Origin of the sequence: Paraburkholderia sp. Clong3 (assembly GCF_050436485.1) — a bacterium.
Classification (GTDB): Bacteria; Pseudomonadota; Gammaproteobacteria; order Burkholderiales; family Burkholderiaceae; genus Paraburkholderia; species Paraburkholderia tuberum.
This window is the reverse complement of the sequence record NZ_JBNDMH010000003.1, coordinates 920,305-976,894: the sequence shown is the minus strand read 5'-3', so window position 1 is coordinate 976,894 and position 56,590 is coordinate 920,305. Positions and strand designations below refer to the sequence as shown.

Annotated in this window: 51 protein-coding genes and 4 pseudogenes; 21 read left to right on the top strand and 34 right to left on the bottom strand. The window is 63.8% G+C overall.

Features of this window, described 5'->3' with window-relative positions:
• Window positions 1-31 precede the first annotated feature (31 nt).
• Window positions 32-736 carry a FadR/GntR family transcriptional regulator gene (locus OKW30_RS27915; RefSeq protein ID WP_184073348.1) on the bottom strand — a complete coding sequence of 235 codons (705 nt, stop codon included), beginning with the start codon at window positions 734-736 and terminating at the stop codon, window positions 32-34.
• Between the two features lie 244 nt (window positions 737-980).
• Here OKW30_RS27915 and OKW30_RS27910 point away from each other — a divergent pair, with 244 nt between their 5' ends.
• On the top strand, window positions 981-1,805 hold the full coding sequence (locus OKW30_RS27910) for an IclR family transcriptional regulator (protein WP_018424811.1): 825 nt from the start codon (window positions 981-983) through the stop codon (window positions 1,803-1,805).
• An 84-nt stretch (window positions 1,806-1,889) separates the two neighbouring features.
• Here the strand turns inward: OKW30_RS27910 and OKW30_RS27905 are convergent, their stop codons facing one another.
• Window positions 1,890-3,080: a M20 aminoacylase family protein gene (locus OKW30_RS27905; protein WP_429348198.1), complete on the bottom strand. Its 1,191-nt coding sequence runs from the start codon at window positions 3,078-3,080 to the stop codon at window positions 1,890-1,892.
• Window positions 3,081-3,191: 111 nt separating this feature from the next.
• Here OKW30_RS27905 and OKW30_RS27900 point away from each other — a divergent pair, with 111 nt between their 5' ends.
• Complete coding sequence (locus OKW30_RS27900) at window positions 3,192-4,100, top strand: LysR family transcriptional regulator (RefSeq protein ID WP_184039306.1); 909 nt, start codon at window positions 3,192-3,194, stop codon at window positions 4,098-4,100.
• Window positions 4,101-4,115: 15 nt separating this feature from the next.
• On the opposite strand, the gene phnN is transcribed toward OKW30_RS27900, so the two are convergent.
• From phnN to phnF, 3 genes are read right to left on the bottom strand one after another with little or no spacing between them, the layout of a single operon-like run.
• On the bottom strand, window positions 4,116-4,667 hold the full coding sequence (gene phnN, locus OKW30_RS27895; protein ID WP_090809526.1) for a phosphonate metabolism protein/1,5-bisphosphokinase (PRPP-forming) PhnN: 552 nt from the start codon (window positions 4,665-4,667) through the stop codon (window positions 4,116-4,118).
• A complete protein-coding gene (locus OKW30_RS27890; protein WP_429348197.1) occupies window positions 4,664-5,428 on the bottom strand; it encodes a DUF1045 domain-containing protein in 765 nt (254 codons plus the stop codon). The genes phnN and OKW30_RS27890 overlap by 4 nt, the downstream gene beginning before the upstream one ends.
• Window positions 5,425-6,183 carry a phosphonate metabolism transcriptional regulator PhnF gene (phnF, locus tag OKW30_RS27885; RefSeq protein ID WP_184039300.1) on the bottom strand — a complete coding sequence of 253 codons (759 nt, stop codon included), beginning with the start codon at window positions 6,181-6,183 and terminating at the stop codon, window positions 5,425-5,427. Before phnF ends, OKW30_RS27890 begins: the two co-directional genes overlap by 4 nt.
• A 179-nt stretch (window positions 6,184-6,362) precedes the next feature.
• On the opposite strand from phnF, the gene phnG reads away from it, so the two are divergent.
• Genes phnG through OKW30_RS27850 form a run of 7 tightly spaced genes read left to right on the top strand, consistent with a single transcriptional unit; the run spans window position 6,363 to window position 12,285 of the window.
• Window positions 6,363-6,881, top strand: coding sequence for a phosphonate C-P lyase system protein PhnG (phnG, locus tag OKW30_RS27880; protein WP_429348196.1), 519 nt, complete (start codon window positions 6,363-6,365; stop codon window positions 6,879-6,881).
• Window positions 6,881-7,492, top strand: coding sequence for a phosphonate C-P lyase system protein PhnH (gene phnH, locus OKW30_RS27875; RefSeq protein WP_429348195.1), 612 nt, complete (start codon window positions 6,881-6,883; stop codon window positions 7,490-7,492). The genes phnG and phnH overlap by 1 nt, the downstream gene beginning before the upstream one ends.
• Entirely contained in the window at window positions 7,492-8,628 is a 1,137-nt protein-coding gene (locus tag OKW30_RS27870) for a carbon-phosphorus lyase complex subunit PhnI (RefSeq protein WP_429348194.1), read from the top strand. The genes phnH and OKW30_RS27870 overlap by 1 nt, the downstream gene beginning before the upstream one ends.
• On the top strand, window positions 8,625-9,563 hold the full coding sequence (locus OKW30_RS27865) for an alpha-D-ribose 1-methylphosphonate 5-phosphate C-P-lyase PhnJ (protein ID WP_429348193.1): 939 nt from the start codon (window positions 8,625-8,627) through the stop codon (window positions 9,561-9,563). The genes OKW30_RS27870 and OKW30_RS27865 overlap by 4 nt, the downstream gene beginning before the upstream one ends.
• The gene (gene phnK / locus OKW30_RS27860) at window positions 9,560-10,330 is read left to right on the top strand and encodes a phosphonate C-P lyase system protein PhnK (RefSeq protein WP_187629601.1); all 771 of its coding nucleotides are present in this window, start codon (window positions 9,560-9,562) and stop codon (window positions 10,328-10,330) included. Before OKW30_RS27865 ends, phnK begins: the two co-directional genes overlap by 4 nt.
• 8 nt (window positions 10,331-10,338) lie before the next feature.
• Entirely contained in the window at window positions 10,339-11,115 is a 777-nt protein-coding gene (gene phnL, locus OKW30_RS27855) for a phosphonate C-P lyase system protein PhnL (protein WP_429348192.1), read from the top strand.
• A 36-nt stretch (window positions 11,116-11,151) separates the two neighbouring features.
• The gene (locus tag OKW30_RS27850) at window positions 11,152-12,285 is read left to right on the top strand and encodes an alpha-D-ribose 1-methylphosphonate 5-triphosphate diphosphatase (RefSeq protein ID WP_187618100.1); all 1,134 of its coding nucleotides are present in this window, start codon (window positions 11,152-11,154) and stop codon (window positions 12,283-12,285) included.
• A 116-nt stretch (window positions 12,286-12,401) separates the two neighbouring features.
• On the opposite strand, the gene OKW30_RS27845 is transcribed toward OKW30_RS27850, so the two are convergent.
• Window positions 12,402-14,240, bottom strand: a complete 1,839-nt coding sequence (locus OKW30_RS27845; RefSeq protein WP_429348191.1) for a diguanylate cyclase domain-containing protein — start codon at window positions 14,238-14,240, stop codon at window positions 12,402-12,404.
• Window positions 14,240-15,481, bottom strand: a complete 1,242-nt coding sequence (locus OKW30_RS27840) for an extracellular solute-binding protein (protein WP_429348190.1) — start codon at window positions 15,479-15,481, stop codon at window positions 14,240-14,242. The genes OKW30_RS27845 and OKW30_RS27840 overlap by 1 nt, the downstream gene beginning before the upstream one ends.
• Window positions 15,482-16,131: 650 nt before the next feature.
• On the opposite strand from OKW30_RS27840, the pseudogene OKW30_RS27835 reads away from it, so the two are divergent.
• The 5 genes and pseudogenes from OKW30_RS27835 to OKW30_RS27815 all read left to right on the top strand — a co-directional run bounded on the left by OKW30_RS27835 (window position 16,132) and on the right by OKW30_RS27815 (window position 22,561).
• Window positions 16,132-16,915 (top strand): annotated as a pseudogene (locus tag OKW30_RS27835) (ABC transporter substrate-binding protein).
• A 267-nt stretch (window positions 16,916-17,182) separates the two neighbouring features.
• On the top strand, window positions 17,183-18,298 hold the full coding sequence (locus OKW30_RS27830) for a succinylglutamate desuccinylase/aspartoacylase family protein (RefSeq protein WP_429348189.1): 1,116 nt from the start codon (window positions 17,183-17,185) through the stop codon (window positions 18,296-18,298).
• Window positions 18,299-18,627: 329 nt separating this feature from the next.
• On the top strand, window positions 18,628-19,806 hold the full coding sequence (locus OKW30_RS27825) for a porin (RefSeq protein WP_429348188.1): 1,179 nt from the start codon (window positions 18,628-18,630) through the stop codon (window positions 19,804-19,806).
• Between the two features lie 363 nt (window positions 19,807-20,169).
• Entirely contained in the window at window positions 20,170-21,462 is a 1,293-nt protein-coding gene (locus OKW30_RS27820; protein ID WP_184073377.1) for an MFS transporter, read from the top strand.
• Window positions 21,463-21,505: 43 nt separating this feature from the next.
• Complete coding sequence (locus OKW30_RS27815) at window positions 21,506-22,561, top strand: serine hydrolase domain-containing protein (protein ID WP_429348187.1); 1,056 nt, start codon at window positions 21,506-21,508, stop codon at window positions 22,559-22,561.
• Window positions 22,562-22,689: 128 nt separating this feature from the next.
• Here the strand turns inward: OKW30_RS27815 and OKW30_RS27810 are convergent, their stop codons facing one another.
• The 7 genes from OKW30_RS27810 to metC form a co-directional block, all read right to left on the bottom strand.
• Window positions 22,690-24,423, bottom strand: a complete 1,734-nt coding sequence (locus OKW30_RS27810; protein WP_429348186.1) for an IlvD/Edd family dehydratase — start codon at window positions 24,421-24,423, stop codon at window positions 22,690-22,692.
• 220 nt (window positions 24,424-24,643) lie between these two features.
• A complete protein-coding gene (locus tag OKW30_RS27805; protein WP_429348185.1) occupies window positions 24,644-25,069 on the bottom strand; it encodes a DUF1801 domain-containing protein in 426 nt (141 codons plus the stop codon).
• A gap of 182 nt (window positions 25,070-25,251) precedes the next feature.
• Window positions 25,252-28,035: a LuxR C-terminal-related transcriptional regulator gene (locus tag OKW30_RS27800; protein ID WP_429348184.1), complete on the bottom strand. Its 2,784-nt coding sequence runs from the start codon at window positions 28,033-28,035 to the stop codon at window positions 25,252-25,254.
• Window positions 28,036-28,326: 291 nt separating this feature from the next.
• Complete coding sequence (locus tag OKW30_RS27795; RefSeq protein WP_184030627.1) at window positions 28,327-29,097, bottom strand: amino acid ABC transporter ATP-binding protein; 771 nt, start codon at window positions 29,095-29,097, stop codon at window positions 28,327-28,329.
• On the bottom strand, window positions 29,094-29,744 hold the full coding sequence (locus OKW30_RS27790; protein WP_090808002.1) for an amino acid ABC transporter permease: 651 nt from the start codon (window positions 29,742-29,744) through the stop codon (window positions 29,094-29,096). The genes OKW30_RS27795 and OKW30_RS27790 overlap by 4 nt, the downstream gene beginning before the upstream one ends.
• A 2-nt stretch (window positions 29,745-29,746) precedes the next feature.
• On the bottom strand, window positions 29,747-30,586 hold the full coding sequence (locus OKW30_RS27785) for an ABC transporter substrate-binding protein (protein ID WP_262421566.1): 840 nt from the start codon (window positions 30,584-30,586) through the stop codon (window positions 29,747-29,749).
• Between the two features lie 37 nt (window positions 30,587-30,623).
• Window positions 30,624-31,730, bottom strand: coding sequence for a cystathionine beta-lyase (gene metC, locus OKW30_RS27780; RefSeq protein ID WP_429349177.1), 1,107 nt, complete (start codon window positions 31,728-31,730; stop codon window positions 30,624-30,626).
• Window positions 31,731-31,887: 157 nt separating this feature from the next.
• Between metC and OKW30_RS27775 the strand changes: the two genes are divergently transcribed.
• From OKW30_RS27775 to OKW30_RS27765, 3 genes are all read left to right on the top strand, one after another.
• The gene (locus tag OKW30_RS27775; protein ID WP_429348183.1) at window positions 31,888-32,202 is read left to right on the top strand and encodes a LysR family transcriptional regulator; all 315 of its coding nucleotides are present in this window, start codon (window positions 31,888-31,890) and stop codon (window positions 32,200-32,202) included.
• Window positions 32,203-32,331: 129 nt separating this feature from the next.
• Window positions 32,332-32,841 carry an OmpA family protein gene (locus tag OKW30_RS27770; RefSeq protein WP_429348182.1) on the top strand — a complete coding sequence of 170 codons (510 nt, stop codon included), beginning with the start codon at window positions 32,332-32,334 and terminating at the stop codon, window positions 32,839-32,841.
• A 138-nt stretch (window positions 32,842-32,979) separates the two neighbouring features.
• Window positions 32,980-33,423, top strand: coding sequence for a VOC family protein (locus OKW30_RS27765; protein ID WP_184074493.1), 444 nt, complete (start codon window positions 32,980-32,982; stop codon window positions 33,421-33,423).
• A gap of 53 nt (window positions 33,424-33,476) precedes the next feature.
• On the opposite strand, the gene OKW30_RS27760 is transcribed toward OKW30_RS27765, so the two are convergent.
• On the bottom strand, window positions 33,477-33,854 hold the full coding sequence (locus OKW30_RS27760) for a BON domain-containing protein (RefSeq protein WP_184074491.1): 378 nt from the start codon (window positions 33,852-33,854) through the stop codon (window positions 33,477-33,479).
• A 30-nt stretch (window positions 33,855-33,884) separates the two neighbouring features.
• A pseudogene (locus tag OKW30_RS27755) lies at window positions 33,885-35,031 on the bottom strand (porin).
• Between OKW30_RS27755 and OKW30_RS27750 the strand changes: the two are divergent.
• Window positions 34,994-35,182 carry a hypothetical protein gene (locus OKW30_RS27750; RefSeq protein WP_429349237.1) on the top strand — a complete coding sequence of 63 codons (189 nt, stop codon included), beginning with the start codon at window positions 34,994-34,996 and terminating at the stop codon, window positions 35,180-35,182. The pseudogene OKW30_RS27755 and the gene OKW30_RS27750 overlap by 38 nt on opposite strands.
• On the opposite strand, the gene OKW30_RS27745 is transcribed toward OKW30_RS27750, so the two are convergent.
• The 7 genes from OKW30_RS27745 to OKW30_RS27715 form a co-directional block, all read right to left on the bottom strand.
• Window positions 35,170-36,795: a 3-(methylthio)propionyl-CoA ligase gene (locus OKW30_RS27745; protein ID WP_184074487.1), complete on the bottom strand. Its 1,626-nt coding sequence runs from the start codon at window positions 36,793-36,795 to the stop codon at window positions 35,170-35,172. The genes OKW30_RS27750 and OKW30_RS27745 overlap by 13 nt on opposite strands.
• Before the next feature lie 49 nt (window positions 36,796-36,844).
• The gene (locus OKW30_RS27740; RefSeq protein WP_429348181.1) at window positions 36,845-37,201 is read right to left on the bottom strand and encodes a Rieske (2Fe-2S) protein; all 357 of its coding nucleotides are present in this window, start codon (window positions 37,199-37,201) and stop codon (window positions 36,845-36,847) included.
• Between the two features lie 32 nt (window positions 37,202-37,233).
• Window positions 37,234-37,800: an RBBP9/YdeN family alpha/beta hydrolase gene (locus OKW30_RS27735; protein WP_184074484.1), complete on the bottom strand. Its 567-nt coding sequence runs from the start codon at window positions 37,798-37,800 to the stop codon at window positions 37,234-37,236.
• An 18-nt stretch (window positions 37,801-37,818) separates the two neighbouring features.
• The gene (locus OKW30_RS27730) at window positions 37,819-38,667 is read right to left on the bottom strand and encodes a TauD/TfdA dioxygenase family protein (RefSeq protein WP_429290861.1); all 849 of its coding nucleotides are present in this window, start codon (window positions 38,665-38,667) and stop codon (window positions 37,819-37,821) included.
• Between the two features lie 10 nt (window positions 38,668-38,677).
• The gene (locus OKW30_RS27725; RefSeq protein ID WP_090809459.1) at window positions 38,678-39,658 is read right to left on the bottom strand and encodes a quinone oxidoreductase family protein; all 981 of its coding nucleotides are present in this window, start codon (window positions 39,656-39,658) and stop codon (window positions 38,678-38,680) included.
• Window positions 39,659-39,765: 107 nt separating this feature from the next.
• Window positions 39,766-41,088 carry an MFS transporter gene (locus OKW30_RS27720; RefSeq protein ID WP_184074478.1) on the bottom strand — a complete coding sequence of 441 codons (1,323 nt, stop codon included), beginning with the start codon at window positions 41,086-41,088 and terminating at the stop codon, window positions 39,766-39,768.
• 155 nt (window positions 41,089-41,243) lie between these two features.
• Window positions 41,244-42,299: a 3-keto-5-aminohexanoate cleavage protein gene (locus OKW30_RS27715; protein WP_090809455.1), complete on the bottom strand. Its 1,056-nt coding sequence runs from the start codon at window positions 42,297-42,299 to the stop codon at window positions 41,244-41,246.
• Between the two features lie 242 nt (window positions 42,300-42,541).
• Here OKW30_RS27715 and OKW30_RS27710 point away from each other — a divergent pair, with 242 nt between their 5' ends.
• Window positions 42,542-43,543 (top strand): AraC family transcriptional regulator, encoded by a 1,002-nt coding sequence (locus OKW30_RS27710; RefSeq protein WP_429348180.1) that lies wholly within the window; start codon window positions 42,542-42,544, stop codon window positions 43,541-43,543.
• An 87-nt stretch (window positions 43,544-43,630) separates the two neighbouring features.
• Here OKW30_RS27710 and phaC read toward each other — a convergent pair whose 3' ends face one another.
• The 9 genes from phaC to gltS all read right to left on the bottom strand — a co-directional run bounded on the left by phaC (window position 43,631) and on the right by gltS (window position 53,542).
• On the bottom strand, window positions 43,631-45,373 hold the full coding sequence (gene phaC / locus OKW30_RS27705) for a class I poly(R)-hydroxyalkanoic acid synthase (protein WP_184074474.1): 1,743 nt from the start codon (window positions 45,371-45,373) through the stop codon (window positions 43,631-43,633).
• 14 nt (window positions 45,374-45,387) lie between these two features.
• Window positions 45,388-45,858 (bottom strand): MaoC family dehydratase, encoded by a 471-nt coding sequence (locus OKW30_RS27700; RefSeq protein WP_184074472.1) that lies wholly within the window; start codon window positions 45,856-45,858, stop codon window positions 45,388-45,390.
• 82 nt (window positions 45,859-45,940) lie between these two features.
• Window positions 45,941-46,888, bottom strand: a complete 948-nt coding sequence (locus OKW30_RS27695; protein ID WP_429348179.1) for an electron transfer flavoprotein subunit alpha/FixB family protein — start codon at window positions 46,886-46,888, stop codon at window positions 45,941-45,943.
• Window positions 46,889-46,901: 13 nt separating this feature from the next.
• On the bottom strand, window positions 46,902-47,651 hold the full coding sequence (locus OKW30_RS27690; RefSeq protein WP_429348178.1) for an electron transfer flavoprotein subunit beta/FixA family protein: 750 nt from the start codon (window positions 47,649-47,651) through the stop codon (window positions 46,902-46,904).
• A gap of 71 nt (window positions 47,652-47,722) precedes the next feature.
• A complete protein-coding gene (locus OKW30_RS27685) occupies window positions 47,723-49,525 on the bottom strand; it encodes an acyl-CoA dehydrogenase (protein WP_184072410.1) in 1,803 nt (600 codons plus the stop codon).
• Window positions 49,526-49,737: 212 nt separating this feature from the next.
• Window positions 49,738-50,742 carry an AraC family transcriptional regulator gene (locus OKW30_RS27680; RefSeq protein ID WP_184037062.1) on the bottom strand — a complete coding sequence of 335 codons (1,005 nt, stop codon included), beginning with the start codon at window positions 50,740-50,742 and terminating at the stop codon, window positions 49,738-49,740.
• A 122-nt stretch (window positions 50,743-50,864) separates the two neighbouring features.
• A complete protein-coding gene (locus tag OKW30_RS27675) occupies window positions 50,865-51,326 on the bottom strand; it encodes a hypothetical protein (protein WP_184072414.1) in 462 nt (153 codons plus the stop codon).
• A 101-nt stretch (window positions 51,327-51,427) separates the two neighbouring features.
• On the bottom strand, window positions 51,428-52,297 hold the full coding sequence (locus OKW30_RS27670; protein WP_429348177.1) for a class I SAM-dependent methyltransferase: 870 nt from the start codon (window positions 52,295-52,297) through the stop codon (window positions 51,428-51,430).
• A 42-nt stretch (window positions 52,298-52,339) separates the two neighbouring features.
• Window positions 52,340-53,542 (bottom strand): sodium/glutamate symporter, encoded by a 1,203-nt coding sequence (gene gltS / locus OKW30_RS27665; protein WP_429348176.1) that lies wholly within the window; start codon window positions 53,540-53,542, stop codon window positions 52,340-52,342.
• A 402-nt stretch (window positions 53,543-53,944) separates the two neighbouring features.
• Between gltS and OKW30_RS27660 the strand changes: the two genes are divergently transcribed.
• Window positions 53,945-54,463: a glutathione binding-like protein gene (locus OKW30_RS27660; RefSeq protein WP_429348175.1), complete on the top strand. Its 519-nt coding sequence runs from the start codon at window positions 53,945-53,947 to the stop codon at window positions 54,461-54,463.
• Between the two features lie 129 nt (window positions 54,464-54,592).
• On the opposite strand, the gene OKW30_RS27655 is transcribed toward OKW30_RS27660, so the two are convergent.
• Entirely contained in the window at window positions 54,593-55,777 is a 1,185-nt protein-coding gene (locus tag OKW30_RS27655; RefSeq protein ID WP_429348174.1) for a thiolase family protein, read from the bottom strand.
• A 150-nt stretch (window positions 55,778-55,927) separates the two neighbouring features.
• Window positions 55,928-56,413: pseudogene (locus OKW30_RS27650) on the bottom strand (sodium:solute symporter family transporter); the annotation flags it as partial.
• On the opposite strand from OKW30_RS27650, the pseudogene OKW30_RS27645 reads away from it, so the two are divergent.
• Window positions 56,378-56,566 (top strand): annotated as a pseudogene (locus tag OKW30_RS27645) (PLP-dependent aminotransferase family protein); the annotation flags it as partial. The pseudogenes OKW30_RS27650 and OKW30_RS27645 sit on opposite strands and share 36 nt — an antisense overlap.
• Window positions 56,567-56,590: the final 24 nt, after the last annotated feature.

The following is a 56,590-nucleotide window of genomic DNA, read 5'->3' as shown; positions in this document are numbered from 1 at the left end:
CGCGTCGGAATCACCGCGCGCCTTCAGCGCGTCAGACGATGCCCGCCTCGGCAAGCCGCCGCGCCGCGTTGTACAGATGCGTCTGCGCGGCATTGCGCGCCGCCATCGGATCGCCGGCGCGAATCGCCGCGGCGATCGCCGCATGCTCCTCGCGCACCTGCCGCGAGAAGTCCTCGCGCAGCGCCTCGTTGCGGCGCGTGACGACCGTGCCCGCTTCGAGGTACTGATTGAGGAACGTCAGCGTCTTCAGGAAATATGGATTGCCCGTAGCCGCCGCGATCGCGCGATGAAACGCGACGTCTTCGGCGACGCCGTCTTCGCCGTTGCCGACCGCGCGCTCGATGCGCGCGAGCGCGGCGTCGATCGCGGCCATGTCGGCATCGCTGCGGCGCATCGCGGCTTCCGACGCGACCTCCGCCTCGATCGCGCGACGCAGCGCGAGGATTTGCACGACCGAGCCCGGCTCCACGGCTTCCGCGTAGTCGATTCGCAGCGGGCGAATCGCGCCGTGCCCGGCGACGAACACGCCACTGCCCTGGCGCGGCTCGACCACCCCCTCGTTCTTCAGTCGCGACAGCGCCTCGCGAATCACCGTGCGGCTTACGCCGAACTGTTGCGCGAGCACGGCTTCGGTCGGCAGCCTGGCGCCGCGCGCGAAGGTGCCCTTGTCGATCTGCTTCAGCAGTTGCTGCGCGACTGTGTCGCTCAAAGCGCGCGCGGGAATCTTGTCGAACATGGCGGATCGGTTGGACAGGGTGTCGCGAATTAGTCAGGTTATCGGGTCATCATACAAATTTGGAGTGGGAATCGCATTCACGCAAACCCTGGGGTTTTTGCACAAATCGGCGTTATTTGGCGAAATAGAAGGCTTAAGCTATCGTCTCGCCTTTGCGCCGCAACGCAAAACGCGGCGCCGCATCGAAACGAACGCGCGTCGCGCGTCCTTCGCGCGCACTCTTCCGAACCCACGATCAAGGTCCATGAGCAAAGCCCTGCCGCCGTCTTCCGTCGCGCCCGCCAACGCCGAACCGGCCCCGGAGAAACCGGGCGACTCGTACGTGCAGTCGTTCGCGCGCGGCCTCGCGGTCATCCGCGCGTTTGACGCGACGCGGCCTGAACAGACGCTCACCGACGTCGCCGCGGCGACTGGCCTCACGCGCGCCGGCGCGCGCCGGATCCTGCTGACGCTGCAAACACTCGGCTATGTGGAAGCCGAGGGACGCCTGTTTCGTCTGACGCCGAAGATTCTCGACCTCGGCTTCGCGTATCTGACCTCGATGCCGTTCTGGAATCTCGCCGAACCGGTGATGGAAAGCCTGTCGGCGCAGGTGCACGAAAGCTGCTCCGCGGCCGTGCTCGATCGCACCGAGATCGTCTACGTGCTGCGCGTGCCGACTCACAAGATCATGACGATCAACCTGTCGATCGGCAGCCGCCTGCCCGCGTACTGCACGTCGATGGGCCGCGTGCTGCTTGCCTCGCTCGACGACGAGACGCTCGACGCGACGCTGAACTCGACGCCGCTCTACGCGCACACGCCGCGCACCGTCACCGACAAGCAAGAGTTGAAGAAGCTGATCGAGCAGGTGCGTCGCCAAGGGTGGGCGATCGTCGATCAGGAGCTCGAAGGCGGCTTGATTTCGCTGTCCGCGCCGATTCGCAATCGCCAGGGCCGCGTGATCGCCGCGATGAACATCAGCGGCAACGCACAGCGCAATTCGGCCAAACAGATGGTGAAGGCGTTCCTGGAACCGCTGCAGCGAGCCGCGCAGACAGTCTCGGAGATGGTCGCGCGGCGCGGCTAATGAACGTTTCGCGGCTCCGGCCGCGCGGTGATGAGCTTCCGGGCGCGCACGCCTCGTGCGCGCCGCGGCGTGTGCATCAAGCGCTCACTGCGCGAGATAGCGCTCCACCAGCCGTGCCCAGAACGCCGCGCCGATCGGCAGACTGCGGTCGTTGAAGTCGTAGTGCGGGTTGTGCACCATGCAACCGTCCTCGCCGACGCCATTGCCGATGCGCAGGAACGTGCCCGGCCGCTTCTGCAGCATGAATGCGAAGTCCTCGCTGCCCATCAGGATGTCGGTCTGCTCGACCACCTTGTCGTCGCCCACCAGTTCGCGCGCGACCTGCACCGCGAAATCCGTTTCGGCATCCGTATTGATGACGACCGGATAGCCTTCGATGTACTCGACGTGCGCTTTGCCGCCATAGCTCGCGGCCTGCGACTCGGCCAGTTCGGTGATGCGCTTCTTCAGCAACGCGCGCACCTCGGGGCTGAACGAGCGCACGCTGAGCTCGAGCCGCGCGCTGCTGGAAATCACGTTGTTCGCGGTGCCCGCGTGGATCGAGCCGACCGTCACCACGGCCGGCTGCGACGGATCGACGTTGCGTGCGACGATCGTTTGCAGCGCCATCACGATGCTCGCGGCGACCACGACCGGATCGACGGTCAGATGCGGACGCGCCGCATGGCCGCCGACGCCTTCGATCGTGATGATCGCCTTGTCGCCCGCCGACATGAACGGTCCCTTGCGGAACAGCAACACGCCCGGCTCGGCTCCCGGATGGTTGTGCAGGCCGAACACGGCGTCGCACGGGAAGCGCTCGAACAGGCCGTCGTCGATCATCTTCAGCGCACCGCTGTCGATGCCGCTTTCCTCGGCCGGCTGGAAATACAAATGCACGGTGCCCGAGAAATTGCGCGTCGCCGCGAGACGTTGCGCGGCGCCGAGCAGGATCGTGGTGTGACCGTCGTGGCCGCACGCGTGCATCTTGCCGTGGGTGCCGCTCGCGTACGGCAGGCCGGTCTGTTCGATGATCGGCAACGCGTCCATGTCTGCGCGAATGCCGATGCTGCGCTTGCCGTCACCCTCTTGCAGCGTGCCGACCACGCCGGTCTTGCCGACCCCACGCGTGACCTGCCAGCCCCACTGTTCGAGTTTTTCCGCGACGAGCGCCGCGGTCTGCACTTCCTCGTACGCGAGTTCCGGTTGGTGGTGAATGTGATGGCGAATCTCGCGCAGGCTCGCGGCGGCGGGTTCCAGATCGGACACTTCGGTCAAACGCGGGGTCTCGTTCATAGTTTGTATGGCTCCAGTGAGTAGCCTCGCACTATAGCCACGCCGTTTTGTTCGAATAAGATGCTATTTTTTTCACCCTGATTAACAGGTCTTATATACGGGGTTACCCTTATGAAGCTGCAGCAGTTGCAGGCCTTCGTCGCCGCCGCGCATCACCGCAGTCTGCGCGCCGCCGCGCGTGAGCTTGGCGTCACGCAGCCGGCCGTCACGCATACGATTCGCGAGCTGGAAAGCGCGCTCAACGCCGAGCTGATGGTGCGCAGCGTGCGCGGCATCGAGCTGACCGCGTGCGGGCTCGCGCTGTTGCCGCGCGCCGAGCAGTTGCTCGGCGACATGCGCCGCACGGTCGAGGCCGTCGAGCAGGTCAAGGGCGAACTGGCCGGCAAGGTCAGCGTCGGCACGATGCCATCGCTGGCGCTGACGGTACTGCCGCATGCGGTGTCGAGCTTTCGCGAGCGGATGCCGCTCGTGAGTCTGCATCTGGAGGAAGTGACGGTGCCCGACGCGCTCGCGCGTCTGCGCAACGGCGCGCTCGATCTCGCGGCGATCCATCACGTTCTGGCATTGGATAACGATCTGGTGCAGGTGCCGCTGTACTCGACGCAGTTCGTCGTCACGATGCGCGCTGGCCATCCGCTCGCGAACGTCACGCGTCTGTCCGAGCTGCTCGACGCCGAGTGGATCGTCACGGTGGGCGCCGACCACTTCCCGCACAGCGTGATGATGGCGATGTTCAGCGCGCACGGCTTGCCGGTACCGAAGCGCTTGCTGCGCGCGCCGTCGTCGTTTGCAGTCACGCTCGGGCTCGTGTCGCAGACCGACGTGATCAGTTGCTTCACGCGGCCGCTTGCGCAGAGGGTCGCGCCGCTCGGCATTCGCGTCGCACAGATCGAAGACGCGCTGCCGAACTACGATCTGAGCATCATCTCGCGACGCGATCTGCTGCCGACGCCGGCCGTGCAGCAGTTCGTCGCATGTTTGCGGCAGGTGACGCGGGAGCGGATGGGAGCCGTGCAGTAAGGCCGCGTGCTTGCGCTACGCGCTCACCTGCTCCTTGAGCACCGTGATCAATGCGTGCCCCGCTTCTTCGAGCGCGCCGGAGTTGTCGATCGTCGTGCAGCGCACGCCGGCCGGCAACGCAAACGGCGCGCGCCGCGCGAGCCGCGCCGCGACCTGCTCCGACGATTCGCGCGCCCGCGCGCCGAGCCGTGCTTCGAGAATATGCGGCGCGGCGCTCACGTGCACCACTTCCGCGCGTGGATAGCGCGCGAGCGCATGCTGCAGGTACTGCCGCGAGCCGTTGACGACCACCGTGCAGCCGCGCGCGAGCCACGCATCGAGTTCGATGCCGATGCCATAGCGCAGCGAATGGCTCGACCATTCGAGCGCGAACAGGCCAAGCACCGAGCGCGCGGCGAACTCCTCGACGCTTAGTGCAACATGCACCTCGCCATTGCCGCTCGGCCGCGTGATGTAACGATGCGCGAATACGAGCGGCTCCCCGGCGAGCCGCATGCGCGCGAACTGCAGCAGCGAATCCTTGCCCGCGCCCGACGGCCCCATCACATAGATCAAACGCCCAGTCATTGGCTGCTCACCTCGTCTTGCTGCTTGTTCGTGCGATCGCCAGGTTGCGCGCCGTGGCTGAACGGCAGCGGCTGCCAAAGCACGAACGGCTCGCCCGGCGCCGGCTCGACGAACAGCGCGGCCTGATCGACAGCGAGCGGCCCGAGCGCGGGCGTGCGCTCCCGCCACCATGCGAGCAGCGTCGCGCGCTCGTCGGCATCGGCGAGCGAACTGGACAACGTCATGTGAAAACGGAACTCGTCGAACACGTACGGATAGCCCCATTGCAACAGCAACGCACGTTGGCGTTCGCTGAGCGGCGCGGCGAGCCGTCGCTCGAGATCGGCCGCCGACGGCCGCGCGCACAGCCCGTCGAGCGACTGCAGCGCGTTCGACGCGAGTTCGCGAATGCGCGTCTCGCCATCTGCATCGGCCGGTCGCAACGCGACGAAGTCGCCCAGCGTGGCCGCTTCTACCGGCAACGTGAACGGCCGCTGCGCGAGCGCCCAGGCTCGCGCGGCCGCGAGCACGTCGGGCTGCGTGACGCCGGCGCCGAGCCGGAACGGGGCGACCAGCGTGCCATGCCAGCCGTAGCGGCGCGGCGCGTCGGTCAACGCGGCGAGCGGGCGCGTCAGGCTTGGCGGCTGCGGCTGCGCGCGGCGCTCGCCGCTGTGCGCATCGCGGCCGAGCCATGTCGAGCCGGCCTGCCACCACGCCGATTCAACCGACGGCGCGTAGTACAGCGCAAAGCGCGCTTCGGCACTCCATGCGGGGCCGCTCACAGGTCATGCTCCACGAGCAGTTGCACGCGATCGGCCGCGAAATGCGTGAAGCCGTATTTGACCGGCGTGCCCTGCAGATCGACGTCGACGTTCTCGACCCACAGCACCGGCTGCTGACGGTTGATGTTGAGCCGCCGCGCGACTTCCGGCTCGGGCAGCACGCTGCCGATGCGGCTCCACTTGCGCAGATAATCGTCCACGCCGAATTCGGCCAGCGCTTTCGTCGTGCCGCCGAGGCGTTGCACGACCTCCGGCAAATCCGGAAAACGCGCGGCCGGATACCAGCTGCGCGCGTACGTGAGCGGCACGCCGTCCGACGCGTTCAGCGATTCGATGCGATAGACCGCCGCGCCCGCGCGCAGACCCAACGCCTTCGCGACACTGGGCTCGGCCTTCACGCGCGCGGCCGACAGCATCGTGCCCGCGGGCGAGTGATGTTGTTGACGCAGGTTCTCGGTGAAACGCGTACGGCGGCCGATCGAATAGTCGATCGCGCCGGGCTGCACGAACGTGCCACGCCCCTGCTCGACGCTGACGAGGCCGAGCGCGGCGAGGCCGAGCATCGCGCGGCGCACCGTGTGACGGTTGACGTCGAAGCGCTTCGCCAGCTCACCCTCGCTCGGCAGCCGCCCTTCTTCCCCGAACCCGCTTGCCGTGATCTCTGCGGCGAGAATCTGTTCGATCTGTCTCCAGACGGCCACGCCCGCGCCGCGTTCGAGCGTCGTGGCCGGCGCCGCGCTGTCGTTCGATGTCATGGTGCTGTCATTCCCTTCGGTTCAAATGATCGCCATGACGTGCATTGTAGTGCGCGAGCCGTGATGAAAATATGAACGTCCGCCGCGCACAACAGTCCAGACAACTATGCTTATAAACGTCTAGACGTTTAGATGAATAGATGCTTCAATATCCACTCGCTGGATCGACAGGAAATCCGATGAGCCCGAGTTCCGTTCCACCCCATCCACCGTCTTCGCCGTTGCCGGCCGTGTCTTCGGCGGCGCGGCGCGCCTGGATGGCCGTGCTGGCGCGCACGCCGCGCGCCGACCTCGAAGCCGCGCTGCAGCGCGCGCTGCAAGGCCGCCCCACCACCCCCGCCTACGACTGGCTGCGCCCCCCTGAAATCGGCCTCGCGATGGTGCGCGGGCGCATCGGCGGCAGCGGCGATCCGTTCAATCTCGGCGAAGCCACGGTTACGCGCGCCACGCTGCGTCTGCATGCCAGCGGCGACGCCGAAGCCACCGTCGGCGTCGCCTGCCATCTGGGACGCGACCGCCGTCGCGCCGAACTTGCCGCGCTCGCCGATGCCTTGCTGCAGATGCCCGAGCATCACGACAGCCTGCATCGTCAATTGATCGAGCCATTCGCCGCGCAACAGCAGGCCCGGGGCGCGCAACAGCAACAGGACGTCGCGGCGACGCGCGTCGAATTCTTCACGATGGTGCGAGGCGACTGATGGAACGTTCACCGATTGCGTTGTCCACGCTGACGCCGGGTTTCGCGGACCCGGTCCACGACACCCAGACCGTGTTTCGCACGCTGCTCGACGCGTTGTCGCGGCCCGGCACGATCGGCGTGATCCGCGACGTGCTGCCCGAGTTGCGCAACACGCCGGTCGAACCCGCCGCGTTTGCCGCACTGCTGACGCTCTGCGACTACGCGACGCCGGTGTGGCTCGCGCAGCCTGATCCCGCGCTCGCGTCGGCATTGCGTTTTCATACCGGCGCGCCGCTCGTCGATGCGCCCGGCAACGCCGCGTTCGTGTATGTGCACGATGCCGACGCGTTGCCATCGCTCGAAAGCTTCGCGCCCGGCAGCGCCGAGTCACCGGAACAATCGGCCACGTTGCTGATCCGCGTCGACGCGCTGACGGGCGGCGCAGCGGTCACGCTGAGCGGCCCCGGCATTCTGGATGCCGAAACGATTTCGCCGGTCGGTCTTCCCGCGCGGTTCTGGCAAGAACGCGCAATGCTCGCGCCGCTGTTTCCGTGCGGCATCGACTGTTATCTGGTTTGCGGCCCGCGCGTGATCGGCCTGCCGCGCACAACCGAAGCGAAGGTGAACTGATGTACGTTGCCGTCAAAGGTGGAGAACGCGCGATCGAAGCGTCGTGGCGCCTGCTCGACAAAGCGCGCCGCGGCGATACGCGAATCGCCGAGCTGAGCGTCGCGCAGATTCGCGAGCAGTTGCGGCTCGCGGTCGCACGCGTGATGACCGAAGGCTCGGTCTACGACGAGCAGCTTGCGGCGCTCGCAATCAAGCAGGCGGCCGGCGATCTGGTCGAGGCGATTTTCCTGCTGCGCGCGTATCGCACCACGTTGCCGCGCTTCGGCTATACGCGCGCCATCGATACCGAAACGATGCAGGTCGAGCGGCGCATCTCGGCGACCTTCAAGGACCTGCCCGGCGGCCAGCTGCTCGGCGCGACCTATGACTACACGCAGCGTCTGCTCGATTTCGCGTTGCTGGCCGATGGTGATGGCGCGCGGCAGGACGTGACGCGCGGCAACGCGCCCGTTCCGCAAGAACCGCCAGCGTCAGAATCGATGCCGCGAGTCGTGTCGCTGCTCGACAAGGAAGGCCTGATCGAACAGGAGCGCCCGACACCCGACGGCGCGGAACCCGGCGACCTGTCGCGTGAACCGCTCGCGTTTCCGGCGAGCCGCGCGACGCGTCTGCAAAATCTCGCGCGCGGCGACGAAGGCTTTCTGCTCGCGATGGGCTATGCGACGCAACGCGGCTACGCGCACTCGCATCCGTTCGCGGGCGAGATCCGTTTCGGCACGATCGCGGTCGAGATGGACCTCGACGAACTCGGCGAAGCGGTCGACATCGGCGATATCGACATCACCGAATGCCAGATGATCAACCAGTTCGCGGGCAGCGGCACGGTGCCGCCGACCTTCACGCAGGGCTACGGCCTCGCGTTCGGCCACTCGGAGCGCAAGGCGATGGCGATGGCGCTCGTCGATCGCGCGTTGCGCGCCGAAGAACTCGGCGAGACGCTCGCGTCACCGACGCAGGACATCGAGTTCATGCTGTCGCATAGCGACAACGTCGAGGCGTCGGGCTTCGTGCAGCACCTGAAGCTGCCGCATTACGTCGACTTCCAGGCGGAGCTGGAGCTGGTGCGGCGTTTGCGCGCGCAGCATCGCAGCAACGATGAAACAAGCCACGCCACCGACAAGGAGCAGGCAGCATGAACGCGCCCGACACCGCTGTTGCCAACACCTCATGCGACACCGCCGCGCACGGCTACAACTTCGCGTATCTCGACGAGCAGACCAAGCGCATGCTGCGCCGCGCGCTGCTGAAGGCAGTCGCCGTGCCGGGCTACCAGGTGCCGTTCGCGTCGCGCGAAATGCCGCTGCCGTATGGCTGGGGCACCGGCGGCATCCAGGTGACGGCCGCGATCATCGGCAGGACGGACACGCTGAAGGTCATCGATCAGGGCTCCGACGAAACCACCAACGCCGTCAACATCCGCCGCTTCTTCGCGCGCACCACGGGTGTGGCGACCACGCGGCACACGAGCGAAGCGACGATCATCCAGACGCGGCACCGGATTCCCGAAACGCCGTTGACCGAGCAGCAGATCCTCGTCTATCAGGTGCCGATGCCCGAGCCGCTGTACCGGCTCGAGCCGCGCGTCGCCGAATGCAAGACGCTGCATGCGCTCGCCGATTACGGGCTGATCAGCGTGAAACTGTACGAGGACATCGTGCATCACGGCAGCATCGCGACCACGTACGACTACCCCGTGATCGTCAATCATCGCTATCTGAGCTCGCCGTCGCCGATCCCGAAGTTCGACAATCCGAAGATGCATATGAACGCCGCGCTGCAACTGTTCGGCGCGGGCCGCGAGCGCCGCATTCACGCGATTCCGCCCTATACGCCGGTGCGCAGCCTCGACTTCGACGATCATCCGTTCGAAGTGCAGAAGTGGCAGCACGCGTGTGCGCTGTGCGGATCGAAGGAAAGCTTTCTCGACGAGATGATCGTCGACGATGCGGGCACGCGCATGTTCGTGTGCTCGGACAGCGACTACTGTCACGGGCGGCGCGGCGACGGCGACGGCGCTATCGAAGCGCAAGCGCCGCTGCCCCACGCCACGCGCGAAGGAGAATCCGCATGACGCCGCTTCTGAGCGCACGCGCGCTCACCAAACAATATGGCGGCCGCAACGGTTGCCGCAACGTGAGTTTCGATCTGTATCCGGGCGAAGTGCTGTGCATCGTCGGTGAATCGGGTTCGGGCAAGACCACGCTGCTCAACACGCTGGCGCTGAAGACCGAGGCCGATAGCGGCTCGCTGCACTACACCGCGTCGCATGGCGACTCGCTCGATCTGCGCGCGCTGTCCGAGCCGCGCCGCCGTCTGCTGACGCGCACCGAGTGGGGCTTCGTGCAGCAGAATCCGCGCGACGGCCTGCGCAGCGGCGTATCGGCCGGCGCCAACATCGGCGAGCCATTGATGGCGGTCGGCGCGCGCCACTACGGCGAAATTCGCCGCACAGCCACGCAATGGATGGAGCACGTCGAGCTCGACCCCACGCGCATCGACGAATTCCCCGCCGCGTTTTCGGGCGGTATGCAGCAACGTCTGCAGATCGCGCGCAATCTCGTCACCGGTCCGCGTCTGGTGTTCATGGACGAACCGACCGCCGGTCTCGACGTGTCCGTGCAGGCGCGTCTGCTCGATTTGCTGCGCACGCTGAGCTCGACGCTGCATCTGTCGGTGCTGATCGTCACGCACGATATCGGCGTCGCGCGTCTGCTCGCGCATCGGCTGATGGTGATGCAGGGGGGCGAAGTCGTCGAGGCGGGTCTGACCGATCAGGTGCTCGACGATCCGCAGCACCCGTATACGCAAACGCTGGTTTCCTCGGTTCTGCCGGTTTGAGGCTCACGATGCAATCCACTGAGGTAGTCAATGAAGCAGGCAGCGATGCACGCCACGGCGAGCGCGCTTTCGCCGACAACGCGGCGCTGATGCTGCGCGCCATCGGCATCGGCAAGACTTTCACGCTGCACGGCCAGGGCGGTGTGCGGATCGACGCGCTCGCGAACGTGTCGCTAGAGGTCGAGCGCGGTGAATGCGTGGTGCTGGTCGGGCCGTCGGGTGCGGGCAAGAGCACGCTGCTGCGCTGTCTGTACGGCAACTATCTGGCGAGCACCGGCTCGATTGCGATTCGCGACACCAGCGATCACGGTCGGCCCATTGCAATCACCGGTGCCGAAGCGCGTGACGTGCTGCGGCTGCGCCGTCGCGTGGTCGGCTATGTGAGCCAGTTTTTGCGCGTGATCCCGCGCGTGCCGACGCTTGCGCTGGTCGCCGAGCCGCTGGTCTTGCACGGCGTCGCCGAACCTGAAGCAAACGCGCGCGCCGCTGAATTGCTCGCGCGGCTGAACGTGCCGGAACGTCTGTGGTCCCTCGCGCCCGCGACATTTTCGGGCGGCGAACAGCAACGCGTGAACATCGCGCGAGGTTTGATCGCCGAACATCCGCTGCTGCTGCTCGACGAACCGACCGCTTCGCTCGATGCGGAAAACCGCGACGTTGTGGCCGATCTGATCGTCGAGGCGCGCGAGCGCGGCGCGGCGATCGTTGGTATCTTTCACGACGAAGAGACCCGCAACAAGGTCGCGACGCGCCGCCTGGAACTGCGGCCGCCGCTGCGGCACTAAATTGACACCAGTCCCGACTGACTACGGAGCAAGTCGATGTTGATCAGCAACGCTCGCATCGTGACGCGAGACGAAGAATTCATTGGCACCGTGCGCGTGGAAGACGGCGTGATTCGCGACGTCGAACGCGGCGCGGGTTTGGCGCGCGACGCCGAAGACTGGGACGGCGATTATCTGCTGCCCGGTCTGATCGAACTGCATACGGACAACCTCGAGAAGCACCTCGTGCCGCGTCCCGGCGTCGAATGGAATACCGACGCGGCCTTCGTGATTCACGACGCGCAGGTCGCCGCAGCCGGCATCACGACGGTATTCGACGCGCTCGCCATCGGCTCGCGCTCGAGCGTTGGGCTGCGTAACCGCGATGTGCAAACGCAATGCGCCGATTCGCTGCTGCGGCTGTCCACACGTCGACTGCTGCGCGCCGAGCACTTTCTGCATCTGCGCTGCGAGATCGCGACCGCCGACGTGCTCGAGGTATTCGATTCGCTGTGCGCGCATCCGCTGCTGCGGCTCGCGTCGGTGATGGACCATACGCCGGGCCAGCGCCAATGGCACGACCCCGAGCAATGGCGCCGCTTCCAGGAGCGCAACGGCAAGATGAGCGACGAGCGTGTCGCGAGCACGCTCGCCGAACTCGCGGTCGAACAGGAGCGTTACGCGGATGAGCACCGCCGCGAGATCGTCGCGCGTTGCCGGCGGCTCGGCATTCCGGTCGCGAGCCACGACGACACGCTGATCGAGCACGTCGAACAGGCGAAGGCCGAGGGCATCGTGCTCGCCGAATTCCCGACCACGCGCATCGCCGCGCAAGCCGCGCGCGAGCATGGCATCGCGACGATCATGGGCGCGCCGAACATCGTGCGTGGCGGCTCGCATTCGGGCAACGTGTCGGCGCTGGAACTCGCGCGCGCGGACCTGCTCGACATTCTGTCGTCGGATTACGTGCCGTCGAGCTTGCTGACCGCGGTGTTCGATCTCGTCGAAAAAGCGGGCTGGTCGCTGCCGCGCGCGATGGCAACGGTCTCGGCCGAGCCGGCGCGCACCGCCGGTCTCACGGACCGCGGCGCGATCGAGCCCGGCCTGCGCGCGGATCTCGTGCGCGTGACGATGCTCGACAAGCTGCCGGTGCCGCGCGCGACTTATCGCGCAGGGGTGCGGATCGTTTGAGTGGGCTGGTTGAGCGCGCCTGCGTCTCAGGTCGACAACGGCACACGCTCCGGCTCATTCGCGGCGCGATCGCGGCGTGGCAATAGAAAACCCTCAGCGGCGCGGGTAAAACCGCGTCACGCGGTGGGCTCCGCCTCGCGCCCCTCGGTCGCATCGCGCGCGGCGTGCGCCTGGGCCAGCTGGGCCTGGGCAGACCTCGCCTGCCCAGCCTGTTCGTCGAGTCGCATGGCGAGCAGATCCTGATAGCGCAGATACGCGCAACGGCCACCCGATTTCGCCGCATACATCGCGGCATCGGCGTTCAGCAGCAGTTCCTCGGCATTGCCGCTGTCGTGCGGGAACTCGCTGATGCCGATGCTCGCGCCGACCGTCATGCTATTGCCGTCGACGGTCAGCGTTTCGTTCAGCGCGTCCATGATGCGCTCGGCGATTTCTGGCGTGACCTCGGCCGCGCGCTGCCCTTCGATCAGCACGATGAATTCGTCGCCGCCCAGCCGCGCGACCACGTCCCCGGCATACAGCACGTCCTTCAGACGGCGTGCGACCGCGACCAGCACCTTGTCGCCGACCGAGTGACCGAACTGATCGTTGATCTGCTTGAAGCGGTCGAGGTCGACGAACAGCACGGCGAGGCCTTCGCGGCGGAAGCTTGCCTCCTCGATCGCGTTCTCGAGCTTCTGCATGAACAGCATGCGGTTCGGCAAACCGGTCAGCACGTCGTGCGAGGCCAGATGCACGAGCTCGCTCTGCTTGCTGTGCAGCGTATCCATCTGCGCGCGGATTTCGCAACGCAAACGCTCGAAGCAGCGCGCGAGCACGCCGATTTCGTCGGTGCGTTTGAGCGGTAAGGTGTGCATCGCGTGGTCGGCGAACAGGTGCGTCGCCGCATACGCGAGCAGATGCAGCGGCTTGGTCAGCGCTCGCGCGAACAGGATCGCCAGCAGTACCGACAATGCGCTGAACACCAGCACCATGCGAATGATCCGCGTACCGAGCTGATTGGCGCCGGTCAGCACGTCCTCGAGCGGCTTCGCGAGACCGAGCACGATGAAGCGGTTGCCCTCGGAACCGCCGAACGGCCGCCGCACGAACGCGAGCACACGGCCGGCCGCCTCGCCGGGTCTCGCGAGACCGTTGATGAGCACCTCGCTTTGGCGTTGCTCGAACAGCTGCTTCGTGGCCGGGAAGCTGTCCTGCATCAGCACGCGCCGGCCGCGGTCGAAGCCGAAGGTTTTCGACGCGTCGGGATGGATCAGGAAGTCGCCCCACTCGTTCGCCAGATAGACCTGATAGTCGCTCGGCAGATCGCTCTGCAAACGCCGCAGCATGCCGGCCAGATCGACGTCGATTACGACGACGCCGACCACCGTGCCGCGCGCATCCGCGATCGGCGTGCCGAGACGCAGCGTCGGCTTGCCTTGCGCCGCATGCGTGCCGGATTCGTGATTGACCGAAATCGGCGACGTGTAGATGCGGCCCGGCGAAAACGCGAGCGTTTCGAATACGTAGGGAAACTGAGCTTTTTCCTGCAAATCGTCACCCTCTACGCGCACGAGGCCATCGCTGTCGCGATCGAAACGGATCAGTTCGAGACCGTGATGCTGCCGCGTGATCAGCCGCACCTGCAGATACTCCGGGTGGTGCAGCATGAAGCTCGAATACACCTGCGCGAGCCGCTCGCGGCCGAGGTTCGGGCCGATACCGTCGTCGGTCTGCGCGACGCTCACCGACGACGGCATCGTCGCGAGCACGAGCGCGTCCGCCGCGACGTCGTCGATCGATACCGCGATGCGCTGGCCGAGCAGCTCCGTCGACGTCTGCAGGCTGTGCTCCGCTTCGTTGACCAGCATCGTGCGATTCGCGCGATACGCGTAATAGCCGGTCGCGCCCGACGCCAGCACGCCGATGCACGCGAGCAGCACGGATAGCTTGAAGGTCAGGCCGCGATGCAGCATCAGAAGCGCTCCGAACGGTCGCCCGACACGATGCGCGTCCACAGTTGCTCGCGGCGCTCGATATCTTCCACCGGACTGATCCAGACGATGTGCGCGTTGGCGCTGCCTTCGGCCGGCTCGGTCAGCGTGTTCGCGAGCCCCTGGCGCTGTGTCAGCAACGCGCTCACGCTCGGCTCGAGCATGTAGTTGATCCATGCGAGCGCGAGCGGCTGGTCGCTCGCCGCGCGCGTCATCGACCAGCAATCGAGCCACGCGAGCGCGCCTTCGTCCGGAATCACGTAGCCGACGTCGGCGCCCGCGCGCCGCAGCAACTGCACCTGCTGCGTGCCGTAGTTGCCGAACATCAACGCGACCTTGTGCTGGATGAAGAATGCGGTCGCCTCCTCGGGCAGCGTGTAGTAGGTCAGCAGGTTGCGGCGCAGATCGACGAGCTTGTGCGCGATCGTACGCATCTGCGCGGGGTCGAGTTGAAACGGATGCGGATAGCCGAGCGCAAGCGCGGTGAACGAGAAGTTGTGCTGCGCGCTATTGAAGTCGAGCACCTTGCCACGATAGCGCGGGTTCCACAGTTCGAGCATCGAATGCGGCGCAACCGGAATCTGCTTGCGATCGTAGATGAGTCCCATCGACGAATACGTGAACGGAATCGCGTATACCTTGCCCGCCGAGGTCAGGCCGTCGATCGAGCCGAGCGCCTGGAAACGCGGCAACTGCTTCTTCGTATTCGGCAGACTCGCGAGATCGAGCGGCGCGAGCAGATTCGCCTGCGTATAGCGGCGGATTTCGGCGGTGTTGGCGGCGAGTACGTCGAACGGCGGCGCGCCCTTGCTGTGCATCTGCGCCCACAGCGCCTCATCGGAATCGACGAGCGTGACCTCGACCTTCGCGCCGTAGCGCGCTTCGAACGCCTTCACGACGTCCGGGTCCGCATAGCCGGGCCATGCGAGAACGTGCAGCACTTTCTCGGCGGCCGCTGCGGGCGTCGCCGCGCCGAAACCCGCGCACAGCAATGCGCCTATCAGAACGCGCGACACGCGGGGTAAAAACCCGGAAAAAACGTCGCACGAAAATCCGGATGCGCCAATCGATGAAAATTCCGATGTAACGCTCGACAAAAAACTGTCAAAAAAACGGCGTTGCAATAATGCCGCGCGAGCCCGCACGCCGGCGCTCGTGATTCGTCGCTTAAAAGTCTGTTTACGACAGCCTGTTCGATCCGCCGTGAACAACATCGTGTGCATGCATAACACCGTTGAGCAGAAAGGCCATGTGAGCGAGCGCAAACGCGCGGAATTTGAATCTTGACGGCCGTCCGACGACCTGCGCCCGAGCGATCCCCGCCTGCGCGGGCGGCCGGCGTCCAACGCAGGGAGCATCGATGATAGCGCCAAAGCCTTTGTTTTTGCACCGGTTCGAAACGGCGGGGCAAAAATATCGGTGCTGGTAATAACGTGCAAGGCAATAGCCTCGAGGCTGTTCTTAATTAACGGCAAATTCAGCCGCGAGCTTTAACGATCCGTCCACGTTTCAAACTCGCGTTTCAAACCGGTCTTCGGTGAACTCGCGAGAAAACCGGCGTAAATCCCAGTCGATTACGCTCGCCGGCCCTTCGTATTACCGCTCGTGCATTGCATCCGCGTTACGCAAACCCTACCAACGGTGTACGATCCGGCCACACCGGCTGGGGCGCAAGCGTTGCTCTAGAGGGCCTCCTCCGCGCCATCCGGTGTTTTACTAGCTTCCCAATATTTTTGAACTGATAAGCTTGGCGCGCGTTGCAGGCCACCCCGGCTTGCATCCTGACCAGAAGCCCGTTTGCGAGTCGCGCCGGGCGTCCCGAGGCGGCACAACCGCCGAGGGCGTAATTGAACTACACCGAGGAGTAAAAACAGTGAAAAAACTGCTAGCGGCTTTGACGGTTGCTCTGCTTGCCACCGTCTCGATTGGCGCGCACGCTAAAGATTGGTCGACGATCCGTTTTGGTGTTGATGCCAGCTATCCCCCGTTCGAGTCGAAAGGCGCGGACGGCAAGCTCGTTGGCTTCGATATCGACCTCGGCAACGAAATCTGCAAGCGCGTCGGTGCGAAGTGCGTGTGGGTGGAAAACGACTTCGACGGCATGATCCCGGCACTGAAGGCGAAGAAGTTCGACGGCGGTGCTGTCGTCGATGTCGATGACGCCGCAACGCGCCGAACAGATCGCTTTCTCGTCGAAGCTGTTCAACACGCCGACGCGCCTCGTCGCGAAGCAGGGCTCGGGCATCCTGCCGACCGCTGAATCGCTGAAGGGCAAGACGGTGGGCGTCGAACAGGGCACCATCCAGGAAACCTACGCGAAGACCTACTGGGAACCGGCGGGCGCGAAAGTCGTGGCGTATCAGAACCAGGACCAGGTCTATGCCGACCTGATCTCGGGCCGTCTGGACGCAGCGCTGCAAGACGCGGTGCAGGCTGACCAGGGCTTCCTGAAGACGCCGCGCGGCAAGGGCTTCGCGTTCGTCGGCAAGGACCTCGACGATCCGAAGATCCTCGGCAATGGCGCCGGCATCGGCATGCGCAAGGAAGACACCGATCTGAAGGTGAAGGTCGACAAGGCGATCGCCGACATGATCAAGGACGGCACCTACAAGAAGATCGAGAAGAAGTACTTCGACTTCGACGTGTACGGCAGCTAAATTGCCCACGCGCGCCGTACGGCGCGCCGGCAGCGTGTCCGAAACGGGCTCCGCGACGCGGAGCCCGTTTTGTTTTTGCGGCTCCACATCTAGCCACATCAAGCCACATCGTGTGGCATATCGGCTAAGATCGTGCGAGACGCGGCTCCCCTGAGACAGGTTGCCGCAGTCCGCGCATGCGGACCACGCGCGCTGCCGGCGCGCATCTTTCCCCTTGCAATCAACCACCTAGCGCGGCTGCTCCGACCGGGCCGCGAAGCCAAAACCATGCAAACCCTGACCCATCCGCTGATCGCCCCGTCGCTTGGCACCGCCCGTGAACTGACGAGTTTCCACTACGGTCCCGGCGGCGGCCAGAAAATCTATATCCAGTCGTCGCTGCATGCGGACGAACTGCCCGGGATGCTGGTGTCGTGGTCGCTGCGCCGCAAGCTGGCCGCGCTCGAAGCCGCGGGCAAGCTGCGTGGCGAAGTCGTGGTCGTGCCGGTGCCGAATCCGATCGGCCTTAATCAGCATCTGCTCGGCCAGATGCTCGGCCGCTTCGAAACCGGCAGCGCGCAGAACTTCAACCGCAACTTCTACGACCTCGCGGAACTCGTGCAGCCGTTCATCGAATCGCGTCTGACCAGCGACATCGACGCGAACCGCGCCGCCATCCGCACGGCGATGCGCGAAGCGCTCGACGCGCAGCAGCCGACCACCGAACTCGGCTCGCAACGCCTCGCGCTGCAAAAGCTCTCGTACGACGCCGACGTCGTGCTCGATCTGCATTGCGACTGGGAAGCCGCGATGCACCTGTACACCAATCCGGACCTGTGGCCCGAAGTCGAGCCGCTCGCGCGCTACCTGGACGCGAAGGCGTCGCTGCTCGCGCTGAATTCGGTCGGCAATCCGTTCGACGAGATCCACAGCTTCTGCTGGTCGGATCTGCGCGGCCGTTTCGGCGAGCGCTTCCCGATCCCGAACGGCGGCATCTCGGTCACGATCGAGCTGCGCGGCCAGCGCGATGTGTCGTACGAACTCGCGGAAAAAGACGCGCAGGCGATCATCGAGTATCTGACCTCGCGCGGCGTAGTCGACGGCGAGCCGGCGCCGATGCCGGCGCTCGAATTCGCGGCGACGCCGCTCGCAGGCGCCGAGCCGCTCGTCGCGCCGATCAGCGGCGTGCTCGTCTACCGCTGCGCGGTCGGCACGTGGGTGGACGTGGGCCAGGAAATCGCGGACATCGTCGATCCGTTGACGGACCGCGTCGTCACGATCAAAAACACCGTGGCCGGCGTGCTGTACGCGCGGCATCTGGCGCGGTTCGCGACGGCCGGCCTCGAATTCGCGCGCATCGCCGGCCAGACGCCGTTCCGCAGCGGCTCGTTGCTGAGCAACTGACGCCAGAGCCGCTGCGACCGTCGCTGCTGTCGCGGCCGGCCATGTAACTGAATTTTCACGCACCAGCTGAAATCACCCATCGCCCGCCGCCAGGCGGGCGATTCGCTGCCACGCGTCCAGCCTCGCTCCAGGGTCGACCGACCCGCCCCGCCACCGATACATCCGCTGCTGGCGCACACGCAAAGTGTCGCGCCGACACGACACCGTGAAAGATATCTTTCAGTGTCACATACCTTACTCAGCGTTCCCTTAAATTGCCGGCCATCGCGCGACGTTGCCGCAGAGCAGCGCGTCGCGATCGCCAAAATTTGCTAACTCGGAGAAGTATGTTGAACAAGAAAATCCTGACCGCCGCTACGTTTGCCGTCTTCGCCTCCGCCGCTCACGCACAAAGCAGCGTCACGCTGTACGGCCTGATCGATGCCGGTATCAGCTACGTGAACAACTCGAAAACGGCCACCGGCCACAGCAGCCTGACCAAGTACGACGACGGCGTCGCGAACGGCAGCCGTTGGGGCCTGCGTGGCACGGAAGACCTCGGTAACGGCCTGAAGGCGCTGTTCGTGTTGGAAAACGGCTTCAACAGCGGGAACGGCACCGCCGGCCAGGGCGGCGCGATGTTCGGGCGCCAGGCGTACGTCGGCGTGTCGCAGAACAACGTCGGCTCGCTGACGTTCGGTCGCCAGTACTCGTTCTCGACCGACTACCTCGGCTCCAACTACGCGACCGGCGGCCAGACCGTCGCGGGCAACTACGCTTACCACATCAACGACGTCGACCAGCTCACGTCGAGCCGTATCAACAACTCGGTCAAGTTCAGCAGCGCGAACTTCTCCGGCCTGACCTTCGGCGCGATGTACGGCTTCTCGAACACGGCAGGCGGCTTTGCCGGCACGCCGGGTACGGGCACGTCCGCTGCCCCGGTGGCAGGTTCGTCGCGCGCTTACAGCTTCGGCGCGAACTACGCGAACGGCCCGTTCGGTATCGGCGCGGCGTACACGGACATCCGTTATCCGGGCCAGGCATCGCCGGCCTTCTCGACTTCGCTGGCAAACGTCACCTTCCCGACGATCGGCAACGGCCAGATCCAGGATCTGCGCACGTTCGGCGTTGGCGGCCGCTACGCATTCGGCCCGGCGACGCTGTGGGCCCTGTACACGAACACGCGCCTCGCACCGATCTCGGGTGGGTCGACCACGTTCGCCGCCTACGAAGCAGGCGCGAAGTACGCAATCACGCCGGCTATCACGGCAGGCGCGGGCTACACGTACATGCACCTGAGCGGCGCGAACGTCGGTCACTGGAACCAGGTGAACCTGAGCGGCGACTACGCGCTGTCGAAGCGCACGGACGTGTACGTGCTGGGCATCTATCAGATCGCGTCGGGCCGCAACGGCACGCAGGATCTGCAGGCACAGATCGGTTCGAGCTCGAGCTACTTCAGCACGTCGGGCGTCGGCGCCGACAACCAGCTGGCGTTCCGTCTCGGTCTGCGTCACAAGTTCTAAGCAGACGGTTCGCGGTGGGGAACATCTGTGTTCCCTGCCTGATCGAATCGATGGAAAGCGCCCTACGGGGCGCTTTTTCTTTTGCGGCGCGAAGTCGGTCGGGCAACGCCGGATTCTCGATCGCGCCCGTCAGCAATTCGACGAACGCCGGATCGAACGCGAGGCCTTCGAGACTGCATGCGATATCGAATAGCTGGGTCATCTCGATTCTGCTTTGCCGTTTCGGCAACGATATCTGCCAAATATTGTAATTGTCTATAAATATCGTCCACCCCAACATCGGGTCACACGCTTCGATCCCGCGCCCGCGCCGCTCACGCGACACTGCCGGCGCGCCTCCCAATGCCGCCAGAGGACTTCGTCATGAGCATGGACTCCGTCACCACCGCCGACGCGCTCGCGCGGCACACTTCGCGCTCGAGCGTATCGCGGCTGATTCTCGCGACCTCGATCGGCAACGCACTGGAGTTCTACGATCTGGTCGTGTACGGCTACTTCGCGGCCGTGCTGTCGCGCACGTTTTTTCCGGTGCACGACCGCACCGTGTCGCTGCTGCTCACGCTCGGCACCTTCGCGCTGTCGTATCTCGCGCGACCGATCGGCGCGCTCGCGCTCGGCTCGTTCAGCGACCGCAAAGGCCGCAAGGCATCGTTGACGCTATCGATTGCGATGATGACGCTCGGCACCAGCATGATCGCGTTGATGCCGTCGTATGCGGCGATCGGCGTGCTCGCGCCGATCGGCGTATTCGCGTCGCGGCTGTTGCAGGGATTCTCGGCGGGCGGCGAGTTCGGCAGTTCGACCGCGTTTCTGATCGAACATGCGCCGGAGCGCAAAGGCTTCATGGCGAGCTGGCAGTTCTCGAGCCAGGGCGCGAGCACGGTGCTGGCGTCGCTGTTCGGCGCGGTGTTGACGAGCACGCTGACGACCGCGCAACTCGAAGGCTGGGGCTGGCGCATTCCGTTCCTGTTCGGCATGCTGATCGGTCCGGTCGGGCTCTACATTCGCCGCCGCATCGACGAAACGCCGGAGTTCGAGCGCGCGGAAAAATCCGCCGCGCCGGTGCGAGAACTGCTCGCGACGCAAAAGGAACGGGTGCTCGTGTCGATCGGCGTGCTCGTGCTGACCACCACGGCCAACTACATGCTGCTCTACATGCCGACCTACGCGGCGCGGCAGCTCGGACTCGCACCGTCGTCGGGCTTCATCGCGACGCTCGCGGCCGGTCTGATCATGATGATGCTCACGCCGGTGGTCGGTCATCTGTCGGACAAGGTGGGCCGCGTGCGCATCATGCTCGGCGCCGGCGTGCTGTTCTTCGCGACCGTGTATCCCGCCTTCGTGCTGATGAACGCGCGCCCGTCGCTCGGCTCGTTGCTTGCCGCGGTCACGTGGGTCGCGTTGCTGAAGGCGACCTACTTCGCGCCGATTCCGGCCTTGATGTCCGAGTTGTTCCCGACCCGCACGCGCACGACCGGCATGGCGTTCGGCTACAACATCGGCACCACCGTGTTCGGGGGCTTCACGCCGCTCGCCGTTGCCGCGCTGATCGCGGCGACCGGCAATAATCTCGCGCCCGGACTCTATCTGATGCTCGCGGCCGTGCTCAGCCTTTTCACCGTGATGTGGGCACGCGTGCGACTGCACGCACGCTGAGTTTCTGCCTCGCGGGCTTCGTTGAACCGACAGGACCTTATCCATGCAAGACCGTTTGCAGCAAGCCGTGCAGTTCGCGGTGGATCATGAATCGCTTTGGGACCGCCATGTGGGCGGCGCATGGGGTGTGCACGTGAACGACCCGCCGCCGTGGAACAGGCTGCTCGGTCCCGTGCATGATCGCGGGCCGGTGTCGGGCGCGATCGCGGTCGACGGCCGCGTGCTGACGAGCTGGGGCGAACCGGATCGCGCCGACCTGACCTTCAGTGTCGCGAAGATGTACCTCGCGCTGCTGGCCGGCGTCGCTCACGATCGCGGCCTGTTGCCCGACGTCGACGAACCGGTGCGCGTGCGCGTACCCGACATCGGCTTCGACGACGAACACAACGCGCCGATCAGCTGGGCGCATCTGCTGCAGCAAACGAGCGAATGGCGCGGCACGTACTTCGGTTTGTCGGATCAGGCGGATCACTACCGTGCAGTCAATTTCGCCGCGCCGCCCGATGGCAAAAAAGGCGATCTGCGTCCGCCGCAACGGCCGGGCACGTACTGGGAATACAACGACGTCCGCATCAACCAGTTCTCGCTCGCGCTGCTGCATCTGTTCCGTCAGCCGCTGCCCGAGGTGTTTCGCGAAGCGATCATGCGGCCTTCGGGCGCGAGCGAAAACTGGCAATGGGTCGGCTACGATAATGCGTGGGTCGAAATCGACGGGCGACGCATGCAGTCGGTGCCGGGCGGCACGCACTGGGGCGGCGGCATATCGGTCAGCGCGAACGATCAGTTGAAGGTCGCACAGATGCTGCTCGACGACGGCGTCGCGAACGGCCAGCGCGTGCTGTCGTCCGAATGGATCGCGCGCATGCGCACGCCGTGCGCGATCGCGCCGTTCTATGGCTACCTCGTGTGGCTCAACACCGGGCGCAAGGTGTTCCCGAACGTGCCGGAGTCGAGCTATTTCGGTGTCGGCGCAGGCAGTTCGTTCACGTGGGTCGAACCGGAGCGGCGCATGACGGTGGTCGTGCGCTGGCTGAATCCGGCCGCGGCGAACGAGTTCTTCGGGCTCGTGCTCGACGCGGTCGACAACCTCGGCCAATAGCCGTTAGCGGCGCACCTTCCAAGGCAGCTGCGCCGCGAACGCCAACGACAGATCAAAAAAATGCGGGCGATGCACGAATGCATCGCCCGCACGGTCATGGGCCGAGCCGTTGCCGTTGCAACGGCGCGTCAGTGCGAATGCCGCGGCACCGCGGAACCTCGACACCCCACGAGGAAGTCGAGGTCGCAACCCTCATCGGCCTGCAGCACGTGATCGATATACAGGCGCCGGTAGCCGCCACCTTCCGGCGGCGGGGGCGGCACATGCTGCGCGAGACGGCGCTCGAGTTCCGCGTCGCTGACATCGAGGTGCAGCGTGCCCGCGTCGCAATCGAGCTCGATCCAGTCGCCGTCCTGCACCGCGGCGAGCGGGCCGCCGGCCGCCGCTTCCGGCGTCACGTGCAGCACCACGGTGCCGTAGGCGGTGCCGCTCATGCGCGCATCGGAAATGCGCACCATGTCCTTCACGCCCTGCCTCAGCAGCTTCGGCGGCAGGCCCATGTTGCCGACTTCGGCCATGCCCGGATAACCCTTCGGCCCGCAGTTCTTCATCACCAACACCGAATTCGCGTCGACGTCGAGCGTCTCGTCGACGATGCGCGCCTTGTAGTGCTCCAGGTTCTCGAACACGACCGCGCGTCCGCGATGCTTGAGCAACCCGGGTGTCGCCGCCGACGGCTTCAGCACCGCGCCGCGCGGCGCGAGATTGCCGCGCAGCACGCGGATGCCGCCATCGGCGACGAGCGGCTTGTCGAGCGGACGGATCACTTCGTCGTTGGTGTTGGGTGCATCCTTCACGTTGTCCCACAGCGACTTGCCGTTGACCGTCAACGCGTCCGGATGCGGCAGCAGGTTCGCTTCGCCGAGCCGGCGCAGCACGGCCGGCAGGCCGCCCGCGTAATAAAACTCTTCCATCAGGAAACGGCCCGACGGCATCAGGTCGACGATCGTCGGCGTGTCGCGGCCGATGCGCACCCAGTCGTCGAGTTCGAGATCGATACCGATGCGCCCCGCGATCGCCTTCAGATGAATCACCGCGTTGGTCGAGCCGCCGATCGCCGCATTGACGCGAATCGCGTTGACGAACGCCTCGCGCGTGAGGATCTTCGACAGCTTCAGGTCTTCGAGCGCCATGTCGACGATCCGGATTCCCGACATATGCGCAAGCACGTAGCGGCGCGAGTCGACCGCGGGAATCGCCGCGTTGTGCGGCAGCGACGTGCCGAGCGCCTCGGCCATGCAGGCCATCGTCGACGCGGTGCCCATCGTGTTGCAGGTGCCCGCCGAGCGCGACATGCCCGCCTCGGCCGACAGGAACTGATGCAGATCGATCTCGCCGGCCTTCAGCGATTCGTGCAGCTGCCACACCGCGGTGCCAGAGCCGATGTTCTTGCCGTCGAGCTTGCCGTTCAGCATCGGGCCGCCGGTCACGACGATCGCCGGCACGTCGCAGCTCGCCGCGCCCATCAGCAGCGCGGGGGTCGTCTTGTCGCAGCCGGTCAGCAGCACGACCGCGTCGATCGGATTGCCGCGGATTGCCTCCTCGACATCCATCGCCGCGAGATTGCGCGTGAGCATCGCGGTCGGACGCAGATTCGATTCGCCGTTGGAAAACACCGGGAACTCGACCGGGAAGCCGCCCGCTTCATAGACGCCGCGCTTCACGTGCTCGGCGAGCTTGCGAAAGTGCGCGTTGCACGGCGTCAGCTCGGACCACGTGTTGCAGATACCGATCACGGGACGCCCGTCGAACTCATGATCGGGAATGCCCTGATTCTTCATCCAGCTTCGATACATGAAGCCGTTCTTGTCAGCCGTGCCGAACCACTCGGCCGAGCGCAATTTCCGCTTTTTTTCCGACATGCTAGGTCCTTGATGCATGTGCCGGGACCCTCACCGGCCAATTTGACTGAAGCGGCCCGCCCGGCGCTACGGCGCAAGGTTGCCGCTCAGGGTCCAGGGATGGTGAAGTGTACGGAGCGAGTCGATATCTTTCCAATTATATTTTTGGCGATATCGATATCAATTCTGGTATCGACTCACCGGGGTTCGCGGCGGGGCTGGCGAGCAAACTGTGCCGGCCTCAGGCGTCGCCGGACGCCCGCTTACGGCCGGCTTTCGGCAGTGCACCGCGCATGTTCTTCTTGAGATGATTCTGGTTATAGTCGATTGCGGCGCGCACCAGCGCTTTCAGTGCGCGCTCGTCGACCCCGTCGCTCTCGAAGAAGTCGATCGCGCGCCGCGCGTTGCCTTCGAGGCCTGCGTTGAACAAGCCGTCCGGGTCGGCCAGGCCCGCCCCATGCGCGAAGGTCAGCTTGACCTTACCCTTGTGCGCGTTGGCGACCGCGATCATGCCGTCGCGCGACCAGACCGGGCTACCCATCCACTTGAATTCCTCGACGATCGCCGGGTCCGCCGCGAGCACGCATCGACGGATGCGAGCGAAGGTTACGCCGCGCCAGTCGGTGAGTCCCGCGATCAGTTCGTCGATACGTTCGGATGCGTTCATTGGAGTGAGGTCAAAACGGCAGGATGCCGTAACAATCTGGCCATTGTAATCTCCGGTCGTGTTCGCGGTTGGCCCGCACGCGTATTGACTTCGATAAGCTCGCGGCCGGCCATTCCGCAGAAAAATTCGCGTCGTCGCTCGCAATGTCCAAGCCGGGGCGCTTCTGGAACCACCTCGCACCGCTACATTGCGGCGCGCCCCTCGCCAACGCCAAAACCCAGGACGCTCTGCACGGCTTCGATGCGCGAACTCACGTTGAGCTTTTCGAAAATGTTCTTCAGATGCCATTTGACGGTCTCGGGCGCCAGTTTCAACGATCGCCCGATTTCCTTGTTGGAAAGTCCGAGCGCAACGCAGTTGAGGATCTCCAACTCCCTGACACTCAGGATATCTGACGATGTTGTCATGACCCTGACAGACCTCGGGGGAACGGATTGGGAACCATCGCGTGCGTCGAACGCCGCGAGCAATCTGTCGGCATAGGCCATTTCCGCGGTCACCATGCTGCCCGATCCTCGGCGAAACCGTTGCAATAGTGCGCGCACGGGCTGCCCTTCATCGACGAAGCTGTTGACGATACCGATCGCACCCCCAATGCTCAGCGCGCGGCCGAGTATAGCGAGCGCCCTGTCGGTTTCCCCGCATTGTTCAAGCGCACGGGCAAGCAGAAGCGAAACGAGCGCCTCGGAGCCACGCCAGCCCATTGCGGCGACCGTATCGAGCGAGCGCTCGAGAAGCACGACAGCTTTGGCAGCGAGGCCTTCGGCCATCTGAACGCGGGCCTGCAGAATGCAATAGTACGTCCAGCTCTCGATAGCCGATCCATTCCGCCCTTCACATAGTGCTGGGACGCTCCCGCTCAGCTCGTCGGCGATCCGCTTCGCTTGCGCCAGGTTGCCGGCTTCGATCAGCAATCGCACCGCTTCGGCATCGCAGGTAAGCTTCAGACGCAACCATTGCCGGGTCAACGCGACCTGACGGCCGTCTTCGAGAACGGCCAGCGCCGAACCCGTCTCCCCGTCACGCCACAGCAGGCGTGCCGCGGCAAGTATGTGTCGCACCAGCGCACCCATCGGAGCGCTCTCCAATACGATGTTCGTGCGGCCGGCAACCATCTCCCGCGCTTTCGGCAGTTCATTGCACTCGTAGCAGATGTATGCAACACAACCGGCGATGCTCGCCACGCCAGCCGCCGAAGCCCCCAGAGCACGCTCGGCGCGCCGCAACGTCGCTTCGAACGTTCGTCTCGCCTCGGCCAGCTCGCCATGCACCAGCGCGGCGATACCATACATCGAGTCTCGCAGCAGGTCCGAGTGGTGCGGCTCGGGATTGGCTTCCGTGCGGTCTTTGACGAGGTCCCATATACGAAGGATCTGGTCGAATCTGCCCCGATAGATCAACCCGAAGAATTGCACTGTTTGCGAGTAATGCTTGACCCACGGTGCAACTGCCACACCGCACGCGTCCACCGCGCATCCCAGTTCAAGCGCACGCTCGCTGTCGTCACCGATACCGGCGACCAGTGCAGCAACCACGTTGACCTCGGCCAGCATCGCTTCGTCGATCACGCCACCATCCGCGCGATGCTTCCGGTTGAATTCGTCGACAATCGTGCCGATTTCCTTCGACGCTCGGGTGATCTGAAGCGAGAACGCAAGCGCCCATGCTTTGGCAAGGCGCAAACGCAACCGTCCACGAACGGCATCGGGCGGAAGCTTGTTGATCCAACCGAGCAGCGCGTAGGGGTCGCCGCGCTCCAGCATGTCTATTGCGCAGTTCTCCGCCCACTGCGTCGCCAGTTCGAAATCGCCGGCGGCCAGAGCATGACGGACCGCTTCGGGCCACAGACGTTGCGCCGCAAACCATTGGCATGCGCGACGATGCAGCACCGGAATCTGTTGCGGCATCTGGCGCATGAGACGCCGTCGCAGCGCATCGGATAGCACTGCGTGATAGCGAAACCAGTCTTGCCTTTCGTCCAGTGATCGGATGAAGACGTTGTGCCGTTCAAGCCAGTCGAGCTTTTCTCCGCTTTCGCCGTCTTCATCCCCCATGATCGCATCGCATACACCGGGGCTGAGCCGCTCGAGAATCGATGTGTGCAGCAGGAACGTCAGAATCGGCGGCGGCAAATGCGCGAGGACCGTATCGTTCAGGTAGCGGTCGATTCCTGAACCCGGGCCCGCCAGATTGTCGGCGAGCCTGGACGTGTCACGCATCTGACCTAACGCAAGCGAGGCCAGCTGGAGACCCGCGACCCATCCTTCGGTCGTTTCGTTCAACAGCTCGATGTGGCTTCGTTCGAGCCGCACCGTACCTGTCCGGTCGAAAAACGACTGTGCATCGTCGATCGAAAAGCGCAGATCCTCGGCGCCGATGCGCATCAGCTTCTCCGGCGTTCGAAGTTGCCCGAGCGTCAACGCGGGTTCGGCGCGCGCGCCAAGCATGACGTGCATGTTCTCAGGCGCATAGCGCAGCAGACGAGAGATCACCGCCAGCACCGGTTTCGCGGTCACACGATCGACGTCATCGAGTACGAGGAAAACGCTGCGGCCGCATCCGGCAATGCCATTCAACAGCACCGAAATGACTGTTCTGATCGGCGTCAGTGAATCGAGTTTCAGCAATTGCTGCGCTTGCCACGCGATGTCCTCCGCCACGCGGGACAGCGCCGCCACCAGATAGGCGACGAACAGTTGCGGGTCATCGTCTTCTCCGTCGAGGCTGAGCCACGCGACCGGGTGCTTTTCCTCCGACAGCGCTTCGCTCCATCCGGTCAGCAACGTGGTCTTGCCAAAGCCCGCCGGCGCCGTCACGACGACGACGCTGCCTGGTCGTCGCTCATCGAGCCTGTTGAGTAAAGCAAGCCGTTGCACGCAGCCGGACGGAATACGCGGCGCGATCATTTTGGTCTGGATCAATGACACGCTCCACTCGCGATCGGCACTGTTTGAAGAGGCTTCCATGACTATTCCCCATCCCGCCGAACCACCGCCCAAAAGGACGTCTCCATTGTCTGCACGGGGGACGTTTTATGCATACGTTGAATTGCTTTAGTACTAGACACGAATTGCTCGCTATCTTAAGTATGTGCTCGACGTATTGCGGAGTTTGCGGTTGAGCTAGCGGGCTGTGTTACGTCGCCGACGCTTTCCGCCTCTCCTGCTCCTTGCGATAAAGCACGAACTCTTCCGCCAACGCTTTTGCAACGGAAGCCCTACGCGTGATTCGAGGCGGTGTCGCGGCGTATTCAATACTCAGGTCTCGATCAGATGCAGAAACTGCCTTACCCGTGGACTGCTGCCTTCACCAAAGAAGGCTTGCGGTGTCGTGTCTTCGGCAACCACGCCGCCGTCCATAAAAACAACCCGATCCGCTACATCTCGCGCAAACCGCACTTCGTGCGTGACGATCAGCATCGTCATGCCCGCTTTGGCAACGTCGCGCATGACGGTCAGGACATCCTCCCGCAGCGCTGGATCGAGAGCAGACGTGGGCTCGTCGAAGAAGATGACCTCCGGATCCATCGCGAGCGCCCGCGCGATCGCTACGCGCTGCTTCTGACCGCCGGACAGCCGTGCCGGATATTCGTTGGCTTTTGCGGCCAGGCCAACCTGTGTCAGCAGGTGAATTGCGCGCTCCGACGCTTGCGCACGAGGGACACCCTTGACGCTGACCGGACCTTCCATCACGTTTTCCAGTGCTGTCCTGTGCGGAAAGAGGTTAAACGACTGGAACACCATCGCGGTGCGCTGGCGGATCGCGCGGATCTTCTTCTGATTCTGGCGTGACGGTTTTGACAAACCGTTGCATTCGACATCAATGCCGCATACTGTCACGCTGCCGGCATCCGGTACCTCGAGGAAGTTCAGCGAGCGCAGCAGCGTGGTCTTGCCCGACCCGGAGGGACCCATTACAACGACAACCTCGCCTTTCGATACGCTGAAATCGACGCCGCGCAAGACCTGGTTGTCGCCAAATGCCTTCGAAAGTCCACGGACTTCAATCGTCCTGATATCAGTATTCATACAAAACGCCTCGAAATGCGATTCTCGAGGACGGTCTGGACTATCGTGAGAATCTGGTTGATGCCCCAGTAGATCAGGCCGACCATCAGGAACATTTCCATGTAGCGGAAGGTGGAGGCACCGACCTGGTCGGCGACGCGGGTCAGTTCTACCACCGTAATTGTCGAAGCGAGGGATGTATCTTTGATGAGTGCAATCATGCGGCTGCCGACAGGCGGAATGGCGATGCGTAGTCCTTGGGGAAGAATAACCCGCGACATGGCTTTCCAGTAACCCATGCCCAGCGACATCGCAGCTTCCCACTGGCCCTTGTCCACCGCGTTGATGCCGGAACGGAAGTTCTCGCTCAGATACGCGGCCGAAAACAGCGTGAGCGCGAGGAGCGCGGCGGGAACCGGGTCAAGTGTCAGACCGTACCGGGGCAAACCGAAATAGATCAGCAGTATCTGCACGAGCAGCGGCGTGCCACGGAAGATGGATACATATGCAAATGCGAACGCGCGTAGTGCACCTATGCTGGAGATACGAGCCAGGGCGACCAGTAACCCTAGCGTCGAACCGAGCACAAACGACAACAAACCGAGAAAGAGTGTCATCAGCACCGCACTCTTTAACAGCGGAAGCGAGCGCATGAAAAGCTCGATCATGACTACTCCTTGTGCGCCTTCGCTTTGGTGATCGTGCCGGCCATATCGTAATCTTGCCCAACCCACTTCCTGGCAATGGCCTCGATCGTCCCGTCAGCCATCATGTCTGCAATCGCCTTATCGACCGCTGCGAGCAGGGCCGGTTGGCCTTTCTGCAAAGCCGGCGCTGATAGCTGGTAGATCAAGGGTTCGCCCACTTCCTTGACCGGTAAATGGTTGACGTTGGCGTACTTCATGCCGCCGAAGTGCGAGATGATGACTGCGTCGATACGTCCATTGCCCAGATCGCTGAAGACGAGTCCCCCGTTATCGTACGAACGGATGTCGGAGTCATGCAGGTGTGCTCGTGCCCATGTTTCATTGCTCGAGCCAGTGACCACTCCCACTCGCTTGCCTTTAAGGGTTTCCTTGCCCTTGATGTCTGTGTTGCCGGCGGGTACGAAAATGCGGAAATCCTCCACGCCGTATGGAACGCCGAAATCAACCTGTTGTTCCCTTTCAGGTGTAGGTGTGAGATCGTTCATCACAAGGTCGTACTTGCCCGTCTTCAACCCTTCCACGAAGTTCTTGAACGAATCGGCGACGAATACTACGTTCGGCACGCCAATGCGCTTGCCGACTTCCTTTGCAATTGCAACGTCATAGCCGACAGGTTGATTGTTTTCGTCAAGCATGCTCCATGGGGGACTACTCTGGGTGTTGGCCACGCGCAATGTGCCATTCGCCTTCACCTGCGCGAGAAGATCCGCTGCCTGCACAGTAGCGGGTGAACTGAATGCCGCGGAAAGCGTCACGAAACTCGCTACCGTGGCAAAGCGTCTCCATCCCTTGATTGATTTCATCTCGTACTCGCTCCTCCAGGTAAATTGAATTAAAAATCTACGCAGCGGTTGCCCGGGCGCGTCCGAATGCGTCAAGACCGGCATTCAGATCCGCAAGCAGCATCGCCGGGTCCTCCAGCCCGATCGAAAGGCGCACGACAGGCTGGTCGGTAAGCGGGAACGCACGCTCGGCCTGCAACGGGGCCGGGTAGTAGGCAGCGAGGCTATGCACGCCTCCCCAGCTCGCCCCGATGGGGAAATACTGGAGCGTATCGAAGAATGCGTTGAACGCGTCCTCCGCCGCGGGCTGGAGGATCAGGGAGAAGAGACACCCGCTGCTCGCAAAATCCCGCTTCCAGATGGCATGACCGGCATCGGACGGCAGTGCCGGGAACAGCACCTTGCTCACTTCCGGGTGACGTTCGAGTTCCCTCGCAATCTGCAGCGTTGAGGCGCTCTGGGCAGCGAAGCGGACCTTCAGGGTTTGCAGGCCGCGCATGACGAGGAAGCAGTCATCAGGGCTGGTCTGCTGGCCGAGAACGCTCTGCGTCTCGCGCAAGGTCGCGTAGTAATCCGCGTCGTTCATGCTGATGCAGCCCGCCAGTAGATCCGAATGACCACCAAAAAATTTCGTCGCGGCTTCGACGCTGAAATCCACACCATGTTCGAGCGGTTTGAAAGCGAGCGGGCTTGCCCAGGTGTTGTCCATCATCGTCAATACGCCGTGACGTTTCGCGACTTCGACGATCGCCGGAATGTCGGGCATCTCCATCGTCACCGTCCCCGGCGACTCCATGCAGATCATGCGGGTGTTGGGCTTGATGTACTTTTGAATCGCAGCCCCGATTGCCGGCGGATACAGTTCGACCTCGACGTCGAAGTGCGCCAGCCACTTATGCGCGAATGTCTTGAGCGCGCCGTAGCAGGCAGCGGACACCAGCAGGTGATCGCCGCCGCGCACGAAGCCCATCACGGTCGTCATCAGCGCGGATTGACCGGAAGGCGTCACCACGCAATGCGCGCCACCTTCGAGCTCGGCGATGCGGTGCTCCAGTTCACGAGCCGTTGGCGTTCCGGTGATGCCATAGCTGTAACCGTCCGGTTGCCGCTCCTTGCGGCGCGAAAACTCGGCCAGAGAATCGAATACAACCGTCGATGCCCGCATGACGGATGGGGACAGGCTGCGGAACGGCTGCGGCGCTTTCTGGGGATTGCTTGTCATCTTGCTCCCGGCGATGCCTCGTGGTGGATTGATGATCGAAGTTTACTTTCACCCGGGATTGCATCAACATCGGAAATAATTAGCTCGATAAGTCTAGGTTATGCGAATCAGGGATATTGAAGTGTTCAGGGCGGTCATGAACGCAGGAAGCACGAGCAAGGCGGCGGCCCTGCTCGGCATTTCGCAACCGGCTGTTAATATCCAGAAACACCCAATCTGCGGAAATCGTAGAAACGATTCGCGAAGTTGCTACGGCGCGACATCGCGTCTGACGGCGAAGGTCACCGTGCCCACGTGCATGGAAAAATTAACGACAGCACCGAAGTGCAAGCGACAGCCCTGTGACGGCGCCAATCGCAACGGAAGCGGGCAACAGAAGTGGATCGGGAAATGGAAGCGGAATAATCGCGAATGATGTCGACGGCGGCCTCAAATCTGAAGTGCAACACCGTTTCGTATAAGGTGTTGCGATGGACTCATCTCGAGCCAGAACACCTGTTATTCGAAGGCTCGCGAAATCTGCGGCAAGAACCCCGTGCGTCCGATGCAGGAGATTGCACCGCTTGCGGCCGCTGGAAGTCATCGCGACGTGCGCACGCTGACATTCCAGTGCGGAGCGGCGCCTGTCGCGCAGACAGCTCCGGTCGCAGCCCCTTCACCGATGCCTGCTGCTCCCCCCGTCGCGCGGGTTGCCGCTCCAGCACGCGTGCCGCCTCAGAAGCTGTCGTTGAACGGCGATGCAACTTTCGAACTCAATAAGGCGACGCTCACGACCGCAGCTCGTCTTCGTCTCGACGCGCTGATCAAAACTGCGGCAGGTGCGAGGTTCGACACCGTCACGGTGAATGGCTATACCGACGCGACGGCATCCAGCTCCTACAATCAGAAATTATCGACGCAGCGCGCGCAAAGCGTCGCGCAGTATCTGCAGAGCCACGGATTGAAGGCGCAGCAATTCGTTGTCAACGGACACGGCAGTGCCAATCCCGTTTCGCCGAATACGACGGCAGACGGACGCGCAAAAAACCGGCGCGTGGAGATCGTATTGAACTAATACATGAGGCAGACCTCGTCCAGTGCACACGAGATTCACTGGCGGCCTGTTGGCGCGGGCTCCGGCATCGAAAATGCAAAAAAGCCCTTGGATTGACACGTTTCTCCGATAATCATCACCAGCAACCAGGAGGTGACGATGAACACGATCCACGAGGTCTACCCCTATCTGCGCGTGCGCAACGCCGCACGGGCTATCGAGTTCTACGCGCAGGCATTCGGCGGCGTCGAGCAGTTTCGCCTGACCGAGCCAGGCGGCCGCATCGGTCATGCCGAAGTGAAGATCGGTCCCGCCACTGTGATGCTGTCCGATGAATATCCCGAGCACGACATGCTCGGACCGACCGGCGACAGCCGGCCGAGTGTGCTGCTGCATATCCACTGCGACGACGTCGACGAGCTGTTCGCACGAGCGGTTGCAGCGGGCGCAACCGTGGTCCGCCCGCTAACCGATCATTTTTATGGCGAGCGCTCGGCGACCGTGCGCGATCCATTCGGCCACGAATGGATGCTCGGCGCGCAGATCGAAGCGCTCACGCCTGAAGAGATGCAGCGCCGTTACACGGCGCTGTTCGACAGCTAGTGGATTGTTATATTGGGCTCCTCGCGCTTAATCCCCCGATGCGTGAGCTCTTTTTACATCCCGCCGAACGGCTTTTGCACCGTGAGCTTGTTGGTCACCGAAGTCACCCCCGGAACACCCTTCGCGATCTCCGCGACCTGATTGATCTGGGAAACGTCGGTGACCGTGCCGTTCAGCGTCACCGCGCCGCCTTTTGCGATGACGCTTATATTGCCGGCACTGATCTCCTTATGCTTGCCGATCGCGGCATACACCTGCCGACGCAGCGCGCGATTGGCTTTCCTCGAGCTGACGGGAGCGGCTGCGCTAGCTGACATCGCGGGTGCGCCCGAAGCTGCACTAGCCGTCTGGCCCGACTGCGACCATGCGCTGCTCGACGCGGCCAGAATCAATATGGCAATCGCCAACGCGCGTGCCTGAATGCTTTTCATCGAATACTCCAGTTGTTATAGGAGACGTAATCAGAAGTTATGGCGGATGCCGACCATGGCCGCCGTGGTGGACACGCCAGGCGCAACCGGGGCGCCATAGACGATGGTCTGGTTCATGGTCCCCCTGTTGTTGACATAACCCACCTGCGCGTAAGCCTTGGTGCGCTGCGACAGGTTGTATTCCGCGCCCACGGCGAACTCGCCCGAATGGTTCGCCGAGTTGTTCTTGTCTTTCAGGTAGTAGTACCCGGACGTGATCTTGAAACGCGTATTGAACTGGTAGCCGAGGCCCCCCGAGATCATTTCGAAGTCCGCGGTGTTGGTATGGGCCGGGTTCTTGCCGGCGCCGTACGAGGCCGACACCGAAAATCCGGCGATCGTGTACATCGCACCGAAATAGTAGAAACGGTTGTTCGCAAGCCCGGTCGCGGGGATAGCGGGCGCCGCCGGGTAGGTGATCGGGTACGGGTTGGTATCGTGGCCGTTGTAATACAACGCGGACAGATTCAGACCGTAGTTCGAATACTTGAGCACGGCCGACTCGCGCGTACCGCCCTGGAACTGACCGGCGACGCCGCCCGGCGCATACTCGAGCGCGAGCGACGCGCCATGGAATTTCGGCGAGTTGTAGACGAGCGCGTTACTGTCGTACAGCGCGCCGATCGGCGCGTTCGTGCTCGTGCCAGGCCAGCCGGCCGCCTGATTGATGCCCAGCCACGCGGTCAGAATACTGCCGAAATACTGCGCGCCGCGGACGTCGGTTTCCGCCATCGCGTAGATCATCGGAATGATCTGCCGGCCGGCGTCGAAGGTACCGAACGGCCCCGATGCGCCGACCGTCGCGAATTGGTTGAAGATCGCCGTGACGCCCGGCGTGTCGGACAGACCGAACTTGCCGTTCGTGGTGTTGAACGCACCCTGCAGCTTGAAGTTGATCTTGTAGCCGCCGCCGATGTCTTCGCTTCCCTTCATACCCCAGAAGCTCGAATAGATACCGCCGTCCTTCAGCTGATAAATTTTGCCCGTGTTCGGCGCGTGCGGCCAGAAACGTAGCGGCCGATGTGCTCTGATACAGCAGCCCCGTATCGACTACGCCATAAAGCGTCACTGACGACTGCGCATGAGCCGCGGTGGCGAAAATGGCCAACACGACAGCGCTGCTTGACTTCAACTTCATTGTGTCTCCTTCGCGTACCGGCGGTGGCGCAAAAGCCGATGCTGCGGTCGCTTCAAGTGGTTGGTGGTTTTGTGTGCGCCGGGCGTACCCGGTCGCGTTGTTGCGTGAATCGAACTACGTTGCTGCGAAAGCCGTGCGTCAGGGCAGGTAGTAGTTGCCGAATTGATCGCGTAACTGGTTCTTCAGGACCTTGCCTGTTGCGCCGATAGGCACCGTGTCGACGAACACCACTGCATCGGGAGTCCACCAGCGCGCGACCCGCCCGTTGAAGAAGGACAGCAGTTCGTCGCTGGCCAGCTCGCTGCCCGGCTTTTTCACGACCAGCAGCAGCGGCCGTTCGTCCCACTTCGGATGCCGTGCGGCGATACACACTGCCGTCGAGACTTCCGGATGCAGATAAGCGACGTTTTCGATCGCCGCCGAACTGATCCATTCGCCGCCCGACTTGATCACGTCCTTGCTGCGATCGGTGATCTGCATGAAGCCGTGCCGGTCGATCGTCGCGATGTCGCCGGTCGGAAACCAGCCGTCGCACAATGGCGACTCGACGTCGGCGCCGAAGTACTGCTGCGTGACCCAGTGACCGCGCACCTGCAGATCGCCAGCGTTCTCGCCGCCCCACGGCAATTCATTACCGTTGGAGTCGACGATCCGCATGTCGATGCCGAACAGCGCGCGTCCCTGCTTCGCCTGAACCTTGTACTGATCCTCCATCGGCAGCGACTGCTGATGCGCCTTGAAGCTGCAGACCGTGCCGATCGGGCTCAATTCGGTCATGCCCCACGCGTGCAGTACCTCCACCCGGTGGCGCTTCTGGAACGCCTCGGTCATCGCGGTCGGACACGGCGCGCCGCCGATCACCGTGCGTCGCATCGACGAGAAGGTCCCGCCCATCGCATCGACATGCGTGAGCAGTCCCTGCCACACCGTCGGCACGCCGGCCGACAGCGTCACGTGTTCCGTTTCGATCAGTTCATAGAGCGACTTGCCGTCGAGCGCCGGCCCCGGAAACACCAGCTTCGCGCCGACCATGCAGGCGATATAGGGCAGTCCCCACGCGTTCACATGAAACATCGGCACGACCGGCAGGATCACGTCGCGCGCGGAACAGTTCAGCGAATCGGGCAGCGCCGCCGCGTAGGTGTGCAGCACGGTCGAACGATGGCTATACAGCACGCCCTTCGGATTGCCGGTGGTGCCCGACGTGTAGCACAGCGACGACGCGCTGTTTTCATCGAGCAGCGGCCACTCGAAAACGTCGTCGTGCAGCTCGAGCAGATCCTCGTAGCACATCAGCATGCCGGTCAGGTCGTTCGCTTGCGGCATGTGCGCGCGATCGGTCATCGCCACGAATACTTTCGGGCTCTTCACCCGGGGCGCGACGCTCTCGATCAACGGCAGAAAGGTCAGGTCGAAGAACACGACACGATCTTCCGCATGCTCGATGATGTACGCGAGCTGGTCGACGTGCAGTCGTGGGTTCAGCGTATGCAGCACGGACCCGGAGCCCGACACCGCGAAATAGAGCTCCATGTGGCGATAGCCGTTCCACGCGAGCGTCGCGACGCGCTCGCCCTGGCCGACGCCGAGCGTCGACAGCGCGTTGGCCATACGGCGCGCGCGCTGCGCGAGGTGCCGATACGAATAACGATGGATGTCTCCTTCCACGCGTCGCGACACGATTTCCTGTTCGCCGTGATGGCGCTCCGCGTGCGTGAGCAGCGCGGAAACCAGCAGCGACTGCTGCATCATCAAGCCTTGCATCTTTCCGTCTCCTGATTGGTTGTGGCGTCTCGGGCCCGGCCTACCGGCCTTACGTTGCCGCGCTGCCGACTCGCACATGCGAGGGCGTCGCGTTCGCCTCGTCGAGACTCACCACCACCTTTGAATCCACTATTTCGACCGGGAAGGTCGTCACGCTCAATCCGCCTGTTCCCGCCATGCAGCCCGTGCGCACGTCGAAGCGCAGACCGTGCGCCGGACAGCGCAACATGCAGCCTTCCAGCTGGCCGCTCGACAGCGCGGCGCCGTTGTGCGGACATGTGTTGTCGATGGCGTGAAGCGTGCCTTCGACGTTGAACAGCACGATGCTGCGGCCGTCGATGAAGGCCAGCTTGCGCTGGCCCGGCGCGAGTTCGCCGGCAACACCCACCACGATCCGACGCGACATCCCAGACTCCTTCTGATCCGACGCGGGCCGCGTCACATCAGTACCAGGCGGCGAATCAACGTCTCCGCCATCGGCCATTCGCCAAAGCCCGAAGCAGGGTTGAGGTGCCCCACTTCGCCGAGATCGACGAGGCGGCTGCCCCAGTCCTGCGCCATCTCCTGCACCTTCTCGAACCGCGCGAGCGGATCGTTGCGGCTCGCGCCGACGATGCTCGGAAACGGCAGCGGCTTGCGCGGAATCGGCAGCCAGCCGTTCTGCTCGAGCGTATCCAGCTCCGGATAGCCCGCCGGCATCGGCGTCTCGAGGTCCGCGGGCGCCGCGAGCAGCGCACCGTGAATCTCGCGCTTGTGCTGCGCCGCCCAATGCACGGTGATCATCACGCCAGCGCTATGCGCGACCAGAATGACCGGGCCGTCGATCCGCGCGAGCGTGGCATCGAGCGCCGCGACGCGTGCCGCGCAACTGAGCTTGTCGTGTTCGAGCGGCGGCACCGACAGCGCTTTCGGCAGCCGTTGCTGCAACAGGGTTTGCCAATGCTCCGCGACGTGGTCGCGCAGACCCGGGACCATCAGAATGGTCGGTTTCAATTCGTAATTCATGGGAAGCTACCTGCTAGTTCAGTACGGCTTGTCGCCGACGATGCCGGCGCGTTCCATCTTGCGGTGGCACGGCGGGTAGTCCATCACCGCATAGTGCTGCGTGCTGCGGTTGTCCCAGATCGCGATGCTGTTCTTCTGCCAGCGCCAGCGCACCTGGTACTCGGGGATGTACGCCTGGCTGATCAGATAGCGCAGCAGATCGCCCGCGCCCGGATTCGCGTCCTGCCCGAAGCGCACTCGCTCCGGCGTATGAAAGTTCGTGAAATGGCTCGTGAAAGCGCTCACGAACAGCACCTTCTCCTCCGTTTCCGGATGCGTGCGCACGACCGGATGCTCCGCGTCCGGAAATTGCGCCTTCAGCGCGAGGCGCTTTTCGATCGGCATCGCGGCACCGAAGCTCGCCTCGATGCTGTGGCGCGCGCGCAGGTCCGCGATCTGAGCCTTTACGTACGCCGGCAGATTCTCGTAGGCGAGGACCATGTTCGCCCACATCGTGTCGCCGCCGACGGGCGGACACTCGACGCAGCGCAGCACGGCACCGAACTGCGGCGCTTCGCGCCAGGTGGCGTCGGCATGCCACGCGTTTTCGTAGCGGTCGTTGGGCTGATCCGGGGTCTTGTAGATCCGCACGAGGCCCGGATTTTCCGGATCGCTGCCCGCGACCGGATGGTCTTCCAGTTCGCCGAAGCGGCGCGCGAACGCCACGTGTTCGGCACGCGTGATGTCCTGGTCGCGCAGGAACAGCACCCGGTGCTTCAGCAGCGCCGAGCGGATTTGGGCAAACAGGCCATCGTCATGGATGGCGTGGGCGAGATTCACCCCTATCAGTTCGGCGCCGATCGAGTACGTCAGTTGTTCGACTCGCATGGCCAGCTCCTTAGATGACGAAGATCGACGAACCCGTCGTCTTGCGCGACTCCAGATCACGATGGGCCTGCGCCGCATCTTCGAGCGCATAGCGCTGATTCAACTCGATCTTGATGCGTCCCGAGGCGATGAGCCCGAAGATTTCGCCGGCAAGCTCGTCCTTCTCGGCCGGGTCGGCGATGTAGTCAGCCAGCGCCGGGCGGGTCAGATAGAGCGAGCCTTTCATAGCCAGCAGTTGCGGATTGAACGGCGGGATCGGGCCGGAGGCCGTGCCGACGCAAACCAGCAGACCGCGGCGCTTCAGCGAATCGAGCGAGGCCTCGAAGGTGTCTTTGCCGACGCTGTCGAACACGACGTTCACGCCGACGCCATCGGTCAGTTCGCGCACGCGCCTGGCGACGTCTTCGTGGCTGTAGTTGATGATGTGGTCGCAGCCGTGCGCGCGGGCCACCTCGCCCTTGGCCTCGTTCGAAACCGTGCCGATCACGGTCAGACCCAGCAGCTTCGCCCATTGCGAAACGATCAGGCCGACACCGCCGGCGGCGGCATGCAGAAGGATCGTGTCGCCCGCCTTGAAGTCGTGAATGCGGCGCATCAGATACGCGCAGGTCAACCCGCGCATGGTCATGCCGGCAGCCGTTTCGCAGTCGATCGCATCGGGCAGCCGGATCAGCGGCGCGGCCGGAATCAGGCGTTCGGTGCTGTACGCGCCGAGCGTGTTGAGGAAGCCCGTGTAAGTCACACGATCGCCCACCGCGACGTTCGTGACGTCCGGGCCAACGGCCTCGACCACGCCCGCGGCCTCCACGCCCATCCCCGCGGGCAGCGGGACCGGATACAGGCCGCTGCGAAAGTAGGTGTCGGCGAAATTGAGGCCCACTGCCTGATGGCGCAGGCGAACCTGACCGGGACCGGGGTTGCCCACTTCGACGTCCTCGTAGCGCAGCACGTCGGGACCACCGGTTTCATGAAAGCGAACTGCCTTTGCCATGTTGACTCTCCAATTCTTTACTTGATCTGCACTTTGCAGAATTCGTTGCGCCAGCGGCGCAGTTACAGGTTCCGTGCTCCGCGCCGTCCGCGCGGCACCATGCGATGTCAGCGTGCGGCCTGCTCGCGCAGCGTGTTCAGCCGATCCAGATCGCCCGAGTAGTTGCGTTTGCCGATCATGAATGCGGCGGCCGCGACGAGCGGTGCGAACGGCACCAGTTGCAACGCGCCCAGCAGTCCGATCCGATCGGCGATGATTCCCGTGAGAACAGCCGCCGGCGCGAGGCCCAGCAGGTTGTTCGCGAGCGTCAGGGTCGCAAACGCCGAGGCATGAATCGTCGGCGGCGTGAGGTTCGCCACCATCGCACCCGACGGGCCGCTCGCACCGGCGCAGAAGAACATGCCGGCGCCGATCACGACCAGTTGCCATGGCCCCGCGGGCATCCGCAAGCCGATCGCGAGCAGAACGAAACAGGCGAGGCAGAAGGCGATCGCGGCGCTCCACTTGCGTTCCCGCATGTTCTTGCTGAGCCGGTCGGCGAGGTTTCCGCACACCACCATGCCCACCCCGGTCACCAGCACGAACACCGCCGCGCACATCGCAGCCTTGCCGGTGGCCATGCCGTAATAGCGATTCAGGAAGCTCGGCATCCATGCCCACACAGCGGCGGGAACCAGCAGATGGAGGCCGCTGCCCACATAGGCGCACACCACGGACTTCGTCGAAAACAACCCCTTCATCAGCGCGCGCAGGCTCATGCACATGCCGCGCGATTGCGCCTGCCTCGTCACGCTCGCCGGCTGCAGCGGCACAAGACGCTTTTCGGTGACGACGAGGCGGTAGATCACGACCAGCACGACCCCCATCGCCGCCATGGCGCCGAATGCCGAACGCCAGCCGAGGTGAGCCGCCACCGCGCCGCCGAGCGCCATGCCCAGCACCGAGCCGAACGCGCCGCCCGCCATGAAGGTGCCGGTCAGCGTGGAGCGCAGCCGGACCGGAAAGATGCTCAGAACAACTGCGATACCGACACTGCCATAGGCCGCTTCGCCGATTCCGACAAAGGCACGTGCCAGCAGCAACTGCCCATAGTTCGCCGAGATCGCGCAGCCCACCGTCGCGAGACTCCACATCGCCGCCATCAGCACGATGCTCTTCACGCGGCCCCAGCGGTCGGCCAGAACCGACAGCGGGAACGTGAGCACACCGACCATCAGCGCGACCACGCTGCTGAGCGAACCCAGCTGCGCGTCGGACAGATGCCATGCCGCCTTGAGCGGCGGAAACACGGCATTCAACACTTGCCGCGACATATAGTCGGAAAGCAGCAATCCGACCGTCAACGCAAACACTACCCACGCATAAGCGCGCACGTCCGTCTGAGCTGCCGAAACTTCGCCCGTCGCGGGCGCTGCATGCTGAACGAGCATATTTTGTCTCCTTCCACGCTGACTCCCTGGCGGCCGCCTTGCCCGCGTGGGCCGACGACCTGTTATGGATTCAGCTATCTGCTCCCCGCTATGCACCGGAAGCGTTAGCCATGAAGCCCGGCCTCGGCCAATGCGCCGGCCCGGGCTCCTGGTGATCACGCCGCGCGAAGCGGCAGGTTCCTGACACCGGCCTGGCGGTTCGGCGCCATGCCGTTGGCGACCAGCGTCTCTTCGACCGTCTCGTACTGCACACCAATACGATAGATCTCGCGCGCTTCTTTGCCAGTGGCAATTTCGCGCCCCAGTTCGCGCGCGACGCGCACGCACTGCTCGATCTGCTGCACCGACGTGAAGCGCTTGCCGTGCTGATCGATGATCGTGTCCTCGATGCCGCAGCGCGGATGCAGTCCCATCGACATCGCCATCATGTTGAACGGCAGCACGTTCTTCAGCAGCGACTCGGCGGTGAGCGTGCAGCCATCCGGCGCGCGATGCACGAAGTTGAAGAAGTTGAATGGATTGGGGCCGTCGAAGCCGCCACCGATACCGATCCACGTCAGATTCAGCGGGCCCTTGTAGACGCCCTTGCGCACGAGGCGCTCGAGCGTTTCGAGCGCGTGAATGCCGGTGAGCTGGAAGTGCGGCTGGATGCCCGAAGCCTGCAGGCGGCGCAGGTGTTCCTCGACCCATGCGGGGCCAGCCGGTACCGTCATTTCACTATAGGCGGCCATGAACCCGGGGTTGGAAAGCGAGGTGCCTGCCAGATACTCCGGATAGAGCAGCTCCATGATGTTCATTTGCGTGGTGTTGATCGCGACCGTCACCTGATCGGGCTTCGGATCGAGATCGGCCAGCATATGACGCGTGTCGTCGGACAGCCACTTCGCGGCTTGTCCGTCATCTTCCGGTGCAAACGAGATCGAGCCACCGACCTGAATGATCATGTCGGGCACTGCCGCGCGCACACCCGCGATCAGTTCGTTGAACTTCGACAGGCGCTTCGAGCCCTTGCCGTCCAGTTCACGCACGTGCAGGTGCAGTACCGTGGCGCCGGCGTTGTAGCAATCGACGGCCTTCTGGATCTGCTCGTCCATCGTCACGGGGATGTCTTCCGGGAAGTCCTCCGGCATCCATTCCGGGCCGTAAGGGGCGGTGGTGATGACTACCTTGTCCTGATTCTCAGGATGCAACGAATCGTCGAGAAATTGCATTTGTTTGCCTCCATCCAGTTTTGAAGTGACGGTGTTCCGCTATCGCGAGGTCGCATGAAAATTTGCTGGAACACATCGAACGACATGTGCCCACAATACGGCAATCGCGCGCTACACTTTTATGATTGGACGCCATCCTTTTAGCGATTCGTGCCACTGCGCGTTAACACCAATAATTGCGCGAAGGAAGTGTTTAATGACTAGAAAAATACTCAGCGTATGAATCGTCCGGAGAAACTACGATGGAAACGATGGTGACGTCGGTAGCCATGAGCGGTTATTTCGAAGTGACGCGACGGCTTGGACTGAATCCGGTCGAGCTCGCGAAACAGGCCGGCATCGACGCCGGCGCGCTCGCGAATCCGGACGATCGCGTATCGGCCACCGCCTGTTGCCGGCTACTGGAAATGACGGCCGAAAAGGCGTCGTGCCCGACCCTCGCGCTGCAAATGGCGGAAACGCGGCAGACCTTCGGCAGCGGCGTGATCAATGTCCTGCTCGCGCACAAACGCACGCTGCGCGAAGTGTTGCTGGCCGCGGCCGAATACCGCCATCTGCTCAACGAAGCGCTGGCGGTGTACGTCGAGGACGCGGACAATACGGTCACCATTCGGGAGGAACTCGTCGTCGAACGGGGTACCCCGACAAGGCAGGCGATCGAACTGGCGCTCGGCGTCCTCGCGCGGCACTCCGGTGCCCTGCTCGGCCAGTTCTGGAAACCGCGCGAGGTCCACTTCACGCATCCGGCGCCCGCAGACCTGACGTTTCATCGACGCTTCTTCGGCTGTCCGCTGGTGTTCGGCAGCGACTTCAACGGGTTCGTCTGCGCAAGCGCCGATCTCGACTACCCGAATCCACTGGCCGATCCTGAACTCGTGCGCTATGCGGAAAGCCTCGCCTCTCCGCTGAACGCGAGCACCGCGGAATCGGCCGCGCTGGAAGTGCGCAAGGCGATCTACCTGCTGCTGCCGCTCGAGCAGGCGAACGTCGAGCTGGTTGCACGTTATTTGCGTCTGAGCGTACGCACCATGCAACGGCAGTTGAATTCGGCCGGCACCAGTTTTTCGGATCAGGTCGAGGAAGTCCGCGGCGAACTCGCCGTGCGTTACATGAGCAATCCCACCTATCCGATCGGACGCGTCTCGGCGCTTCTCGGCTACGCGCAACAGGGATCGTTCACGAACTGGTTCGTGTCGCGCTTCCACATGACGCCGCGCGACTGGCGCGCGAGCCATGCGAAGTGACGGCCGGTGGCAGTGAAGACAAAAAAACGGAGGGTGATGCACTGAGCATCACCCCCCGTTGTTGCCGCACCCGCTATCGCCATCCGGTCACTCGGCGCGAAGCTTCACATAGCGGCCCGGTGCGCTCTCGATTGCCTTGTACTTCCTGTTGCCGAGCTTCGTGCGCGCCTCGACCTGCTCGCCGGAATGCTGCTTGACCCAGTCGATCCAGTGATTCCACCAGCTGCCGCGCTGCTGAACCGACGTTGCGAGCCACTCGTCGGCGTTCTCGTCGCAGGCATCGTTGATTCGGTAGCTGCGCTTGTTCTTCGAGGCCGGATTGATCACACCCGCGATATGGCCGCTTGCCCCCAGCACGAACTCGGTTTGACCGCCCAGTAGTTGCGTCGACTGATAGGCGGACCGCCACGGCACGATGTGATCTTCCTCGGCCGCCATCAGATAGCTCGGAATATCGATGTTGCCGAGATCCACCGGCGTGTCGCAGAACTTCAGTTTGTTCGGCACGCGCAGACTGTTTTCGAGGTACATGTTGCGCAGATAGAAGCTGTACATCGGACCGGGCAGATTGGTCGTGTCCGCGTTCCAGTACAGCAGATCGAACGCGGCCGGGGTTTTGCCTTTCAGGTAATTGTTCACGACATACGGCCAGATCAGATCGTTGGCACGCAGCGACTGGAATACGAAGCCGAGTTCGCGTCCGGGATAGAGCCCACCGCCACCGATCGCATGCTCGCGCATCGCCACGCCCTGCTCGTCGATGAACACGCCGAGATCGCCCGGGTCGGTGAAGTCGAGCAACGCCGTCAGCAGCGTCAGGCTGGCCACGGAGTCGTCGCCGTTGGCACGCATGACCGCCAGCGCCGACGACAGCATCGTGCCGCCCACGCACCAGCCCAATGCATTGACCTGGTCGGCCCGGCTAATCGCACGCGCGACGCTGATCGCCTGCATCACGCCGTCCTCGAGGTAGGCGTCCCACGTGGTCTGCGCCATGTCCTGCTGCGGGTTGCGCCACGACACGACGAACACCGTCAGGCCCTGCTCGCAGGCGAAGCGCACGAAGGAATTCTCCGGCTGCAGATCCAGGATGTAGAACTTGTTGATGCACGGAGGAACGATCACGAGCGGCCGCGCGGCGACCTTCGGTGTCAGCGGCTCGTACTGGATCAGCTGAAACAGATCGTTCTCATAGACCACCGCGCCACTGGACGTGGCAACGCTGCGGCCCACTTCGAACGCGCTTTGATCGGTGATCGAAATCGAGCCGCTGCCCAGATCGTCGAGCAGATGCGTGACGCCCGCGAGCAGGCTCGATCCGCCCGATTCCACCGCCGCCCGAATGACTTCGGGATTCGTCGCGACGAAATTCGCGGGGCTGGCGAAGTCGATGAACTGGCGCATGAAAAAGCGCAGCTTGTGCTTGCCCTTTTCGTCGAGCGCGCTCGCCTCGACGAACTCCGCGAGTGCCCGGGCATTGATCAGATAGCTCTGTTTAAGAAGGCTATACCAGCCGTTGCTGGACCAGTCGTCGGCGTGAAAGCGCCGGTCTCCCTGCTCGGGCTCGGCGACCGCCTTCAACTCCGTGCGCCCGCCGACCAATCCGGCGACGGCGTCGCTCCACAGTTGCGCCTGCTGTTGCAGGTAGTGGGCGCTCGTATGGGTCACGGAGCCTCGCGCAAACGGCCCGTTGAAATCGAAGTCCGAGCCGTCGGTGTCGGGCACCGTCGTAGCGTATTCATCCTTGACCGGCAAAAAACGCCAGAAATCGAAGCCGGCATTGACCCAGCCCGTGGAAAACTCGTGTGGCATGCTGAATGGCATTCTCATGGCGGGGCTCGCTATCATGCTTTGCTGACGGCGCAAGCCGCGTCCTCGACGACACGGTCGCGGCAGGTTGTCGGCATGACCACGGCGTCGCCTTCGATCACCACCTTGCCGCCGACCGTGCAAACGGTGGACAGCACCACGCGGCGCTTGTCGTGAATCAGTTCCTTGACGGTCACTTCGGCCTGCACGGTGTCGCCGGGTCGAACCGGCGCCTTGAAGCGCAGGTTCTGGCCGAGGTAGATCGTGCCCGGGCCGGGCAGCCGCCCCGCGATCGCCGCGGAGATGATGCTGGCGGTCAACATGCCGTGAGCGATGCGCCCCTTGAAGGGTGTGGTTTGCGCAAACTGCTCGTTGATGTGAACCGCGTTGATGTCTCCCGACGCGCCCGCGAAAAGCAGAATGTCCGCCTCCGTGATGGTCTTGGCGAACCGGGCACTCATGCCCGGTCGCAGGTCTTCGAAATCGTATCCGTTAAGCTCATTCATGATTATTCCGCTTGCTGGGCGCGCATTTGCCCTCTTCTGACGCGTACTGCGCGTTGTGCCGGACGCGAACCGCTGGATGCGGTCAGCCGAGCGCCTGCTCGAGTTCCGGCACGAGGGTGAACAGATCGCCAACGAGGCCGTAATCGGCGACACCGAAGATCGGCGCTTCTTCATCCTTGTTGATCGCGATGATGACCTTCGAGTCCTTCATGCCGGCCAGATGCTGGATCGCACCAGAGATGCCGACCGCGACGTACAGTTGCGGCGCGACGATCTTGCCGGTCTGGCCGACCTGATAGTCGTTCGGCACGAACCCCGCGTCGACCGCCGCGCGCGATGCGCCCAGTGCCGCGCCGAGTTTGTCGGCCAGCGGTTCGAGCACCTTCATGTAGTTCTCGCCATTGCCGAGACCCCGGCCACCCGACACGATGATCTTTGCGCTCGTCAGTTCCGGACGATCGAGCTTCGTCACTTCGCGGCTCACGAACTGCGAGAGGCCTGCGTCGGCTGCCGCTTCGATCTTCTCGACCGCTGCGCTGCCGCCTTCGGCCGCGACGGCATCAAAACCGGTCGAGCGCACGGTGATGACCTTGATCGGATCAGCCGATTGCACGATCGCGATTGCGTTGCCCGCGTAGATCGGGCGCTCGAACGTGTCGGCGCTATCCACTGCCGTGATGTCGCTGATCTGGGCGACGTCGAGCTTCGCGGCGATACGCGGCGCGACATTCTTGCCGTAGGCGGTAGCCGGCGCGAGGATGTGCGTGTAATGCTTCGCCGCATCTTGCACAAGCGTCAGGACCGTCGCTTCGACGTTTTCCGCGAGGCCTTCGGCCAGTTGCGGTGCATCGGCGAGCAGCACCTTGCTGACACCCGCGATCTTCGCGGCGGCATCGGCCGCGCCCTGCGCGTTATGTCCCGCGACCAGCACGTGAATATCACCGCCGATCTTCTGTGCCGCTGCGATCGTGTTCAGCGTCGCGGCCTTGATCGACGCATTGTCGTGTTCTGCAATTACCAGGTTCGTCATTTCTCGGGTCTCCTCACAGCACCTTCGCTTCGGTCTTCAGCTTCTCGACCAGTGTCTTCACGTCCGGCACCTTCACACCGGCGGAGCGCCTGGGCGGCTCGACGACTTTCAGCGTCTTCAGACGCGGCGTGACATCGACGCCGAGGTCTTCGGGCTTGACCGTTTCCAGCGGCTTTTTCTTCGCCTTCATGATGTTCGGCAGCGTTACGTAACGCGGCTCGTTCAGGCGCAGATCGGTCGTGACCACGGCGGGCAGCGTCAGCGACAGCGTTTCCGCGCCGCCGTCCACTTCACGCGACACCGTCGCCTTGCCGTCCGCCACGACAAGCTTCGACGCGAACGTCGCCTGCGGCAGATTCGCAAGCGCGGCGAGCATCTGGCCGGTCTGGTTGGAGTCGTCGTCGATGGCCTGCTTGCCGAGGATCACCAGTTGCGGCTGCTCCTTGTCGACGAGCGCCTTGAGCAGCTTCGCGACGGCGAGCGGCTGCAGGTCTTCACCAGATTCGATCAGGATCGCGCGATCCGCGCCGATGGCGAGCGCGGTGCGCAGCGTTTCCTGCGCCTGCGCAACACCGGCCGACACAGCGATCACTTCGGTCGCGACGCCCGCTTCCTTCAGACGCACCGCTTCTTCAACCGCGATTTCGTCGAACGGGTTCATCGACATTTTCACGTTCGCGATATCGACGCCCGTACCGTCCGATTTCACGCGGACCTTCACGTTGTAGTCGACCACTCGCTTGACTGCTACCAGAACTCTCACAACACTCTCCTTCCCACACCGATAGGGCCGAGCCCTACCGCTTTGAATGACACATTACGTCCGTCGATCGATCAGAACTGGTCTTCGCGCAGCGCCAGCGCGCCTTCGCCATCGCGAGCACCGCGAACCGCCGCTTCGAGCGCGATTGCACGAGGCAGCACCTGCGTCGCGTAGCTATGCGCGGTCGCGATCTTCGCGTCATGGAAGGACGGATCTTCGTCGCGCTTGTCGGCCGCCAGCACGAGCGACCGTGCGACTTGCCAACCCGCGAGCACGATACCCGCGAGCATCAGATAGGACACACTGCCGGCGAACACCGCATTCGGATCGCTTTTGACGTTCTCGACCACGTAGCGCACCGCGCTGTACAACGCTTCGCGGCCGGCGGACAGATGACGATGCATCGCCTGAAAAGCCGCGCTCGAACCATACGAGGGGTGCGCTTGCACCGCGGCCAGGGTCGCGTCGATCTGCGCGAGCAGCATCCCGGCCACCTCGCCGTTGTCGCGCATGGTCTTGCGGCCGACGAGGTCGTTGGCCTGGATCGCCGTCGTGCCTTCGTAGATCGGCAGAATGCGCGCATCGCGGTAGTACTGCGCGGCGCCGGTTTCCTCGATGAAGCCCATGCCGCCGTGCACCTGCACGCCGAGACTCGTCACCTCCAGCGACATCTCCGTGCTCCAGCCCTTCACGATCGGCACCAGGTATTCGTAGATCGCCTGATGATTCGCGCGCGTCGCGCCGTCCGGATGACGATGCGCGAGATCGCAATGTGACGCCGACACATAGGCCAGAGCGCGTGCGCCTTCGGTCAGCGCGCGCATCGTCGAGAGCATGCGCCGCACGTCGGGATGCTGGATGATGGCGACCGACTGCTTCGCGGAGCCATCCACGGGACGGCTCTGCACGCGCTCCTTCGCATACGCGACGGCCTGCTGGTACGCGCGATCCGAGATCGCCACGCCCTGTACCCCCACGGCGAAGCGCGCGGCGTTCATCATGATGAACATGTACTCCAGACCGCGGTTCTCCTCGCCGACGAGCTGCCCGATCGCGCCGCCGTGATCGCCGAACTGCAGCACGGCGGTCGGGCTCGCCTTGATGCCGAGCTTGTGTTCGATCGATACGCAGTGAACGTCGTTGCGCTCGCCGAGCGAGCCGTCTTCGTTGACGAGGACCTTCGGCACGACGAACAGCGAAATGCCTCTCACGCCTTCAGGCGCGCCCGGCGTGCGTGCGAGCACCAGATGCACGATGTTTTCCGTCATGTCGTGCTCGCCCCAGGTGATGAAAATCTTCGTGCCGAAGATCCGGTACGAGCCGTCGCCCTGCGGCTCGGCGCGGCTGCGCACGAGCGAGAGGTCGGAGCCGGCTTGCGGCTCGGTCAGATTCATCGTGCCGGTCCAAACACCTGCGATCATCTTCGGCACGTAGCGCTGCTTCAGCTCCTCGCTACCTGCCGTCAGCAGCGCTTCGATCGCGCCGTCGGTCAGGAGCGGGCACAGCCCCAGCGACAGGTTGGCGGCGTTGAGCATTTCGATGCAGGGCGTCGACAGCAGCTTGGGCAGATCCTGACCGCCGTATTCAGTCGGATGTTGCAAACCCTGCCAGCCGCCTTCGCTGAACTGGCGAAACGCGTCCTTGAAACCGGCCGTGGCGGTCACCACGCCGTCCTTCCAGGTGCTCGGGCTGCGGTCGCCGTCGACGTTCAGCGGCGCGAGCACGCCTTCGTGCAGCCGCGCGGCCTCTTCGAGCACCGCGCGAGCGGTGTCGGCGGTTGCGTCCTCGCAGCCGGGCAAGCCCGCCAGTTGGTCGATTCCGGCCAGTTCCGTGAGTGCAAACAACATCTCTTTGAGAGGCGCGACGTAGCTCATTACCATTCTTCCGATCAGATAGTCCGTAGGGAAAGTCACCCGTCTGGCACCGATGCGGCCGGGGTAACGTATGGCTGAATCGTAGCGTCGGACAGGCCCTGCCCGGTTGTCCAAACCGGACGATCTATTGACATCTCTGGCCACGTCGGAGGGAGTAAGCGCCCCGTGGGAACTGCGTCGGCGGGTGTTGCCGACGCATCGATATGACGCGATCAGCCACCCCGGCGATAGGCCGCCGGGGTGCTGCCGGTCCAGTGACGGAACGCTCTGTGGAATGCGGTGGGGTCGCCGAAGCCGACGTCGCCCGCGATGATGGCGATGGGCTCGTGCGTGCCCGTCAGGCGCTGGATCGCGATGTCGCGGCGCAATTCGTCCTTGAGCACCTGGAACGCCGTGCCCTCGGCGGCAAGATGACGGCACAGCGTTCTGACCGAGCAGTGCAGGGCTTCCGCCGCCTCTTCGATGGACGGGACGTCGGGCAACCGGGACGCGAGATGTTCCCGCACGCGATGACTGAACAGCTGCTCGTTGAACGAAACGAAGATCCAGTCTTCCGGCGCGCGAGCGAGAAACCTGCGCAGGTTCGCCTTGCGCTGACGCACGGGCAGGTCGAAATAGCTACTGCTGAACTGCATCGAGGTCTGATTGCAGTCGAACTTCGCCGGTCCGGGAAACAGATAAAGATACTCGAGCGCGTGAGCGGGACGGGGAAAGGCGAACTGCACCTGCAACAACGCAATCCGTTGACCGATCAGCCAGGACGCGATCCCATGCGCGAGCTTCAGCATCAGTTCCTGGCCCAGCATGCCGGGTAGCGCTCCCGTGCTTCCCGGACGCAGCGCCAGGCTCGTGACGAGGTCGCCGCGGCGCGACTCGAAGCGGAAGTCGTCCAGCACGAGATGGAAGAACTGGCCGAACCGGTGCATCGCGGATTCGAGATTCGGCGCATCCAGCAGGCTCAGGCAGAGAAACTTGAGCGCGCCGCTGCGCAGCGGGCGCGAGAAAACGCCGGGCATCTCATCGTCGAGTTCGATCGCGAGCGAGCGGTAGAGCGTGGAGAACTGTTCCTCGGTGACGCGCGCTCCAGGCTGGTCCAGAAGCGCGCGCGGAATGTTCGCGCCCGACAGATGCCGGTCGACGATATCCGGCCGCGTCCCGACGCTGCCGAGGAACCCGTTGACGAGCGAGATCGGTACGGTTGCGCCAGGAGCTTGCATGAGAAGGTTCCGCGAGGCGAAGAGGCATCAGCATAGCGCCTCCCGCCGCATCGTGGCGAGGGTTCAGCGAATCGCTCCGCGAGTGCCGCGTTCGGGGCCCGGTGGTTCCGGTAGCTTGCCGCCTATTGCGCCGATGCGTGCGAGCGCAGATATGGCACGTAGCCGTTCTGAATCTTCAGGATCTTCTCGGCGCACTCGTCATAGTCGTCGCCCTTCGCGTTGTCGGGCCCATACATGCCGCGGCACTGCGCGAACAGCGACAGCGTCGCGCCGCCCGTGCTCTTGTTCGCGCGGGTCGCTGAGAAAGCGGCTTTGCCCGAATCGTCGGGCACGTCGGTATCGATCGCGACCGCGTCCGCGCGGATCACGTGCGTGTCGGAATGCTGCTCGATATAGCGTTTCGTCGCCGCCCACGCGGCATCGCAATTCGCCGGTGTGCAGTCGATCACCGCGTCGCGTTGCGCGGCGCGAAGGTTCGGCTCGCTATGAAGGATCTCCTGCTGGGCGCGCTGCGCCTGCTTTTCCGGAGACGAGCAGGCGGCGAGTGCGCATGCGACGAGTGCGAAAGCAGCGATCTTTTTCATGAGTAGACTTCGGAGGCCATGGTCGAGCGCGATTATAGCGGTGCGGGGAAAGCGATTGCGTATTCACGACTCACATGCCGGGTTGGTAACTTCGGTTGGCGTCATCGCCCATAGGTGTTCGCCACCAGCAATTCCTCCGCATTGCCCGGCGGTCGCAGCCCATCCGTCCGAGCCGCGAAGTAGCGCTGCGTCAGATCGGCCGCGGACACGTGCCGCGCGTCGTCAAAACCCGCTTCGTGCGCCATGGCGATCATCTGCTGCGGCATGAAGAAGCTGATGAACGGTGTACCGCTCGCACGCGCGCCCTTCTCTGCCATTTCGAGTCCGGGGCGCACGTCCGGGTCCGCCATCTCCAGCGGCAACAGGAACGTCATCGCGAACGTCGAGCCGCGCGCCAGCCCGGCCACTTCGCGCAGCGTCGCCGCATTCGCCTCTTTCGTCAGATACATGCTGACGCCGGTCGACACGACGACGGCCGGCCTGCTTTCGTCGAAGCCTTCGGCGACGAGACGCTGCCGCCAGCTATCGCCCGCTTCGAAGTCGACCGGCACGAATCGCAGCCAGTCCGGCAGGCCGAAACCAAGCTCGCCGAGCCGCTGACGCTTCCACGTTTGCGGTCCCGGCGGGTCGACCTCGAACACGGTGAGCCGCGACGCAATGTCGGGCCGGCGTTGGGCGAAGCTGTCGAGACCGGCGCCCAGAATCACGTATTGATCCACACCGCGCCCGGTCTGCTCGACGACCAGATCCTCGATAAAGCGTGCGCGCGCGACGATCGACGCGCGAAACGGCCGCGTGAACCGCGGATCCATATCGCCACGGCTGCGCCAGTCTTCGGCGGGTGCCAGCAACTGCAAGCCGACTTCGTCTTCGAGCACGTGCGGCGGCGCGTCGGCCTGCACGTGCAGCGCACGCCATAACGCGACGCGCGCGGCGGTACTGTCGGGTGCGATGTGTCGTGGATCGCTCATGGTATTTGCCCGCTTGGGTTGATGTGCCAATGCCACCGCTGCTCAATGGAAAAACGGCAGCGCGAGAAACAGTTTGATGACGATCGCGTTGACGATGTCCATGAAAAACGCGCCCGTCAAGGGCACGATCAGGAACGCGAGATGAGAATGGCCGAAGCGGTTCGTGATCGCCTGCATGTTCGCGATCGCGGTCGGCGTGGCGCCAAGTCCGAGGCCGCATTGCGCCGCGCACAACACGACCGCGTCGTAGTTGCGGCCCATCGCGGGGAACGTGATGAATACCACGTAGAGCGCCATCAGCAGCGTCTGTGCCGCGAGGATCGAGATGATCGGCACCGCGAGCGCGGCAAGCCCCCATAGGTCGAGCCGCATCAGCGCCATCGCGAGAAAGAGCGCGAGCGCGACGTTGCCGACAAGCGCGACCGCGTGCTGGTCGATCCGCACACGCACGAGCGCGAGCACGTTGTTCAGGATCACGCCGATGAACAGCGTGCAGACGAACGTCGGCAATTCGAACGCGGTGTCCGCGATCCGGTCGGCAAACATTTCGCCGCCCGCGAGGCAGATCGAGATCAGCGCGAGCGTCGTGATGATCGCGGCGGGCGTGGTGGCCTGCTGCGCCTTCGGTTCTTCGAAGACCAGCGTTTTGTCCTCTAGCTGTTTGACGCGCAGCAACTCGTCGGTGCTGATCCGCCGCATCAGCAGCCGTGCGACCGGACCGCCGAGCACGCCGCCCATCACGAGTCCAAACGTCGCGCAGCCGATCGCGATCTCGGTCGCCGACTCCAGTCCGTGACGCTCGGCAAAGATCTGGCTCCACGCGGCGCCAGTACCGTGGCCGCCCGACAACGTGACCGAGCCGCCGAGAATCCCAAGCAGCGGATCGACGCCGAGGGCGAACGCGAGCAGCAAGCCGACCACGTTCTGCAGGATCAGCAGCCCGCAGACCAGCGCGAGAAAGCGGATCAACACCGGGCCGCCCGCCTTCAAACTTGATAGCTGCGCATTCAGACCGATCGTCGAGAAGAACGCGAGCATCAGCGGCGCCTGCATCGTCGAATCGAACCTGACCTGCACGTGGGTGGTGAGGCGCGTGATCAGCACGCAGATCGCGACGATGAGCCCGCCTGCCACCGGCGCCGGAATCGAATAGGTCCTTAGCACGCCGATCCACTGCACGAGCTTTTCGCCGAGCAGCAGCACGAGCGACGTCGCGACCAGCGTGGCATATACGCCAATAGTCATGAATGGCCTCCGAGCGGGAGCGTGACAACGTTTTCTGTTTTCCCGGCGCGACGCCGCGGCGCATCGGGATGCGGCAAGGCTTTGTCGTCATCCGGAGCGCGCGCGAACCTCCGACATCTTAGCCAATCCGTCCAGGCAAAGTATGATTTTCCTTGACGAAATGCAATCGGCCCATGACGTCGCGCCGCTGCCTGGCGACGAAGTCGTCGGTTTCCTAAAATTGTGGGATTTTTTGCCAAATCTCTGGATTTTTTTCGTCATGGGGACCCTACTCTCGAACCATTATGGAGTGGGACCGCGACGCAGACCTCTATCCACCGTATCTGCGTTCGCGAATCCGGCGTGGGTTGGGCGTGGGGTCGCGCACTGCTTACAGACCTTGGCGTAACATTCAGAACGCCGTTGCGCTTCGACCTTAAAACCGCCATCAGCCCGAACAACAGGATTCCCGTCATCGTCGATCCACAGGGCCCGGACGGGCGGCCCATCAGCGTATTCGAGTCTGGCGCGGTCCTGCTCTATCTTGGAGAGAAGACCGGCAAATTCCTCCCGGCAAGCCTGCGCGACCGGGTGCCGGCGATTGAATGGCTGATGTGGCAGATGGGTGGATTCGGTCCGATGCCCGGGCAGGTGCATCACTTCGCCGCGCTCGCTTCAGAAGTCGACAAACGCTATGGACTGAAGCGCTTCTCCGATGAAACGCGCCGGCTCTATTCGGTGCTGGACAAAAGGCTCGCAAACCATGTGTACGTTGCCGGCGAGCTTTCTGTCGCGGACCTCGCGATCCTCGGCTGGGCGTGGCGACACGAGCGGCACAAAGTCGATCTTGCCGACTACCCGAACGTGAAGCGATGGTACGAGGCCTTGTTCGAGCGCCCCGCGGTGAGACGGGGCTTCGAGATCAAGCTTGACGGAAGTTGAGCGGTGAGCGCTGCATGAGTGCAGCGCCACCTGCAGTCTTGCCGGTTGTGTTCCTGGACCGCAGTCCGCTAACCGAATGTCCCTTTTGCCCCCTCTAACTCGCCACTCCCGCGCAATCTCAGACCGCCGTTACAGCATCTCCAGCGCGAGCGCGATACCCTGACCGCCGCCGATGCACAGCGTGACGATGCCGCGCTTCAGGCCGTCGCGGCGCATCGAATGGACCAGACGCGTGGTCAGGACCGCGCCCGTTGCTCCGATCGGATGACCGTGCGCGATCGCGCCGCCTTCGACATTGACGATGTCGTGCGCGAGTCCGAGCTGCTGGGCAACCGCGAGTGGCACGGCGGCGAATGCCTCGTTGATCTCGATGCGTTCGACATCGGTGAGCTTCCAGCCCGCTCGCTCCAACGCGATATGCACGGCCGGCACGGGACCGAGACCGAACATGCCGGGCTCGACGGCGGCGATGCCGAAAGCCGCAAGACGCGCACTCGGTTCGATGCCCCTGGCGTCGGCATAACTGCGCTCGGCCACGACCATTGCCGCCGCACCGCTGTTCAGGCCGGGCGCATTGCCCGCCGTGATCGTGCCATCGGGACGGAACGCGGGACGCAGCTTTGCCAGCGTTTCCACGGTCGTTTCCGGACGCGGCTGCTCGTCGCGCGTGAACTGGATGCTGCCCTTGCGCCCTTCTATTTCGACGGCGACGAGTTCGGCATCGAATGCGCCGCGTTCCTGCGCAGCCGCGAACCGCTGCTGCGAACGCGCCGCCCACTCGTCCTGGGCACGCCGCGTCAGGTCGGCTTTCGTCACCAGATCTTCCGTGTGCCAGCCCGAGTGCTCACCCGAGAATGCATCTACAAGACCATCGCGTAGCATGCTGTCGTGCATTTGCGCATTACCCATGCGGCTGCCCCACCGTGCCGTGTCCAGCAGATACGGCGCGCGCTCCATGCTTTCCATGCCGCCGGCAACCGCCACCTCACCGTAGCCAAGCGCGATTTCCTGAGCCGCCGAGACGATCGCCTGCGCGCCCGAGCCGCAGACACGGTTGACGGTGAGCGCGGGTACCGATACGGGCACGCCGCCGCCGATGGCGGCCTGTCGTGCCGGATTCATCCTGTTGCCGGCCTGGACGACGTTGCCCATTACAACGGACGACAGCGCTTTCGGATCGAGCGCGGCGCGCCGCAACGTTTCCCTCACAGCGAGCGCGCCGAGTGCAGTTGCGGGGACGTCCTTCAACGATCCGCCGAATGCGCCGATCGGCGTGCGAACGGCATGGGCAATGACAACTTCACGGGTATTCATCGCTATTCCTTTGAATGATGTGCTGCACGGATGTGCCTCCGTCGGAGGCAAGTGGAGTTTCGGTAGTCGAAATTCGCGGCGAGCCAGCCGACTCCGCCGCCGATGAGGAAGTCGTCGCGTCCTGTCGATTTCACGAGCACCGATCCACGATCAATGATCGACCGCCTTCATGGGCAAGAGACCCGTCTGGCCATAGAACTCCTGCATGGCGAAAGCTTCGCGCTCCCGCTGGGCGCCCGCGCCGCGATCCAGCATCGAGAAGATCCATATGCCCGCGAACGCAAGCGGCACTGAAATCACCGCCGGGTTGTCGAGCGGCACGAGCGCATGCGCCTGATGCAGCACGTCGACCCATACCGACCTGGAAAACAGCGTCAGAAACACCGCGGACACGAGTCCGAGGCCGCCGCCCACGACAGCACCGCGAGTCGTCATGCCGCGCCAGAAAATAGACGATACCAGCACCGGAAAATCCGCGCTGGCCGCGACCGCGGCGACCAGACCGACGAGAAACGCCACGTTGACATGCTCGAAGAGAATGCCGAATCCGATCGCGACGACGCTCAGCATCAACGTTGCCGCGCGCAAACGGCCGGCGATCGGGAAGTGCGCGCGGACGCGATCGCCATGGCCCTGCGGCGCGAGAAGATCGCCGTTTCGACCGCGCATCCGTTCGCCGCGTCGGCGCACGTACCGCACGCGATCCGGCTCGCGCTCGGCTCGGTCAGCTTGACGACGCTCGAGCAGTCGCTGCAAACGGTCGCGCGGGTCATTGCCGACCAGACCTACCGATCGAAGACTGCGCTGGGCCGC

Coding starts and splice junctions, on each gene's coding strand:
- OKW30_RS27865 (WP_429348193.1), top strand. CDS start 8,625: ATGAACGCGCCCGACACCGCTGTTGCCAACACCTCATGCGACACCGCC.
- OKW30_RS27655 (WP_429348174.1), bottom strand. CDS start 55,777: ATGAATACCCGTGAAGTTGTCATTGCCCATGCCGTTCGCACGCCGATC.
- OKW30_RS27745 (WP_184074487.1), bottom strand. CDS start 36,795: ATGCAAGGCTTGATGATGCAGCAGTCGCTGCTGGTTTCCGCGCTGCTC.
- OKW30_RS27870 (WP_429348194.1), top strand. CDS start 7,492: ATGTACGTTGCCGTCAAAGGTGGAGAACGCGCGATCGAAGCGTCGTGG.
- OKW30_RS27795 (WP_184030627.1), bottom strand. CDS start 29,097: ATGAATACTGATATCAGGACGATTGAAGTCCGTGGACTTTCGAAGGCA.
- gltS (WP_429348176.1), bottom strand. CDS start 53,542: ATGACTATTGGCGTATATGCCACGCTGGTCGCGACGTCGCTCGTGCTG.
- OKW30_RS27830 (WP_429348189.1), top strand. CDS start 17,183: ATGCAAACCCTGACCCATCCGCTGATCGCCCCGTCGCTTGGCACCGCC.
- OKW30_RS27900 (WP_184039306.1), top strand. CDS start 3,192: ATGAAGCTGCAGCAGTTGCAGGCCTTCGTCGCCGCCGCGCATCACCGC.
- OKW30_RS27750 (WP_429349237.1), top strand. CDS start 34,994: ATGGCCAACACGACAGCGCTGCTTGACTTCAACTTCATTGTGTCTCCT.
- OKW30_RS27805 (WP_429348185.1), bottom strand. CDS start 25,069: ATGAACGCATCCGAACGTATCGACGAACTGATCGCGGGACTCACCGAC.
- OKW30_RS27820 (WP_184073377.1), top strand. CDS start 20,170: ATGAGCATGGACTCCGTCACCACCGCCGACGCGCTCGCGCGGCACACT.
- OKW30_RS27910 (WP_018424811.1), top strand. CDS start 981: ATGAGCAAAGCCCTGCCGCCGTCTTCCGTCGCGCCCGCCAACGCCGAA.
- OKW30_RS27670 (WP_429348177.1), bottom strand. CDS start 52,297: ATGAGCGATCCACGACACATCGCACCCGACAGTACCGCCGCGCGCGTC.
- OKW30_RS27735 (WP_184074484.1), bottom strand. CDS start 37,800: ATGAATTACGAATTGAAACCGACCATTCTGATGGTCCCGGGTCTGCGC.
- phnH (WP_429348195.1), top strand. CDS start 6,881: ATGGAACGTTCACCGATTGCGTTGTCCACGCTGACGCCGGGTTTCGCG.
- metC (WP_429349177.1), bottom strand. CDS start 31,730: ATGCGGGCATCGACGGTTGTATTCGATTCTCTGGCCGAGTTTTCGCGC.
- phaC (WP_184074474.1), bottom strand. CDS start 45,373: ATGAGAATGCCATTCAGCATGCCACACGAGTTTTCCACGGGCTGGGTC.
- OKW30_RS27675 (WP_184072414.1), bottom strand. CDS start 51,326: ATGAAAAAGATCGCTGCTTTCGCACTCGTCGCATGCGCACTCGCCGCC.
- OKW30_RS27720 (WP_184074478.1), bottom strand. CDS start 41,088: ATGCTCGTTCAGCATGCAGCGCCCGCGACGGGCGAAGTTTCGGCAGCT.
- phnF (WP_184039300.1), bottom strand. CDS start 6,183: ATGACATCGAACGACAGCGCGGCGCCGGCCACGACGCTCGAACGCGGC.
- OKW30_RS27845 (WP_429348191.1), bottom strand. CDS start 14,240: ATGCTGCATCGCGGCCTGACCTTCAAGCTATCCGTGCTGCTCGCGTGC.
- OKW30_RS27765 (WP_184074493.1), top strand. CDS start 32,980: ATGAACACGATCCACGAGGTCTACCCCTATCTGCGCGTGCGCAACGCC.
- OKW30_RS27905 (WP_429348198.1), bottom strand. CDS start 3,080: ATGAACGAGACCCCGCGTTTGACCGAAGTGTCCGATCTGGAACCCGCC.
- phnL (WP_429348192.1), top strand. CDS start 10,339: ATGCAATCCACTGAGGTAGTCAATGAAGCAGGCAGCGATGCACGCCAC.
- OKW30_RS27775 (WP_429348183.1), top strand. CDS start 31,888: ATGCGAATCAGGGATATTGAAGTGTTCAGGGCGGTCATGAACGCAGGA.
- OKW30_RS27740 (WP_429348181.1), bottom strand. CDS start 37,201: ATGTCGCGTCGGATCGTGGTGGGTGTTGCCGGCGAACTCGCGCCGGGC.
- phnN (WP_090809526.1), bottom strand. CDS start 4,667: ATGACTGGGCGTTTGATCTATGTGATGGGGCCGTCGGGCGCGGGCAAG.
- OKW30_RS27725 (WP_090809459.1), bottom strand. CDS start 39,658: ATGGCAAAGGCAGTTCGCTTTCATGAAACCGGTGGTCCCGACGTGCTG.
- OKW30_RS27695 (WP_429348179.1), bottom strand. CDS start 46,888: ATGACGAACCTGGTAATTGCAGAACACGACAATGCGTCGATCAAGGCC.
- OKW30_RS27700 (WP_184074472.1), bottom strand. CDS start 45,858: ATGAATGAGCTTAACGGATACGATTTCGAAGACCTGCGACCGGGCATG.
- OKW30_RS27915 (WP_184073348.1), bottom strand. CDS start 736: ATGTTCGACAAGATTCCCGCGCGCGCTTTGAGCGACACAGTCGCGCAG.
- OKW30_RS27815 (WP_429348187.1), top strand. CDS start 21,506: ATGCAAGACCGTTTGCAGCAAGCCGTGCAGTTCGCGGTGGATCATGAA.
- phnG (WP_429348196.1), top strand. CDS start 6,363: ATGAGCCCGAGTTCCGTTCCACCCCATCCACCGTCTTCGCCGTTGCCG.
- OKW30_RS27770 (WP_429348182.1), top strand. CDS start 32,332: ATGCAGGAGATTGCACCGCTTGCGGCCGCTGGAAGTCATCGCGACGTG.
- OKW30_RS27790 (WP_090808002.1), bottom strand. CDS start 29,744: ATGATCGAGCTTTTCATGCGCTCGCTTCCGCTGTTAAAGAGTGCGGTG.
- OKW30_RS27850 (WP_187618100.1), top strand. CDS start 11,152: ATGTTGATCAGCAACGCTCGCATCGTGACGCGAGACGAAGAATTCATT.
- OKW30_RS27680 (WP_184037062.1), bottom strand. CDS start 50,742: ATGCAAGCTCCTGGCGCAACCGTACCGATCTCGCTCGTCAACGGGTTC.
- OKW30_RS27710 (WP_429348180.1), top strand. CDS start 42,542: ATGGAAACGATGGTGACGTCGGTAGCCATGAGCGGTTATTTCGAAGTG.
- OKW30_RS27760 (WP_184074491.1), bottom strand. CDS start 33,854: ATGAAAAGCATTCAGGCACGCGCGTTGGCGATTGCCATATTGATTCTG.
- OKW30_RS27800 (WP_429348184.1), bottom strand. CDS start 28,035: ATGGAAGCCTCTTCAAACAGTGCCGATCGCGAGTGGAGCGTGTCATTG.
- OKW30_RS27685 (WP_184072410.1), bottom strand. CDS start 49,525: ATGAGCTACGTCGCGCCTCTCAAAGAGATGTTGTTTGCACTCACGGAA.
- phnK (WP_187629601.1), top strand. CDS start 9,560: ATGACGCCGCTTCTGAGCGCACGCGCGCTCACCAAACAATATGGCGGC.
- OKW30_RS27810 (WP_429348186.1), bottom strand. CDS start 24,423: ATGTCGGAAAAAAAGCGGAAATTGCGCTCGGCCGAGTGGTTCGGCACG.
- OKW30_RS27715 (WP_090809455.1), bottom strand. CDS start 42,299: ATGCAATTTCTCGACGATTCGTTGCATCCTGAGAATCAGGACAAGGTA.
- OKW30_RS27785 (WP_262421566.1), bottom strand. CDS start 30,586: ATGAAATCAATCAAGGGATGGAGACGCTTTGCCACGGTAGCGAGTTTC.
- OKW30_RS27840 (WP_429348190.1), bottom strand. CDS start 15,481: ATGCACACGATGTTGTTCACGGCGGATCGAACAGGCTGTCGTAAACAG.
- OKW30_RS27730 (WP_429290861.1), bottom strand. CDS start 38,667: ATGCGAGTCGAACAACTGACGTACTCGATCGGCGCCGAACTGATAGGG.